At 61.8% G+C, this 53,162-nt stretch carries 66 protein-coding genes (1 of these 66 running past the window's edge); 50 read left to right on the forward strand and 16 right to left on the reverse strand.

Annotated elements, in window-relative coordinates; genetic code table 11:
- Positions 1 to 316 precede the first annotated feature (316 nt).
- On the reverse strand, positions 317 to 1,717 hold the full coding sequence (locus tag QCE88_RS12905) for a phosphomannomutase/phosphoglucomutase (protein ID WP_309902391.1): 1,401 nt from the start codon (positions 1,715 to 1,717) through the stop codon (positions 317 to 319).
- A gap of 499 nt (positions 1,718 to 2,216) precedes the next feature.
- Between QCE88_RS12905 and QCE88_RS12910 the strand changes: the two genes are divergently transcribed.
- From QCE88_RS12910 to QCE88_RS12930, 5 genes are all read left to right on the forward strand, one after another.
- The gene (locus QCE88_RS12910) at positions 2,217 to 3,479 is read left to right on the forward strand and encodes an oligosaccharide flippase family protein (RefSeq protein WP_309902393.1); all 1,263 of its coding nucleotides are present in this window, start codon (positions 2,217 to 2,219) and stop codon (positions 3,477 to 3,479) included.
- On the forward strand, positions 3,476 to 4,282 hold the full coding sequence (locus QCE88_RS12915; RefSeq protein WP_309902395.1) for a glycosyltransferase: 807 nt from the start codon (positions 3,476 to 3,478) through the stop codon (positions 4,280 to 4,282). The genes QCE88_RS12910 and QCE88_RS12915 overlap by 4 nt, the downstream gene beginning before the upstream one ends.
- A 133-nt stretch (positions 4,283 to 4,415) precedes the next feature.
- Positions 4,416 to 5,555 (forward strand): glycosyltransferase family 4 protein, encoded by a 1,140-nt coding sequence (locus QCE88_RS12920; protein ID WP_309902396.1) that lies wholly within the window; start codon positions 4,416 to 4,418, stop codon positions 5,553 to 5,555.
- A 21-nt stretch (positions 5,556 to 5,576) separates the two neighbouring features.
- A complete protein-coding gene (gene galE, locus QCE88_RS12925) occupies positions 5,577 to 6,626 on the forward strand; it encodes a UDP-glucose 4-epimerase GalE (protein WP_409018087.1) in 1,050 nt (349 codons plus the stop codon).
- A gap of 95 nt (positions 6,627 to 6,721) precedes the next feature.
- Positions 6,722 to 7,831, forward strand: a complete 1,110-nt coding sequence (locus tag QCE88_RS12930) for a glycosyltransferase (protein ID WP_309902398.1) — start codon at positions 6,722 to 6,724, stop codon at positions 7,829 to 7,831.
- 66 nt (positions 7,832 to 7,897) lie between these two features.
- Here the strand turns inward: QCE88_RS12930 and QCE88_RS12935 are convergent, their stop codons facing one another.
- The 5 genes from QCE88_RS12935 to QCE88_RS12955 all read right to left on the reverse strand — a co-directional run bounded on the left by QCE88_RS12935 (position 7,898) and on the right by QCE88_RS12955 (position 12,121).
- Complete coding sequence (locus QCE88_RS12935; protein WP_309902400.1) at positions 7,898 to 8,605, reverse strand: dienelactone hydrolase family protein; 708 nt, start codon at positions 8,603 to 8,605, stop codon at positions 7,898 to 7,900.
- 43 nt (positions 8,606 to 8,648) lie between these two features.
- On the reverse strand, positions 8,649 to 9,110 hold the full coding sequence (locus tag QCE88_RS12940) for a hypothetical protein (protein ID WP_309902402.1): 462 nt from the start codon (positions 9,108 to 9,110) through the stop codon (positions 8,649 to 8,651).
- On the reverse strand, positions 9,107 to 9,652 hold the full coding sequence (locus tag QCE88_RS12945; RefSeq protein WP_309902404.1) for an ImmA/IrrE family metallo-endopeptidase: 546 nt from the start codon (positions 9,650 to 9,652) through the stop codon (positions 9,107 to 9,109). The genes QCE88_RS12940 and QCE88_RS12945 overlap by 4 nt, the downstream gene beginning before the upstream one ends.
- A gap of 144 nt (positions 9,653 to 9,796) precedes the next feature.
- A complete protein-coding gene (locus tag QCE88_RS12950) occupies positions 9,797 to 10,873 on the reverse strand; it encodes a glycosyltransferase (protein ID WP_309902406.1) in 1,077 nt (358 codons plus the stop codon).
- Positions 10,874 to 12,121, reverse strand: coding sequence for an oligosaccharide flippase family protein (locus QCE88_RS12955; RefSeq protein WP_309902408.1), 1,248 nt, complete (start codon positions 12,119 to 12,121; stop codon positions 10,874 to 10,876).
- A 413-nt stretch (positions 12,122 to 12,534) separates the two neighbouring features.
- On the opposite strand from QCE88_RS12955, the gene QCE88_RS12960 reads away from it, so the two are divergent.
- Complete coding sequence (locus QCE88_RS12960) at positions 12,535 to 13,707, forward strand: glycosyltransferase (protein WP_309902410.1); 1,173 nt, start codon at positions 12,535 to 12,537, stop codon at positions 13,705 to 13,707.
- 861 nt (positions 13,708 to 14,568) lie between these two features.
- Entirely contained in the window at positions 14,569 to 15,825 is a 1,257-nt protein-coding gene (locus QCE88_RS12965; protein WP_309902412.1) for an integrase arm-type DNA-binding domain-containing protein, read from the forward strand.
- A 45-nt stretch (positions 15,826 to 15,870) separates the two neighbouring features.
- On the opposite strand, the gene QCE88_RS12970 is transcribed toward QCE88_RS12965, so the two are convergent.
- A complete protein-coding gene (locus QCE88_RS12970) occupies positions 15,871 to 16,914 on the reverse strand; it encodes an HNH endonuclease signature motif containing protein (RefSeq protein ID WP_309902414.1) in 1,044 nt (347 codons plus the stop codon).
- A 251-nt stretch (positions 16,915 to 17,165) separates the two neighbouring features.
- Here QCE88_RS12970 and QCE88_RS12975 point away from each other — a divergent pair, with 251 nt between their 5' ends.
- The 8 genes from QCE88_RS12975 to QCE88_RS13010 all read left to right on the forward strand — a co-directional run bounded on the left by QCE88_RS12975 (position 17,166) and on the right by QCE88_RS13010 (position 22,757).
- Positions 17,166 to 17,498, forward strand: coding sequence for a metalloregulator ArsR/SmtB family transcription factor (locus QCE88_RS12975; protein WP_309902416.1), 333 nt, complete (start codon positions 17,166 to 17,168; stop codon positions 17,496 to 17,498).
- Positions 17,495 to 17,962 (forward strand): ArsI/CadI family heavy metal resistance metalloenzyme, encoded by a 468-nt coding sequence (locus QCE88_RS12980; protein ID WP_309902418.1) that lies wholly within the window; start codon positions 17,495 to 17,497, stop codon positions 17,960 to 17,962. Before QCE88_RS12975 ends, QCE88_RS12980 begins: the two co-directional genes overlap by 4 nt.
- Entirely contained in the window at positions 17,959 to 18,480 is a 522-nt protein-coding gene (locus tag QCE88_RS12985) for an arsenate reductase ArsC (protein WP_309902420.1), read from the forward strand. The genes QCE88_RS12980 and QCE88_RS12985 overlap by 4 nt, the downstream gene beginning before the upstream one ends.
- Positions 18,467 to 19,534: an ACR3 family arsenite efflux transporter gene (gene arsB, locus QCE88_RS12990; RefSeq protein WP_309902422.1), complete on the forward strand. Its 1,068-nt coding sequence runs from the start codon at positions 18,467 to 18,469 to the stop codon at positions 19,532 to 19,534. Before QCE88_RS12985 ends, arsB begins: the two co-directional genes overlap by 14 nt.
- A gap of 9 nt (positions 19,535 to 19,543) precedes the next feature.
- Positions 19,544 to 20,371: an arsenic resistance N-acetyltransferase ArsN2 gene (gene arsN2, locus QCE88_RS12995; RefSeq protein WP_309902424.1), complete on the forward strand. Its 828-nt coding sequence runs from the start codon at positions 19,544 to 19,546 to the stop codon at positions 20,369 to 20,371.
- Positions 20,372 to 20,386: 15 nt separating this feature from the next.
- Positions 20,387 to 21,151 carry an arsenical resistance protein ArsH gene (gene arsH / locus QCE88_RS13000; RefSeq protein WP_309902426.1) on the forward strand — a complete coding sequence of 255 codons (765 nt, stop codon included), beginning with the start codon at positions 20,387 to 20,389 and terminating at the stop codon, positions 21,149 to 21,151.
- Entirely contained in the window at positions 21,120 to 22,367 is a 1,248-nt protein-coding gene (locus QCE88_RS13005; RefSeq protein WP_309903576.1) for an MFS transporter, read from the forward strand. Before arsH ends, QCE88_RS13005 begins: the two co-directional genes overlap by 32 nt.
- Before the next feature lie 90 nt (positions 22,368 to 22,457).
- Complete coding sequence (locus QCE88_RS13010; protein ID WP_309902428.1) at positions 22,458 to 22,757, forward strand: hypothetical protein; 300 nt, start codon at positions 22,458 to 22,460, stop codon at positions 22,755 to 22,757.
- Between the two features lie 3 nt (positions 22,758 to 22,760).
- Here the strand turns inward: QCE88_RS13010 and QCE88_RS13015 are convergent, their stop codons facing one another.
- The 7 genes from QCE88_RS13015 to QCE88_RS13045 are packed head-to-tail and all read right to left on the reverse strand — an operon-like array spanning position 22,761 to position 26,370.
- Positions 22,761 to 23,156, reverse strand: coding sequence for a hypothetical protein (locus tag QCE88_RS13015; RefSeq protein WP_309902430.1), 396 nt, complete (start codon positions 23,154 to 23,156; stop codon positions 22,761 to 22,763).
- A 13-nt stretch (positions 23,157 to 23,169) separates the two neighbouring features.
- Complete coding sequence (locus tag QCE88_RS13020) at positions 23,170 to 23,337, reverse strand: hypothetical protein (RefSeq protein WP_309902432.1); 168 nt, start codon at positions 23,335 to 23,337, stop codon at positions 23,170 to 23,172.
- Positions 23,327 to 23,833, reverse strand: a complete 507-nt coding sequence (locus tag QCE88_RS13025) for a hypothetical protein (RefSeq protein ID WP_309902434.1) — start codon at positions 23,831 to 23,833, stop codon at positions 23,327 to 23,329. Before QCE88_RS13025 ends, QCE88_RS13020 begins: the two co-directional genes overlap by 11 nt.
- A complete protein-coding gene (locus QCE88_RS13030; RefSeq protein WP_309902437.1) occupies positions 23,826 to 24,074 on the reverse strand; it encodes a hypothetical protein in 249 nt (82 codons plus the stop codon). Before QCE88_RS13030 ends, QCE88_RS13025 begins: the two co-directional genes overlap by 8 nt.
- 26 nt (positions 24,075 to 24,100) lie before the next feature.
- Entirely contained in the window at positions 24,101 to 25,156 is a 1,056-nt protein-coding gene (locus QCE88_RS13035; protein WP_309902439.1) for a hypothetical protein, read from the reverse strand.
- Positions 25,146 to 26,054 carry a lambda-exonuclease family protein gene (locus QCE88_RS13040; protein ID WP_309902441.1) on the reverse strand — a complete coding sequence of 303 codons (909 nt, stop codon included), beginning with the start codon at positions 26,052 to 26,054 and terminating at the stop codon, positions 25,146 to 25,148. Before QCE88_RS13040 ends, QCE88_RS13035 begins: the two co-directional genes overlap by 11 nt.
- The gene (locus tag QCE88_RS13045; RefSeq protein ID WP_309902443.1) at positions 26,020 to 26,370 is read right to left on the reverse strand and encodes a DNA-directed RNA polymerase subunit alpha C-terminal domain-containing protein; all 351 of its coding nucleotides are present in this window, start codon (positions 26,368 to 26,370) and stop codon (positions 26,020 to 26,022) included. Before QCE88_RS13045 ends, QCE88_RS13040 begins: the two co-directional genes overlap by 35 nt.
- An 804-nt stretch (positions 26,371 to 27,174) precedes the next feature.
- On the opposite strand from QCE88_RS13045, the gene QCE88_RS13050 reads away from it, so the two are divergent.
- From QCE88_RS13050 to QCE88_RS13100, 11 genes are all read left to right on the forward strand, one after another.
- Positions 27,175 to 27,396 (forward strand): hypothetical protein, encoded by a 222-nt coding sequence (locus QCE88_RS13050; RefSeq protein ID WP_309902445.1) that lies wholly within the window; start codon positions 27,175 to 27,177, stop codon positions 27,394 to 27,396.
- A 4-nt stretch (positions 27,397 to 27,400) separates the two neighbouring features.
- Positions 27,401 to 28,222, forward strand: coding sequence for a hypothetical protein (locus tag QCE88_RS13055; RefSeq protein WP_309902447.1), 822 nt, complete (start codon positions 27,401 to 27,403; stop codon positions 28,220 to 28,222).
- Positions 28,223 to 28,226: 4 nt separating this feature from the next.
- Positions 28,227 to 29,252, forward strand: coding sequence for a hypothetical protein (locus QCE88_RS13060; protein ID WP_309902449.1), 1,026 nt, complete (start codon positions 28,227 to 28,229; stop codon positions 29,250 to 29,252).
- 82 nt (positions 29,253 to 29,334) lie between these two features.
- A complete protein-coding gene (locus QCE88_RS13065; protein ID WP_309902451.1) occupies positions 29,335 to 29,835 on the forward strand; it encodes a hypothetical protein in 501 nt (166 codons plus the stop codon).
- Complete coding sequence (locus tag QCE88_RS13070; RefSeq protein WP_309902453.1) at positions 29,832 to 30,068, forward strand: hypothetical protein; 237 nt, start codon at positions 29,832 to 29,834, stop codon at positions 30,066 to 30,068. The genes QCE88_RS13065 and QCE88_RS13070 overlap by 4 nt, the downstream gene beginning before the upstream one ends.
- Positions 30,065 to 30,391 (forward strand): DnaB-like helicase N-terminal domain-containing protein, encoded by a 327-nt coding sequence (locus QCE88_RS13075; RefSeq protein ID WP_309902455.1) that lies wholly within the window; start codon positions 30,065 to 30,067, stop codon positions 30,389 to 30,391. The genes QCE88_RS13070 and QCE88_RS13075 overlap by 4 nt, the downstream gene beginning before the upstream one ends.
- Entirely contained in the window at positions 30,388 to 30,615 is a 228-nt protein-coding gene (locus QCE88_RS13080) for a hypothetical protein (protein WP_309902457.1), read from the forward strand. Before QCE88_RS13075 ends, QCE88_RS13080 begins: the two co-directional genes overlap by 4 nt.
- On the forward strand, positions 30,612 to 30,830 hold the full coding sequence (locus tag QCE88_RS13085; protein WP_309902459.1) for a hypothetical protein: 219 nt from the start codon (positions 30,612 to 30,614) through the stop codon (positions 30,828 to 30,830). Before QCE88_RS13080 ends, QCE88_RS13085 begins: the two co-directional genes overlap by 4 nt.
- 7 nt (positions 30,831 to 30,837) lie before the next feature.
- Positions 30,838 to 31,389 (forward strand): RusA family crossover junction endodeoxyribonuclease, encoded by a 552-nt coding sequence (locus QCE88_RS13090; RefSeq protein ID WP_309902461.1) that lies wholly within the window; start codon positions 30,838 to 30,840, stop codon positions 31,387 to 31,389.
- Positions 31,386 to 31,625: a hypothetical protein gene (locus QCE88_RS13095; RefSeq protein ID WP_187605721.1), complete on the forward strand. Its 240-nt coding sequence runs from the start codon at positions 31,386 to 31,388 to the stop codon at positions 31,623 to 31,625. Before QCE88_RS13090 ends, QCE88_RS13095 begins: the two co-directional genes overlap by 4 nt.
- 9 nt (positions 31,626 to 31,634) lie before the next feature.
- A complete protein-coding gene (locus tag QCE88_RS13100) occupies positions 31,635 to 32,576 on the forward strand; it encodes a hypothetical protein (protein WP_309902464.1) in 942 nt (313 codons plus the stop codon).
- Here QCE88_RS13100 and QCE88_RS13105 read toward each other — a convergent pair.
- Positions 32,573 to 33,385: a DUF2971 domain-containing protein gene (locus tag QCE88_RS13105; RefSeq protein ID WP_309902466.1), complete on the reverse strand. Its 813-nt coding sequence runs from the start codon at positions 33,383 to 33,385 to the stop codon at positions 32,573 to 32,575. The genes QCE88_RS13100 and QCE88_RS13105 overlap by 4 nt on opposite strands.
- Before the next feature lie 49 nt (positions 33,386 to 33,434).
- Positions 33,435 to 34,166 carry a hypothetical protein gene (locus QCE88_RS13110; RefSeq protein WP_309902468.1) on the reverse strand — a complete coding sequence of 244 codons (732 nt, stop codon included), beginning with the start codon at positions 34,164 to 34,166 and terminating at the stop codon, positions 33,435 to 33,437.
- Positions 34,167 to 34,422: 256 nt separating this feature from the next.
- Between QCE88_RS13110 and QCE88_RS13115 the strand changes: the two genes are divergently transcribed.
- The 24 genes from QCE88_RS13115 to QCE88_RS13230 form a co-directional block, all read left to right on the forward strand.
- A complete protein-coding gene (locus QCE88_RS13115) occupies positions 34,423 to 34,695 on the forward strand; it encodes a hypothetical protein (RefSeq protein WP_309902470.1) in 273 nt (90 codons plus the stop codon).
- Positions 34,696 to 34,710: 15 nt separating this feature from the next.
- Positions 34,711 to 35,046, forward strand: a complete 336-nt coding sequence (locus tag QCE88_RS13120; RefSeq protein WP_309902472.1) for a hypothetical protein — start codon at positions 34,711 to 34,713, stop codon at positions 35,044 to 35,046.
- 38 nt (positions 35,047 to 35,084) lie between these two features.
- Positions 35,085 to 35,390, forward strand: a complete 306-nt coding sequence (locus QCE88_RS13125) for an HNH endonuclease signature motif containing protein (RefSeq protein ID WP_309902474.1) — start codon at positions 35,085 to 35,087, stop codon at positions 35,388 to 35,390.
- Between the two features lie 140 nt (positions 35,391 to 35,530).
- On the forward strand, positions 35,531 to 36,070 hold the full coding sequence (locus tag QCE88_RS13130; protein WP_187605713.1) for a ParB/Srx family N-terminal domain-containing protein: 540 nt from the start codon (positions 35,531 to 35,533) through the stop codon (positions 36,068 to 36,070).
- Positions 36,067 to 36,843 carry a protein Mom gene (locus QCE88_RS13135; protein WP_309902477.1) on the forward strand — a complete coding sequence of 259 codons (777 nt, stop codon included), beginning with the start codon at positions 36,067 to 36,069 and terminating at the stop codon, positions 36,841 to 36,843. Before QCE88_RS13130 ends, QCE88_RS13135 begins: the two co-directional genes overlap by 4 nt.
- The gene (locus tag QCE88_RS13140) at positions 36,815 to 37,279 is read left to right on the forward strand and encodes a phage terminase small subunit P27 family (protein ID WP_187605712.1); all 465 of its coding nucleotides are present in this window, start codon (positions 36,815 to 36,817) and stop codon (positions 37,277 to 37,279) included. The genes QCE88_RS13135 and QCE88_RS13140 overlap by 29 nt, the downstream gene beginning before the upstream one ends.
- Positions 37,245 to 39,071 carry a terminase TerL endonuclease subunit gene (locus QCE88_RS13145; protein ID WP_309902480.1) on the forward strand — a complete coding sequence of 609 codons (1,827 nt, stop codon included), beginning with the start codon at positions 37,245 to 37,247 and terminating at the stop codon, positions 39,069 to 39,071. Before QCE88_RS13140 ends, QCE88_RS13145 begins: the two co-directional genes overlap by 35 nt.
- 8 nt (positions 39,072 to 39,079) lie before the next feature.
- Positions 39,080 to 39,685: an HK97 family phage prohead protease gene (locus QCE88_RS13150; protein ID WP_309902482.1), complete on the forward strand. Its 606-nt coding sequence runs from the start codon at positions 39,080 to 39,082 to the stop codon at positions 39,683 to 39,685.
- Complete coding sequence (locus QCE88_RS13155; RefSeq protein ID WP_309902484.1) at positions 39,682 to 41,175, forward strand: phage major capsid protein; 1,494 nt, start codon at positions 39,682 to 39,684, stop codon at positions 41,173 to 41,175. Before QCE88_RS13150 ends, QCE88_RS13155 begins: the two co-directional genes overlap by 4 nt.
- A 69-nt stretch (positions 41,176 to 41,244) precedes the next feature.
- Positions 41,245 to 41,568 (forward strand): hypothetical protein, encoded by a 324-nt coding sequence (locus QCE88_RS13160; RefSeq protein WP_309902486.1) that lies wholly within the window; start codon positions 41,245 to 41,247, stop codon positions 41,566 to 41,568.
- A gap of 70 nt (positions 41,569 to 41,638) precedes the next feature.
- On the forward strand, positions 41,639 to 43,042 hold the full coding sequence (locus QCE88_RS13165; RefSeq protein ID WP_309902488.1) for a phage portal protein: 1,404 nt from the start codon (positions 41,639 to 41,641) through the stop codon (positions 43,040 to 43,042).
- A complete protein-coding gene (locus tag QCE88_RS13170; RefSeq protein ID WP_309902490.1) occupies positions 43,035 to 44,018 on the forward strand; it encodes a hypothetical protein in 984 nt (327 codons plus the stop codon). The genes QCE88_RS13165 and QCE88_RS13170 overlap by 8 nt, the downstream gene beginning before the upstream one ends.
- A complete protein-coding gene (locus QCE88_RS13175) occupies positions 44,015 to 44,320 on the forward strand; it encodes a head-tail connector protein (protein ID WP_309902492.1) in 306 nt (101 codons plus the stop codon). Before QCE88_RS13170 ends, QCE88_RS13175 begins: the two co-directional genes overlap by 4 nt.
- A 2-nt stretch (positions 44,321 to 44,322) precedes the next feature.
- Positions 44,323 to 44,703, forward strand: a complete 381-nt coding sequence (locus tag QCE88_RS13180) for a phage head closure protein (protein ID WP_309902494.1) — start codon at positions 44,323 to 44,325, stop codon at positions 44,701 to 44,703.
- Positions 44,664 to 45,203 carry an HK97-gp10 family putative phage morphogenesis protein gene (locus tag QCE88_RS13185; RefSeq protein ID WP_309902496.1) on the forward strand — a complete coding sequence of 180 codons (540 nt, stop codon included), beginning with the start codon at positions 44,664 to 44,666 and terminating at the stop codon, positions 45,201 to 45,203. The genes QCE88_RS13180 and QCE88_RS13185 overlap by 40 nt, the downstream gene beginning before the upstream one ends.
- 3 nt (positions 45,204 to 45,206) lie before the next feature.
- Complete coding sequence (locus tag QCE88_RS13190) at positions 45,207 to 45,563, forward strand: DUF3168 domain-containing protein (protein WP_309902499.1); 357 nt, start codon at positions 45,207 to 45,209, stop codon at positions 45,561 to 45,563.
- Complete coding sequence (locus tag QCE88_RS13195) at positions 45,560 to 46,507, forward strand: hypothetical protein (protein WP_309902501.1); 948 nt, start codon at positions 45,560 to 45,562, stop codon at positions 46,505 to 46,507. The genes QCE88_RS13190 and QCE88_RS13195 overlap by 4 nt, the downstream gene beginning before the upstream one ends.
- A 3-nt stretch (positions 46,508 to 46,510) precedes the next feature.
- Complete coding sequence (locus QCE88_RS13200; RefSeq protein WP_309902503.1) at positions 46,511 to 46,861, forward strand: hypothetical protein; 351 nt, start codon at positions 46,511 to 46,513, stop codon at positions 46,859 to 46,861.
- A gap of 504 nt (positions 46,862 to 47,365) precedes the next feature.
- On the forward strand, positions 47,366 to 49,222 hold the full coding sequence (locus QCE88_RS13205; RefSeq protein ID WP_309902505.1) for a hypothetical protein: 1,857 nt from the start codon (positions 47,366 to 47,368) through the stop codon (positions 49,220 to 49,222).
- A 9-nt stretch (positions 49,223 to 49,231) separates the two neighbouring features.
- Positions 49,232 to 49,684, forward strand: a complete 453-nt coding sequence (locus QCE88_RS13210) for a phage tail protein (RefSeq protein ID WP_309902507.1) — start codon at positions 49,232 to 49,234, stop codon at positions 49,682 to 49,684.
- Positions 49,681 to 50,370: a phage minor tail protein L gene (locus QCE88_RS13215; protein WP_309902509.1), complete on the forward strand. Its 690-nt coding sequence runs from the start codon at positions 49,681 to 49,683 to the stop codon at positions 50,368 to 50,370. The genes QCE88_RS13210 and QCE88_RS13215 overlap by 4 nt, the downstream gene beginning before the upstream one ends.
- 6 nt (positions 50,371 to 50,376) lie before the next feature.
- The gene (locus QCE88_RS13220) at positions 50,377 to 51,168 is read left to right on the forward strand and encodes a C40 family peptidase (RefSeq protein ID WP_309902511.1); all 792 of its coding nucleotides are present in this window, start codon (positions 50,377 to 50,379) and stop codon (positions 51,166 to 51,168) included.
- Positions 51,143 to 51,724 (forward strand): tail assembly protein, encoded by a 582-nt coding sequence (locus QCE88_RS13225; RefSeq protein WP_309902513.1) that lies wholly within the window; start codon positions 51,143 to 51,145, stop codon positions 51,722 to 51,724. The genes QCE88_RS13220 and QCE88_RS13225 overlap by 26 nt, the downstream gene beginning before the upstream one ends.
- Positions 51,724 to 53,162: the 5' end (the start) of a phage tail protein gene (locus QCE88_RS13230; RefSeq protein ID WP_309902515.1), read on the forward strand. The gene runs 1,915 nt beyond the window's last position; 1,439 of the gene's 3,354 nt are visible here — the first part of the coding sequence; it begins with the start codon at positions 51,724 to 51,726; its stop codon lies off the right edge, out of view. Before QCE88_RS13225 ends, QCE88_RS13230 begins: the two co-directional genes overlap by 1 nt.

Raw genomic sequence — 53,162 nt, forward strand, 5'->3', positions numbered from 1 at the left:
CGGGAAGTCCATGGAAGCGCATGGCAAACACAAGGAACCACGCAAAGGCTCGGCGCGAAGGATCCCGCCCCGGGGAGGGGCAGTGCAAGCAGACCGACGTGATAACGGGAAGTCCATGGAAGCGCATGGCAAACACAAGGAACCACGCAAGGGCTCGGCGCGAAGGATCCCGCCCCGGGGAGGGGCAGTGCCAGCAGACCGACGCGAAAACAGGAAATCCATGGAAGCACCGGCAAACGACAACAAGCGCCAGCGAAAAAAAAACGGCACGGTTCCAAACGAAACCGCACCGCTCCGTCAAGCGCCGCCAGAAGCGTCAGAACGGCAATTTGGCGTCCGGCTTCTCCGCCAGAATCACCCGTCGAAAATCTTCCTGAATGCGCTTCAGCGCCCCTTCGCTATCGGCCTCGAACCGCATCACCACGACCGGCGTCGTGTTCGACGACCGCGCCAACCCGAACCCATCCGGATACTCGACGCGCAGCCCGTCGATCGTCAGCACATCATCGGCACCCGTGAACTTCGCGTTCTTCTGCAGCTTCGCGATCAGTTGCACGTTCTCACCCTCTTCCATCTTGATCTGTAATTCCGGCGTCGACAGCGAGTCCGGCAGGTCGTTCAGCAGCTTGCTCGGATCCGCCACCCTCGACAGGATCTCAAGCAGCCGCGCGCCCGTGTACAAGCCATCATCAAACCCGTACCAACGGTCCTTGAAAAACACGTGGCCGCTCATTTCGCCCGCCAGCGGCGCGCCCGTCTCACGCAGCTTCGCCTTCACCAGCGAATGGCCCGTCTTCCACATGATCGGCTCACCGCCCTGTTCACGCACCCACTTCGCCAGATTGCGCGTGCACTTCACGTCATAAATGATCTGGCCACCCTTGTTGCGCGACAGCACTTCCTGCGCGAACAGCATCAGCTGACGATCCGGAAAAATCACCTGGCCATCCTTCGTCACGACGCCCAGACGGTCGCCGTCGCCATCGAATGCAAAACCCACTTCAGCATCGGTTTCCTTCAAGGCCTTGATGACGTCCTGAAGGTTCTCGACGTGCGCCGGATCCGGGTGATGGTTCGGAAAATTGCCGTCGATGTCCGTGAACAGCTCAACCAGCTCGCAGCCAAGCGCCTTGAACAGACGCGGCGCCAATCCACCCGCCACGCCATTACCGGCATCCACGACGATCTTCATCCCGCGCACCGGCTTCACATCCGACACGATACGGTCCAGATACATCTGCTGCACATCGAACTCGGTATAGCTGCCTTCGCCCGTCGCGAAGTCGTTGTCGACAATGCGCTTGTACAAGCCCTGGATCTGCTCGCCGTAGATCGCCGCGCCACGCAGCACCATCTTGAAGCCGTTGTAGTCGGGCGGATTGTGGCTGCCCGTCACGACGATGCACGAATCCACGCGCCGCTCGCCCGACGGCAAGGGCAGCGGCACGCTCGCCGCAAAATAGCCGACCGGCGTCGGCACCATGCCGACATCGATTACATCGACGCCCGCCGCACGCAGGCCATCCGCCAGCGCGCCGACCAGCTCCGGACCGGACAGGCGGCCGTCGCGCGCGACCACGACCGAATCGCCGCCCTGCTTCTTGATCTCGCTGCCGAACGCCTGGCCGATGCTTTTCGCAACGTCGCGATCGACCGTCTTGCCAACGATGCCGCGAATGTCGTAGGCCTTGAAAATGGATTGGGATACTTGGCTCATGAGATGGCTACCTCTTATCGATTGATGAACGAATTCTCGGCGATGCAGCCATGAGGGCATGCAGGTCGTGACGTTGGCCGCCGTCACAGCGCGGATGCCGCGCAAACGACTGCCGGATGACGTGTCGAATTGTGCCTATGCGTCTGTTAAACACATACGACTGAAACAAATCGAAGCAAACCGCAGCAGCACATGCAAACGGAAACACACGGAAGCCGCTATCGGCAGCCGGAGCGGACAGACGCGCTCCGGATCGCACTTATAATCGCTGTCTTTCGGCGCTCTCGTGGCTTTCGCGTTGCGGTAAAAACCGGCGCGTTCATTCTAATCCAATGCTCAAACGCCCTATTGGCCCGATGCCCTGGAATCAAGCGTCTTCGCGCGTCATCCCACATAACGTGACGATTGAATGCCGTTCGTCAGCGGATTACGCGGTTTCGGCGGCCGGACAGTCTTCGGTAGCACGCGGCGTGCCCGTGCACGGCGGGACCCCCGCTGCATGAAGGCCCTGCTGCGCTCCGGCAATCCCGACGTCGCCCGCGCGCTGGCCAACATCGTCTGGCTCGGGCTGGAACGGCTCACGCAGATTGCAGTCGCCATCGTCATTGCGGGCGTGCTGGCGCGCTATTTCGGCCCTGACGACTTCGGCAAATGGCAATACGCCAACACGCTGCTGCTCGTGATCGCGCCGGTCACGTGGGTCTGCGGCGCGGAAATCCTCGTCCCGACCATCGTGCGCCGCCCGCCCGCCGACACCGGCATCGTGCTCGGCAGCGCGTTCGTGCTGCGCATGGGCGTCTCGATCCTCGCGCTCATCGCCACCTGGATCTGGATCGCGGCGGGCGGCATCGACCCGACCGTCGGCCTCATGCTCGCCGGTCTCGCCGTGACGATGCTGTTCCGCGAGCCGTTCATCGGCGTCGTCAATTCCTGGCTGCAAAGCCAGACCTATAGCAAGCCGCAACTGCTCGCCAGCATGCTGGCCGCAATCGTCAAGGCGGCGCTGGTCTACGCGCTCGTACGCGTCGCGGCGGCGCCGTCGCGTTTCGGCTGGCTGTGGGCGCTCGAAGCGGCGGCAATCGGCGCGGCGCTCGTGCTGTATTACATGCGACGGCACGGCGGCCGCCTCGGCTGGCGCGTCGACCGCGCGCTCTTCCGGCATTTCGCGAGCGCGGGCACGGTGTTCTGGCTCGGACTCATCTGCATGTACCTGTTCCTGAAACTCGACCGGCTGATGCTCGCACATCGCGTGTCGTTCGCCGAACTGGGCCTGTATTCCGCCGCGCAGCAACTCAACGAGAACTGGATCGCGCTCGCGCTGATGCTCGCGCAGACCATCGCGCCGGCCTTCGTGTACCGCGTGCAGGACACGCGGCTGTTGCGGCGCAACCTGCTGCGCCTGTTCGCGATGACCGCCGCGCTGATGATCGCAGGCGCCGCCGTGCTGGACGCGCTCGGCGGCTTCATCATCGCGCGCGTGTTCGGACCGAACTACGCAGACGCCGCCAGCCTGTTCCGCTGGGCCGTGTGGCTGTCGGTGCCGGCGGGCATCGAGGCGATCGGCAATCTGGTCGTGCTCAAATATCAGGCGAAGTACGTGCTGTTGTCGAAGTGGCTGCTCGCGCTCGCGGTCGCGTTCGCGGTGAACCTGATCACGATCCCGCGCTTCGAGGGCTATGGCGCGCTGATGGGCCTGGCGGCGGGTTATGTGGCGGCGGCATCGGTGAACTTCTATTACCTCCGTTTCCGGCTGCGCGCATGAATGCCCTTTCCGATGTGATGCTGCTGCTGCCCGCCTTCAACGGCCAGGCCGAGGTCGAGCGCACGCTTGCGTCGTTCCGGGAAACCTCGCCGGTGCGCGTGCTGATCGTCGACGACGGCAGCACCCCGCCGATCACCGCGCCCACGCTGGCGAACATGCAGATCGAGATCCTGCGGATGCCGCGCAACGGCGGCATCGAACGGGCATTGCAGGCCGGCATCGAAGCGCTGGCGGCGCGCGGCGTGCGCTATGCGGCGCGCATCGACGCCGGCGACCTCGCCACGCCCGGCCGTCTCGCGAAGCAGCGCGCCTATATGGAAGCGCATCCGCGCGTCGCGGTGCTGGGCATGTGGACCCATGTCGTGTCCACCGCGGGCGCGCCGCTGTTCGACCTGAAGCCGCCGTGCGAGCCGTCCGCGCTGCGCCGCCTGGTGCTGGCGCGCACCTGTTTCACCCATCCTTCGCTGATGCTGCGCGTCGACGCGGTGATCGAGGCGGGCAATTACCGCGCGCGTTATCGTGCCGCGGAGGATCTCGACCTGATCCTGCGCCTCCTGCAGCATCACGACGGTGCGAATCTGCCGGAGTTCGGCCTGATATACGAACTCAACGAGGCCGGCATCAGCGCGACGAAACGGCGGACACAGGTGGTCTCGACCTTGCAACTGCAACTGCGCCATCTGCGCGTGACGAATCCGCTGGACTGGCTGGGCATCGTCAAAAGCGTCGCGCATCTGGCGCTGCCGTACAGTCTGCTGCGCGGCCTGAAGGCGAAACTCATGCGCTCCACACCCGTCGCCTGACGCTTTTTTGTCGATTTGTTTTCACATTGTTTTGCGCTACGTTGAGCGCACGGCGATCCGCGCGGCGCCTGTCCACTCACCCGCCACTCGATGGCACGCCGCGCGATCCATGCCGTCGAACCATGACCTCCGGATGACGAAAGAAAAGTCGAGTCTTCGCATTGCCCTCGTCTGCAACACTGCATGGGCGATCTACACTTACCGGCGCGGCCTGCTGCGCATGCTGACCGCACGCGGCGCGGAGGTGACGATTCTCGCGCCGCGCGACCGCACCTTCGGGCCGCTTGCCGAGATGGGCTGCCGCTGCGTCGAATTGCCGGTGGCCTCGAAGGGCACCGATCCGCGCCAGGACCTGAAGACGCTCGCCGCGCTGTACCGCGCCTATCGGACGACGCGCCCGCACCTCGTGTTTCACTACACGATCAAGCCGAACATCTACGGAACGCTCGCCGCGATGCTCGCGCGCGTGCCGTCGATCGCCGTCACGACGGGCCTGGGCTACGTGTTCATTCAGAAAAGCCGCACGGCGCAGGTGGCGAAACAACTCTACCGCCTCGCGTTCCGTTTCCCGCGTGAGATCTGGTTCCTGAATCAGGACGACCATGCGGCTTTCATGCAGGAAAGGCTGCTGGCGCATCCGGATCGTGCGCGGCGGCTGCATGGAGAAGGCGTCGATCTCGATGATTTTGCGTTCACCCCGCCGCCCGCCCGCGAGGATTTCGTCTTCATCCTGATCGGCCGGTTGCTGTGGGACAAGGGCGTGGCCGAATACGTGGAAGCCGCGCGGCGCCTGAAGGCACGCTTTGCGCACGTACGCTTCCAGCTGCTCGGTCCGGTCGGCGTCGACAATCCGAGCGCGATCAGCCGCACGGACGTGGCGCAATGGGAAGCCGAGAATATCGTCGAGTACCTGGGCGAAGCGCACGACGTGCGCCCGTTCATCGCCGCGGCGGACTGCGTCGTGCTGCCGTCGTACCGGGAAGGCGTGCCGCGCACGCTGATGGAAGCCTCGGCGATGGGCCGTCCGATTGTCGCCACCGACGTCCCGGGCTGCCGCGAAGTGGTCGAGCACGGCGTGACCGGGCTGCTCTGCGAAGTAAAAAGCGCGGACAGCCTGACCCAGGCACTCGAGCGCATGCTGACGCTGCCCGCCGCCGAACGCGCGGCGATGGCGCAGCGCGGCCGCGCCAAGGTGGCCCGGGAATTCGACGAGAAGAATGTCGTCGAACGCTACAAGGGCACAATACATGCCATCACCGGCATTTCACTCTGATTCGAGTTATTTGGAGAGCGCATGATGAATGGCAAGCAGTCGCTGAACAACGCGACCCAGGGCACGATTCTCGTCACCGGCGGGGCAGGCTTCATCGGCACGCACACCTGCGTCGAACTCCTCGGCGCCGGCTATGACGTGGCGGTCATCGACAATCTCGTGAACAGCCGTGCCGAATCGCTGCAACGCGTGGAGCAGATCACCGGCAAGCGCGTGGCGTTCTATCAGGCAGATTCCCGCGACGAAGCCGCGCTCGAACGCATCTTCGACGCGCACGACATCACCGGCGCCATTCACTTCGCGGCGCTGAAGGCCGTGGGCGAGTCGGTGGCGAAGCCGGTCGAGTATTACGCGAACAACGTCGGCAGCCTGCTCGCCGTGCTCAAGGTGATGAAGGCGCGCAACGTGCGCAACTTCGTGTTCAGTTCGTCCGCGACGGTGTACGGCGTGCCGAAGAGCGTGCCGATCGACGAATCCTTCCCGCTCTCGGCGACCAATCCCTACGGCCAGTCGAAGCTCATCGCCGAGCAGATCCTGCGCGATCTGGAAGTCTCGGACCCGTCATGGCGGATCGCCACGCTGCGCTATTTCAATCCGGTGGGCGCGCACGAAAGCGGCTTGATCGGCGAGGATCCGGCAGGCGTGCCGAACAACCTGATGCCGTATGTGGCGCAGGTCGCCGTCGGCAAGCTGGAGCGCCTGCGCGTGTTCGGCAGCGACTACGAGACCCACGACGGCACCGGCGTGCGCGATTACATCCACGTCGTGGACCTGGCGCGCGGGCATATCGCGGCCATCGACGCGCTGCGCCGCCTGGACCGCAGTTTCGTCGTGAACCTGGGCACGGGCCAGGGCTACAGCGTGCTCGATGTCGTCAAGGCGTTCGAGGCGGCGTCAGGCAAGCCGGTGCCCTATGAACTGGTGCCGCGCCGTCCGGGCGATATCGCCGCATGCTATGCCGACCCTACCGCCGCGGCCGAGTTGATCGGCTGGCGCGCGCAGCATGGCATCGAACGCATGTGCGAGGATCACTGGCGCTGGCAGTCGCAGAATCCGCGCGGGTTTGCTTGAGGTTTGCTTGAAGCGTGGCTTCAGGCGTCGCGCTCCGGATCGTCCCTGCCAATGAGGTACGATGCGGGGCGCAACCCCTCCTCCGGTTCATTTTCATGCTTAGTTTCGCGCTTGCCTTCCTGATTTCGCTGCTGGTGACGCTGTTCATCGTGCGCTTCGCCCATCTCCAGGAAAGCGTGCTCGGTGACACCGACCTCGCCGGCGTGCAGAAATTTCATGCGCATCCGGTGCCGCGCATTGGCGGCGTCGGCATCCTGTGCGGACTGACCGCTTCCGCCGTGCAGTTGCGCTGGGGCTATCCGGCGGTGTCGGGCGGCATTCTCGGCATCATTGCGTGCGGCATGCCGGCGTTCCTGTCCGGGCTCGTCGAGGACCTGACCAAGCGCGTGTCGCCGCTGGTGCGACTGCTTTGCACGATGGCCGCGGCCGGACTCGCGTATGCGTTTCTCGACATCGCCGTGACGCGCATCAGCGTGCCGTCGCTCGATTTCCTGCTCTCCTACGCGGTCATTTCCTGTGCGGTGACCGTGCTCGCGGTCGCGGCGCTCGCCAATGCGGTGAACATCATCGACGGCTTCAACGGCCTCGCCTCGATGGTCACCTTCATGATGTTTGCCTCGCTCGCCTATGTGGCGTTCCAGGTGCATGATCCCGTGGTGCTGTCGGGCTCGCTCATCATGATGGGCGCGGTGATGGGCTTCTTCATCTGGAACTTTCCGGCCGGGCTGATCTTTCTCGGCGACGGCGGCGCCTACTTCGTCGGCTTCATGCTCGGCGAGCTGGCCATCATGCTCGTGATGCGCAACCGCGACGTGTCGGCCTGGTATCCGGTGCTGCTGTTCATGTACCCGATCTTCGAAACCTGCTTCTCGATCTATCGCAAGAAATTCATTCGCGGCATCTCGCCGGGCATTCCGGACGGCGTGCATCTGCACATGCTGGTCTACAAGCGTCTGATGCGCTGGGCCGTCGGCGTGAAGAACGCGCACGAATTGACGCGGCGCAACTCGCTCACTTCGCCGTACCTCTGGCTGCTGTGCCTGATCGCCGTGATTCCGGCGACGCTTTTCTGGCGGCACACGCTGCATTTGTTCTGCTTCGTCGTGGTGTTCGCCGCCACCTACGTGTGGTTGTATGTGAGCATCGTGCGCTTCAAGTCGCCGCGCTGGCTGGTGTTTCGACGGCCGCATACGGTGAAGAAATAAGCGTCGAGAAATGAACGCGCGCCGCCCTGCTTCGGGCGGCGTTTTTTCTGGCGCGGCCGACGCAGGTCATTTCAGGTGCTGCGCGAAGAATGCAGAGGTGCGACCGTTGGCGAGCTGCGCGGCGGCGGCGTCGTAATGCACGCCCTGGTTGCGCGCGAATGCGTGATGACAGCCGGGATAGGTGAACGCCTCGATGTTCGCTTGTCCCTGCACGGCGGCCAGTACGCGGTTGCGTGCCTCCGCCGGAATGAATTCGTCCGCTTCGGCGAGATGCAGCATCAGCGGAATGCGTATCTTCGGCACTTCGCCGAGATGCTGGTCCGTGCCGCCGCCGTAGTACGCCACCGCTGCATCGACGTCCGTGCGGGCAGCCGTCAGAAACGACAACAGCCCGCCGAGACAGAAGCCGACCACGCCGATCTTGCCCTGCACCTGCGGCAGCCCCCGCGCGAAGCCGATGGTCGCGGCGATGTCCTCGACGCCCGTGTTCAGGTCGAACGCGTTGTAGTACTTCATGGCCTGCTGCCATTCGGCTTCGGTGCGATCCGTGAGAACGACATTCGGTTCGAGACGCCAGAACAGGTCCGGGCACAACGCGACATACCCTTGACGCGCGTATTCGTCGCAGGTTTCGCGCATGTCGCCGTTGATGCCGAAGATTTCCTGGATGACGATGACCGCGGATGCGGGGGTCTGCGCGGGCGTCGGGGCCGGATAGGCAACGTAGGCGTCGAAGTTGCCGTCCGGGGTGGAGATGCTGAGCATGTCGGACATGAAAGTCTCCTGTGCGAGATGGAATGGAGGGTGCAATGCGCGATCAGGTCGCGGGCTTGCTGCGGTTCAGGTACTGCTTGAAAAGGTCAGCCAGTTCCTTGAGCAGGGCTTGCCAGAGGGTGGGTTCGTCCCTGTCGTCTTCCTTTTCGCCCGGTTCCCTGAAGACCAGGCGGATGAGAGGGAGCAGCGAAACAGCGACCAGTGAAGCGATGACCACCAGCGGCATCACCAGCAGGACTGCCTGAGGCGGACTCGTTTGAACTGATTCGCCGAAAACTCTAAGGCCGAATGCCCGCACCCACCACGCAAACATGGCGACGAGGCCGAAGATCAAAAAGGTCACGCCAAAGAAGGCATAGTGTCGTAGTTTGCGATATTGCTGACGATCGGCAATATGCTCTTCGAGCACAGACGCATTCCGGATCGTCCACTGTTCTTCCGAGTGCTCGCGCACTCTCGGCGAGCTATTGCCGGTGCTCGCGTCCTGCTGCGATTCGATGTTCATGGTAGCCAGCCCAATCTTCTGAGTTTGTAGTGCAATGCTTTGTCCGTGACTCCGAACATGGTCCTCAGTTTCTCGAGGCTGAATATCTTCCTTTTGTAGATCAGAATTTCAACCGCGAAACTGGGAATCAACAACTCGAGCGCAAACAGGTTCGCTTGTCTCTCGCGTATGTCCAGTTGTATGGGTTCCAGTTCCTGCTCGACGTCGACAAATCTGGCCCCGCCATGCAGCATGAAGTGTCCTAGTTCATGAGCAATCACGAAGCGCTGGCGCAGCGCAGACGTGTCAGGATGCACATCAATGCAAGCCAGACCGCCCTCGTATTGAATACGGCCGACCGCCGTGCCCAATTCCGGGTCCTGCCTGACCGCGATGCCCGCTGCACGTGCAATGACGGCAGGATTGACCGGCAGATTGCCGTCCCAGAACTCGGAGAGCATGGATTGCGCGGCCATCTTCGTCATTAATTTTCTTCCCTTCATCATCCCATCCCGTAACAGATGCTTCGCCATCCTTGGCGTTTTGGCGATGGAGTCTATCATCGGGTTTTGCGCGTCTCTACGCACCTAGTCCGAATGGCTAGCGTCATGACGAAGAAAAGGATGCGGCGCGCGTCGGGGGCATCGATAACCCCTGACAAAAGGACAGAAAGCCGACCGCGTTAGAAGCCAGAAGACAACAAAGAATCAGACCGCCGCCGCGCGCAGTGGCCGCGTGACCTCGCGTGCGACGGCCAGATAACGCGCTGCCGTATCCGCGAGCGTGAGCCCCGGCAGCGGCCGGTGCGAACGCGGTTCGGCGAGCGCGCGCACGAGGGCGTCGGCGTAGGCCTGGGTATCGTCGGGATCGCACAGATGCACGCCGGGCAGATCCGCGGCGAAACCGAACGGCCGGATGGTGCTGGCCACCACCGGCAGTCCCGAGGCGAGCGCCTCGAGAAACGCGATGCTGTGCCCTTCCGAGCGCGACGGCATCGCAAACACGCTGGACGAAAACAGCAGGTCGGCGACATCCGTGCGCGGCCCTTGCAGGCTGACACGGTCCGCCAGCCCGAGCTTGTCGATCAGATCGCCCACGGCCGCGTGATACGCCGGATCCTCGATCACGCCGCACAACAGCAGCCGCGCGGCGGGCACCCGCTCGACGACCTGGCGGAACGCGTGCACCGTCGAAAGCTGGTTCTTGACCGACGTATAGCGCCCGATCTGCACGATCCGCGCAGTCTCCGGCGCCTGGGTGCGCGTGCGCATGCCGAAACGCGACATGTCGACGCCATTGGGGATCAGCGTCATCGAAGGATGGCGGCCGACCGCGCCGACGTAATCGTCGATGTTGTTCGGCGACACCGCGATCACCGCGCGCGCCCGGTGCGACAGCAGGCGCTCGACGCTGCGGAACATCGAGCGCTCGAAGTCGTTCGCAGCCGAATGCATCACATACACGACCGGCACCGCGAGCGGCAGCGCGCGTGCATAGAACGCGGGAATGGTCGCGTGCGCGAACAGCACGTCGGCACGATAGCCGCGCAGCGTGCGATACAGGTTCCACAGCTTGCCGAAGCGGCCGTGCCGGCGCTCTGGAAACAGACACTGCACGCCGCTGGCGACGAGTTCCGCGCTGAGCGCCGTGAAATCCTCGTGCGCCGGCATCAGCGAGGCCACCGCGACCGTTTCGCCCCCCTTCTGCTGATGAATCGCGAGATCTTTCGCCAGGACTTCGGCGCCCGACAGGCGCGGCGTCAGCACGAGGTGGACTATGCGCATTCACGCCTCCCGCATGATTCGGAACAGCATCCAGCTCGCGGCCGAGGCAAGCCCGACCGTCATGGCCCAGGCGATGCCCGTGACGCCCCACAGATGCGTCGCGACCGGCACGGTCACGCACAGCACGATGGCCTGGATGATCGACGCATGCGTCGCGACCTTCGGCAGACCGGCGGCGCGCAGCCACGAGACCAGCACGGCGATGATCGCGCCGATCGCCATGTTGATGGCGAAGATCCTGAAGAGCGGCACGGCGGACAGCCAGGCCGGACCGAGCACGAAGTTGAAGAGCGGCTCGGCCGCCCAGCGCAGCACGACGACGAACAGCGCCAGCCCGAGCGCCGCGAGCAGCAGATAGCGGCGGAACAGCTTGCGCGCGGCCTGCACGTCGCGCCGGTGATGCTCGGAGAAGGTGGGAAACAGATACTGCGACATCGCGATGGCGGCATCGGCGAGCAGCATCTGCGCGAGTTTCGACGACATCTGGTACGCGCCCAGCTGGACCGGGCCGAGCAGCTTGGCGACGACCACCTTGTCGAACTGATTGAGCAGCAGGTTGACCACGCTGCCCGCCCAGATCCAGCGGCTGAAGTTCACGTAGTGGCCGATTCCCGTGAAGGAGAAGCGCAGGGGCGGGCGCGGCGCCATGCTGGTCCAGGTGAGCGCGGTCTTGAGCAGCTCGCCCGCGACGAGGCCGATCAGCACGGAATACGCGCCCGCGCCGGACAGTGCGCATATGAGGCCGATGGCGCAGTCGGTGAACGCGGCGGAAGTTTCGACGCCCGCTAGCTTCTGGAAGCCGCGCTGGCGGGTGACGACGAAATACGCGGGCGAGGCGACGCCGCGCAGCAGCGGCAGCACGGCGGCGAGCAGGATCAGTCCGACCGAACCGCTCAGATGAAACTGACTGCTCATGAAGGGTGCGAGGGCGGCGAGCAGCAGGCCGATCACCATGCCGCGCATGGCGAGCGTGGTCCAGACCGCGCCGAGTTCGCTGTGGGTGGGCGCATCGCGCCCTTGCACGACGGCCTGGGCGAGACCGGTATCGGAGAGCGATTCGGCGATGGCGACCGCGAGCAGCGCGATGCTGACCGCGCCGATGGCTTCCGGCCCGAGAATCCGGCCGATGGCGAGAAACTTGATGGCCACGAACCCGCGCACGACGACTTGCTGGAGCAGCACCCAGAACGCTGCATCGTGTTCGAAACGCGCGCGTGCTGGAAGAAAAGGAAGCCGGACCGATCTCACTCGAATTCCCCGCGCAACTGAGATTTCAATTCGTGGTGCCGCGATAGGTCGGTATCGCGTGCGGACCACCTTGCGAGCCGTTGCAACGCCTTGTCCGGACGGCGATGCGAGCGCGGCCGCGCTTCTTTTCAGGCGACTGTGGCAAAAGTATCGTGCGCCGTGTCGCGACGGACGCCAACGCGTAGTCGAAATCGGCCCGAAATGGGTAGCGATGCGGATTGCGGGCGCGTCGCCGTTGCGAATCTTGTTTTGGACAGCGCTTTGAGCACGCGGATAAACGCTCAAATATGGCGTTCGATGACGTGCGCGCGGTGCTAGTGTTGATTCGTCGGCGCAATCGACGGACGTCGGCGGCGTTGTCCTGTCCGCTTCACGCGTGACCCACGTGCACAGAGACCGCAAGGGCCCCTGCGATGACCGAAAGTGTCTTCATCATCGAACCCGACTTCAGCGGCCACCGCTGGCGTTATGCCGAATGGGCGGCGAATGCATATATGGAAGCGGGATTCCGCTGTGTGATCGTGACGGACCCGTGCAACGAAGACCATCCGCTGGCGCGCCGGATTCGCGAGGCGGCGCCGTCCGGTCTCGACATCGTGTTTGTCGCGCCGCCGGCGCAAGGCGGCGCGCTGGCGTCGAGGGTGAGTTATGCCCGGATGCACCGGCAGTTCCGGCACATGTATGGGGTGGCGAGCCGCGAGCGGCGGGCGGCGCTGGTCGTTGTACCTTATGTCGACTACTTCCTTCTTGCCCTGCCGTTCCTGGGATCGCCGTTTGGCGCGACGCCCTGGGTGGGCATTACGATGCGCTCGAACTTTCACCATCACCGTGTGGGCGTGCGCGCGCCGCGCCGGCCTGTGGTCAATGCGATCAAGGGGACGTTGTTCGCGCGTGCGATTCGGGCGGGCGGCATGAAGACCTTGCTGACGATCGATCCGACCTTGCCGGACTGGTGGAAGCGCCGGGCGCATGCGGCGGGCGCGAGCATCGACTATCTGGCTGATCCGTTTCCCGATGCGCGCGCCGCCGATCCGGCCGCTGCTCGTGCGCGGCTGGGGCTGTCGGACGGCACGCATGTGCTGGTGTATGGGGCGATCAACGATCGCAAGGGCGTGTTCGAGTTGATCGAGGCGCTTGGGCGACGGGCGAGCGGCTCGCATGGGCCGACGCTGGTGATCGCGGGGGCGCAGGATGCGGAGACGCGCGCCCGGCTGAGTGCGGCGCTGGCGGCGCTGACACCGGCGCCGGTGGTGTTTGATCGTTTCATTTCGGGCGAGGACGAGCTTGATCTGTTTTCAGCGTGCGATGTGGTGTGGCTTGGGTACAAGGGGCACTACGGGATGAGCGGCGTGCTGGTGCAGGCGTATCGCTTCGGGAAGCCGGTCGTGGCGACGGCGGATGGTTTGATTGGATGGTTCTGCCGGACCGGGGAGCTTGGACCCGTGGTCGAGGATCTGGCGGTTGCGTCGATCAACCGGGCACTCGATGATGTTCTCGCAAGAAGGGGACGGCTGCAGGTGGCCGGGCATCTGTTGGAGCGCAACACGCTTGCGCAGTTTAAGGAGACTTTGAGGCAGGCGGTTTGAAGGGGCTTTCTGCTTGCGCTTGTTGTTGTTTGCTTGCGCTTGTTGTTGTTTGCTTGCTTGCGCTTCTATGGAATGCCTGTAGTCGCGTCGGTCTATTTGCACTGCCCCTCCCCGGGGCGGGGGTAACTTTCTTTGCGGCTGCAAAGAAAGTCACCAAAGAAAGCAGCTTTCTTACCGCCCAAGGTTCACTAGCGGCACGACACAGAAAAACCTCACTGGCCCTGCACTAGCGAGTGCCCTCACAAGCCTAACCGGGCTTGGATCGCGGACCCACTGTGAAATCGCACCCTTGAACAGACTGGTGCAGCCCTTGCAGGCTCCGGCGCTGCGCTTCGCGCCGCCGTCCGGTCAATCGGGTCTGCCGGTGCGTGCTTGCTGACCCATCCATCTCGGCTAACGCGTCCATCTCACTGTACCGCCCCGCCCCTCGTTGGTTTCCCTTGCATACCCTTCGGCAGCGCGTAGCGCTGGGCCGGCGCTTTCAATGGCTGCACCAGTTTGTTAAACGGCGCGTTGTCACGGTGGGTCCGCGGTCCACGCCCGGTGTGGCCTATGAGGGCACTCGCTAGTGCCGGGCCAGTCTGGTGTTTCTGTGTCGTGCCGCTGGGTGGTCCTTGGGCGGTAAGAAAGCTGCTTTCTTTGGTGACTTTCTTTGCAGCCGCAAAGCTAGTTTTCAATCTGTCTAGTTTAGAGTAGATTCGTTTAGGTCGGCTCACTCCCATAAGAGCCTTACTGGATAAGGGTTTGGTAGAATTTAGGAAGCTGAACAAGACAGTTCAGACCCAAACAAACCTAAACTGATCTAAACCGAAGTGTTGGATGGAGTGTTGGGTTGAAATCCACGCTAGACAGGCCTCTATCATGCGCGAAATCAACAAACTGACCCCGGCTGAGGTCAAGGCCCGCACTCAAAGCGGCAACCTGAGCGACGGCGGCGGCCTGCTGCTCCAAGTCACCAAGACTGGCGGCAAAAGCTGGACCTATCGCTATCAACTGAACAAGGTCCGCCGCGACAAGGGCATTGGCCCTTATCCGACCTTCAGCCTCGCGCAGGCCCGCGAGCGTCGTGACGAACTGGCCCGCCTCGTGAAGCGCGGCATCGACCCGATTGAACATCACCGGGACGCGCTCGTGCAGGCAGCAGCAGCGACGGCGAAGCGTGTCACCTTCGCGACAGCCTGTGAAGCCTTCATGGCCGTGCGCAGCAAGACGCTGAAAACCGAAAAGCAGGTCAAAAGCTGGGACCGTACATTCGCACTCGCAGGCAAGGTGCTGAAGGGTTTCTATGTGCATGAGGTCAGCCGCCAGCATATCGTCGCCTGTCTTGAGCCGGACTGGATCGAAAAGAACCCGACCGCCGTCGAGAACATGCTACGCCTGCATGCGCTGTTCAAGTGGTCGATCGTGCGCTTTGAACTCGGCGGCGCGAACCCAGCCTCCATCCCGGAACTTGAACAACTGCTGCCGAAGGTCACGAAAAACACTGACGAGAACGAGGGCGACGCTGACGATGGTCGTGCTTCCCTGCCGTGGCTCGACCTGCCTGCCTGTATGACGAAGGTCCGGGCCGACAGGACAATGGAAGCGCAGGCGATGGAATTCATCATTCTCACGGGCGCGCGGCTCGAAGAGGCCCTGCAACTGACTTGGCAGGAACTCGACCTGACGGCCAAAAAGTGGACCGTCCATAAAAGCCGCATGAAGGCAGGCAAGACGCAGACTGTACCGCTGGCGGCTCAGGCCGTTGACCTGCTCAAGGCCCTGCCGAGCTATAACAGCGGCGAGCCGAACCCCGAAGGCCTTGTATTCACGGCTCAGCGCGGCGGCAAGGTGTACGGCGCCGCACTGCTCAAGCTCCTGCGCCGCATCGGTTACACCGTCGAACAGGTCACGACGCACGGCATGCGCAAGTCGCTGCGCACCTATCTCGGCGAGGTCCTTAAGGTTAGAGAGGAAGTTGCCGAGGCCGTGATTGCACATGACACGCGCAGCCGCATCCGCAAGACCTACGAGCGGACCCGCTTCTATGACGAGCGCATCGACCTCATGACGAAGTGGGCGAACTACACCGACGAGCGCATCGCGAAGGTTGCGAAGTTGCCAAAGCACGCGGCATAGCGACAGAGCGACCCGCATATCGATCGCGACGGTAGGCCCGCGCAGTCAAACTTGCCGAAATTCGATCCGATGGGTCTTCAGGCAAACATCGCCCGAACGCACGCGAAATTCCCACACTCCTAATTCCGCTACCTTGAACGACACTGCGCATCGAGCAGCCCGTCTAGGCGTGAGGTCCTGATTCGAATTGCCTTGAATGTCGATCGTCTGAATTCCTACGATCTCACCCATAGGTGTCACAACGTCAAGGTTAAGGCGGATCAATGCATCCTCTTCTATCCCGAGCGTCTCGACGACAATCACAAAATTGACTGTTAGGTCAGCAGGCAAGCCTGCGACTCGACAATGGCCCCATCCGGCACCGAGAACATTGAACAATCCCTCGCCTGACGTCGCCTCTGCTGCGAAGACGCTCGAGACTTCGAATCCGGCGTGGATTTCTCGGGCATCTACTGCTCGGCCAACGAAGACAATCGCGCCTGCACCACCGCCGCCGCCGCCGGGCAGCACTCCGTCGCGACCGTTTGCATTTACTTCCGCTCCAGCAGGCAAACGATGGCTACCAACAATCGTTAGCACGCCTCCCGCGCCGCCGCCGCCGCCCCAGTGACCGCCTTCTCCACCTACGCGAAAAACGGCTTGGCGGAAGTCCATATGAACTGCGTTCTCTTCATAAACTGCGCTCTGCTGGATCAACACCGTTGCCTGCTCATCGGAGAGTCCGGTTTCAGTTGCGCTACTACTCTGCTCGGCCGCTACCTTAAGACTCTTGAGATACACGGCGGAGTAGGTCGCCTCATTCCCTTTCTCGTCGACCAACTTGTGATGCGTGCCGCACATGAGAATGAGATTTTCGAAGTCGTGTATCTGCTCCGGTGACAGCCCTTCGTTGAACCGAGGGCCTCCCTCGCTCTGCGCGTGGATATGGCAAATCTCACCAAGGACGGTTTGCGTAGCTGGGTCGATCACAGGTGTCGAACAACCCGGGAAAGCGCAACGGTTCATGGATACGGCGAACAGACGCTTGACCGTTGCAAGGCGCGGTGCAGACAGCGGGCGCGGAGAGTCACTGCGGGAATTCGATGTCATGACAGGGCACGGGAAAGACGGTCCGACATAGTAGCAATCTCGGTTACCGGATGGTAGGCAGTGCGTCATCGTGCAGGCCGCCGCATGACCTGACACGGTAATAGAAAGACCGTGCGTCCCTCCGGAGTTAATCGGGAGGCTCCTTGAACTCCGCTGTCGGTTTCCGGATTGAACTGGCGGAAATTCGGCTTTGATACCCGTCGTTTCAACAATTCTTGAAATGTTGCAGCGAATGGGCTATCGTTCGGGGCATGAACTCAGACATCGTTGTTCGCGCCTTGAGCGCCTTGGCTCACGAATCCCGTCTCGCAATATTTCGCTTGCTCGTCGTCGCTGGGCCAGACGGCATGGCTGCGGGCGAAATCGCGCAGCAGCTTGAGCTATCGCCTTCCAAACTGTCGTTTCACCTCAAAGATTTGTCACACGCGGAATTGGTGAAGCCACGACAGGAAGGGCGTTTCGTCATCTACACGGCGAACTTTGATGCCATGACAGGCCTGATCGGTTTTCTCACAGAGAACTGCTGCGCTGGTGCGCCCTGTGCCGCGAGCAGTTTGCCCAACTGTTGCGGAGATGAATCATGAAGCGCATGCACATTCACGTCGCAGTCGATGACCTTTCGGCGAGCATCGCGTTTTACAGCGCCATGTTCGGAAACGCCGAGCCAACAGTGCTCAAGGACGACTATTGCAAATGGGAACTTGACGATCCACTGGTCAACTTTGCGATCTCGAAGCGCCGTGCGAAACCCGGGGTTGATCACATTGGCATTCAGGTTGAAACCGACGACGAACTGGCCGAAATGAACGCGCGCTTCGCAGCAGCTCGTCTGCCCGTAGAGAAGCAGACAGCTACGACTTGCTGTTACGCGAAGTCCGACAAGGCGTGGACGGTCGATCCGCAGGGGGTCGCATGGGAAACGTTCCGCACGCTGGACTCGGCACCCGTCTACGGTGAATCGCACACCGACCTTACCCCGGCTAGAGAACCAGCGGACGCCTGCTGCGTTCCGACGCCATCCACCATCTCATTCAGGAGCCGCGCGTGAGCGAGCACCCGTATTCCGTCCTCATCCTCTGCACCGGCAACAGCGCACGCAGCATCATGGCCGAAGCACTCTTCAATGTGCTCGGCAAGGGAAAGTTCCGCGCATACAGTGCAGGCAGTCATCCGTCCGGAACCGTCAATCCGTTTGCCGTGGAGCAGTGCAAGTCGCTCGGCTATGACACTTCGCAGATGCGCAGCAAAAGCTGGGATGAGTTCGCGACCCCTGACGCGCCGCAGATGGACTTTGTCATCACTGTGTGCGATCAGGCAGCGGGCGAAGCCTGTCCGCTTTGGCCGGGCAAGCCGATGACCGCTCATTGGGGTTTCCAAGACCCCGCTGCGTTCGATGGGTCGGATGAACAAAAACGCGCGTTCTTCAACAAGATTTATCGGCTGATCATGAATCGCGTCAGCCAGTTCGTGAACCTGCCGCTACACGTACTGGACCGAAACGCAATCCAGCACGAGATGCGCGCAATTGGTGACCGGCCAGCAGAGGCGACCGATGAGCAGCACTAGCCCGCAAACTGGCGCGACCCGTCCTGCCATTGGTTTCTTCGAGCGCTATCTGACTGTTTGGGTTGCGCTATGCATCGTGGCAGGCGTGCTGCTCGGCCAGCTTTTACCAGCCGTCTTTCAGGCCATCGGCAGCATGGAAGTCGCTCACGTGAATCTGCCAGTCGGCATCCTCATATGGGTGATGATTATTCCCATGCTCGTCAAGATCGACTTTGCCGCGATGACTCAGGTAAAGAGCCAGTGGCGAGGTATCGGTGTGACGCTGTTCGTCAACTGGTTCGTCAAGCCGTTTTCGATGGCACTGCTTGGCTGGATTTTCGTTCGGCATGTGTTTGCCGCATGGTTGCCTTCCGACCAACTGGACAGCTATATCGCCGGTCTGATTCTGCTTGCTGCCGCGCCGTGTACCGCGATGGTGTTCGTGTGGTCACAGCTGTGCAAGGGCGACCCTTACTTCACTCTTTCGCAGGTTGCGCTTAACGACTCCATTATGATCGTTGCGTTCGCGCCGCTGGTGGCGTTGCTGCTTGGCCTGTCCGCGATCACCGTGCCGTGGGACACGCTGATAACGTCGGTCTGCCTGTACATAATCATCCCGGTCGTACTCGCACAACTGCTGCGCCGACATCTCCTCTCACGCGGCGAGGAACATTTCCGTAAGGTCGCCGCAGCGCTCGGGCCGTACTCCATCTGTGCGCTGCTGGCGACGCTCGTTCTTCTGTTCGCGTTTCAGGGCGAGGCAATCGTTCAGCAGCCGTTGGTCATAGCAATGCTGGCGGTGCCTATCCTCATTCAGGTATTTCTCAATTCGGGGCTGGCCTATGTCCTGAACCGGCGACTTGGCGTCGCGCATTGTGTTGCGGGGCCATCTAGTCTGATCGGTGCGAGCAATTTCTTCGAACTGGCTGTCGCAACGGCAATCAGCCTGTTTGGTTTTCACTCGGGGGCCGCGCTGGCAACGGTAGTCGGCGTGCTGATTGAGGTGCCCGTGATGCTGCTGGTTGTCGGCATGGTGAACCGTTCGCAGCCCTGGTATGAAGCCCGCAGGTCTTGAGGAAAAGCGATGAGCGTCACCATTTACCACAACCCCGATTGTGGACCGTCACGCAACGCACTTGCATTGCTGAGAGACGCCGGGGAAAGTCCGCGAGTTATCGAATATCTCAAAACGCCGCCAGATCGCGAAACGCTCGAACGGTTGATCGCTGGAAGCGGCCTGACGGTTCGGGAGGCGATCCGCGTCAAAGGCACGCCATATCATGAACTGGGTCTCGACAATCTTGAACTGAGCGACGCCGAGTTGATCGAGGCGATGCTGCTTCACCCGATCCTGATTAACCGGCCGTTCGTGACGACCGCACGCGGCACGGCTCTCTGCCGGCCGTCTGATGTCGTGCTGGACCTGCTGGACAAGGTTCCCGATCGCGAAATCCTGAAGGAAGAAGCAGTACCTTTCATCGTCTGTGAGCCGGTCTCCGGTAGTCAACAGGCGCTGGCGGACGCACTGCGCGAGGCATCGCTACCCACTGATGACCTAAGCGACCACGGCCGTACGTTCTACGTGTTCCGCTCGCTCTCGGGACTGCATCTTGGTTTCGGCGGACCGGAAATTTACGGCAAGGATGTACTTATCCGTTCGCTGGTTGTGCCTGAAGCGCGTCGCGGCGCTGGGGTTGGACGCAACGTGCTCGCTGTGCTACTTCGCGAAGCATTCGATGCTGGCGCACGTACCGCGTGGCTATTCACTACGACCACCGCAGCATTTTTCGAACAGGCAGGCTTCAAATTAGCCAGCCGCGAAACCGCGCCGCCTGCCATTCTCGCCACCAGACAGGCATCCAGCTTGTGCCCCTCTGGCGCTGCACTGCTGTCGCGCGCCATCTCTCTCTAGTAGTCGGTGCTTTCCATGTCCCATGATCTTCCAAACGTCAGCATTCCACACTTGCAGATACCGGATCTGACGAAGCTTGAGCCACTTTCGACCTCGCAACACGCGCCGCGCATCCTGCTGCTGTACGGTTCCCTAAGGCAGACGTCCTACAGCCGACTGCTGACGCTGGAAGCCGAACGCATCCTGCGGCACTTCGGAGCCGAAACTCGGGTGTTTGATCCTCACGACCTGCCAATAGTCGATAGCGTAGGCCCGGAACATCCGAAGGTCGTAGAGCTTCGCAAGCTGTCGGAATGGTCCGAAGGTCAGGTCTGGTGCAGTCCCGAGAGGCACGGAACGCTCACGGCGGTGTTCAAGAACCAGATCGACTGGCTGCCGCTCGAAAGCGGCGGCGTTCGCCCGACTCAGGGGCGTACGCTCGCCGTCATGCAGGTTAGTGGTGGTTCGCAGTCTTTTAACGCAGTGAATGCGCTACGTGTACTTGGCCGCTGGATGCGCATGGTGACCATTCCCAATCAGTCGTCAGTCGCGAAGGCATGGCAGGAATTCAATCCGGATGGCCGGATGAAGCCGTCCGCTTACTACGACCGGGTGGTCGATGTGATGGAAGAACTTTACAAGTTCACGTTGATGGTGCGCGACCGCTCGGACTACCTGACAGATCGCTACAGCGAGCGAAAAGAAGCGCACCCAGAACTTGCGGAGCAGCTGGCCGCGACAGCTATGGACCATGAAACTGATGCCGCAAATGCCGACACCGACGACAGCGAAACTGAATAGCGGCGTCGTCGCGACCGGCGCACTTGCTGCGGCACAACTTGTGTCGTGGGGTGCAATCTACTATGCGTTCTCGCTCTTCGTCGTGCCGATGGAGAGTGCAATGGGATGGAGCCGAACGGCGACCAATGCGGCGCTCTCAGCCGGTCTGCTTGTCTCCGGGCTGGTAGCTTACCCGGTGGGTACGTGGATCGATCACGGTCATGGTCGACGGGTTATGGTCGGCGGCTCTCTGCTCGCTGCGGCTATGCTGGGCCTCTGGTCGCAGGCCGAAAGCATCGTCACCCTGTTCGTCGTCTGGATAGGACTTGGCGTTGCGATGGCTGCAACGCTTTACGATCCCGTCTTCGCGATAGTGACACGTGACTATCCTGACAGCTACCGGTCAAAGATCACGCTCATAACTCTGGTGGCGGGATTCGCCAGCACTGTCTTTATCCCACTGACGCAAGGCCTCATTGGCTGGTTTGGTTGGAGAGAGGCGTTGCAGGTGTTAGCCGCATTGAATCTCGCAATCTGTCTACCACTTCACTTTTTTGCTATTGGACAGGAAGCGCCCCGTCGAGACGATACTCTCTACAGGTTCGAATTGAAGGCGATCAATCAGGCGGCAACAAGGCGCGCGCTTCGGACGCCAACATTCTGGGCGCTTGCCGTGTGCTTCACGGCCTACTACGCAACATTCGCGGCATTAACGTTTCATCTCGTCCCGCTCATGATGGAGAGGCAGGTATCGCCAGCGGCGATTCTTGTAACAATGGCCGTCATTGGCCCAGCGCAGGTGTTTGCGCGTGTAGTGTGGTTCGCGTTTGGTCGTAATGTTCATCCGTCGATTGTCGGCATCGTCATCACGACCGCGTTTCCTGCCTCGGTCGTTGTTCTTATGTGCGCCGGTACGTCACTGGAAATGCTGATCCTGTTTGCGATCGTGTACGGCGGTGCGAACGGCATGATGACCATATTGCGCGGAACAATTGTTCAGAACGTCATGTGGACGGAAGGTTACGGCGCCGTAAGTGGGTTGCTCTCGATGCCTTCAAATATTGCCAAGGGCGTCGCGCCAATCTCTGCTGCTGCCGTCTGGGCGGCTGGAGGAAGCTATGTACCCGTGGAATGGACAGTGCTGCTAGTGTCTCTGGTTTCAGCGGGGGCGTTCATCCTCGCGATGCGTTTCTCATCGGGAAATTGCGCCTGCGGGCGTCAGGTCAACCTAGAGTGAACGAACGAGCTTTCAAAAGACCTGCTCGAATCGAGGCGTGTGATTTGAACACGATCGCAAAGTTGTACATGCGCAGTCAGGGGCAAACGGATGGGAAACAAGGGTAGCGTCACGCTCGGGGAAGTAGCAGCACGCGCGACTCATATCGAGGTCGCGTGTACTCGTTGCGAGCGGCGCGGACGCTATCGCCTGTCGCGGCTGGTCGCGACGCACGGCGATGATTTCAGCATGACGGACCTCGGGGCGGAGCTTGCCGACTGTCCGAAACGCAACGAGTCGGTCGGCAAGCGATGCGACGTGTATTTTCCCGACCTCATAAAGGTCATGGGCGGCGACGACGCGCCCACAGAAACATCCACGCCGCGCAACGGCATGGATGACGACGATTGACCGTCATGGCTTCGACCCGGCCTGCATTTTCTGCTGCTTCAATGCCTTTGCCTGAGCCGCTTTCTTGAGCACGTAAGCTCGCAGGTCGTTAGTCAAAAAATAGAAATTGTTCTTGCCGAGCGTGAACGGCGCGGGGAAGTCCGGGTCATTCGACTCAAGCCATGCAATCGTCATCAGTGACTTGCCGAGCAACTTCGCCGCGCCCTTGCGATCGACCATCTCGATATCGGTGTCGGTTAGCGGCGCAGGAGCGTGTAGGTCCTCAGGCGGCGGCGCAACGGGCAGCGCGCTCGCTGCCGCAGGTTCCTGCACGGAGACCGGCTCGTCGGGAACGATCGGATTTTTGCGGGGCCGACCCGGCCCGCGCTTCGGTGCTGCGTTGATCGTTAAATCATTCATCGTCGTGCCTCACTCAGGGCGCGGTGTGGATCAGGTACAGGATCGCCCAGGACGCCGCCACGATCGCGAGCACTATCAGCACGATGACCAGAAGCGTCAGTATCCCGCTGACGACCTGCGCGACCAGCGGGAGCTTGCGCGGAGCCGGATGAATGACAGGCGGCGGCAGGTCATTCATCATCGGCGGCCTCGTCCTCGTCGCTGGCCCCGCTCGTGTCGAGCGTGCCTTTCACCGCATGCTTTAACACGGTCATAATCTTGGCCGCTTCGTCCTCGTTCGGGTAGACCTGCAAGCGGCACACGACGCCGCAGGTCCCGCCCTCACGCGGGCTAAGCCGCAGCTTGTTCAGTTTGCCATCGGTGAGCAGTAATTCGTTTTTCTTCGCGCCGAGGTGCAGCACGAGCGAGACCGGGCTGACGCTGCCGTTCCACGAAAGCGGCCCGAGGGACGGGAACCGCAGGTGCGGCAAGTGCCCGCCGTCCTGGCCGAGCAGGTCCGGGTCGTCATCGCCTTGGAACAGTGCGGGCCGCAGACTGCCGTCGAGCTTGTCGAGGCTCGTGTTCGGTAGGTCGGTTTCGATCTTGAGATCCATCGCCAGGACTTCATCGTCGCCGTGCAGTTCGCTCCTGACGTTGACGTGCGTAATGCGTAGCTCGTGCTGCTGGAAGTCAATCATGGCTGCTCGGCTCCTGTGACATTCTGCTGATGACGACCTGCGCCTTGGCGAACGATATCGCCTCGCGATGCAGGCATTCGAGGGCAACGCAGGCGAGTTCTTCGGGCAGGTCGGCGATGGCCTGCTCGATGTTGAGCATGACGAGCATGCCGCCGAAGAACGCCCGCTGCATATCGGCAAGCTGCCCGTCATCGGCGTCAGGTGGAACGTTCGCACGAGCGAAGCGGCGGAACTCGGTCACAAGCACGTCCGACGAGTAATAAATGGTCATGACGCCGCCCCGGCATCGCCCCTGTCATCGAGCCGCTGCATCGCTGCATCGAACATGCCGCTGAGTTCCTTACGCTGGGCGTCGTCCGCGACCTGTGAAATCAGGTCCGCAGCCGCTGCGAGTGCGTCGCGATCGCCGCGTCGCTCGGCGGCGTCCATTGCGGCAGCGACCTCGGCATAGCTCACGCTCGGCGGCTCGCCCTTCGTGCCTTCCTTCGTCTCTCTGCCCTTGCCCTTGGCCGCGCTGAGCTTCGCCTGATAGTGCGAACGCGCACGTCCTTTTTCGTCCTCGTCGGTGAGCTTCGATGCAAGCTCGCCGGCCGCTTTCAGGGCCTCGGCGTTCGTGGCATCGTCGATCGCCTTGATGACCTGTGCGAGCGTGACGCGGCGCAGCTTGCCCTTGATCGAGTCGCCGCGTGAAGTCGGCGGCGCACTTGCGCCGTTCGTGCCGTGTGACCCGCTGCCGATCACTTCACCGGTCACCGGATCGACCTGCTCGACCTGTCCCATGTCGATCGCTTCGCGCACGAGTTCTGCGATCGGCAGGCCACGCAGCACGTCCGGGAACTGATCGCGCAGCGCGAAGCCGCGCGCCCGCATCTGCAACATGCGCGGCGGGTACTTCTGCCAAACATCCTTGCCAATCAGGCCTGCCGTCTGTGCGTCGCTCAGGCTGAAACGCTGGGTTTTGTCGGCCTTGCCGTGGCGCTGTGCGATGCAGACTGCCGTCAGGTCCGCTGTGCCCTCGTGCTCGAAATACTCGATCACGTCTTTGCATGCAGGGCTGGCGGTCACGAGCGCGAGCACGGCATCACCCCAAAGCGAAGGCCGGTTGCCGATGACCGCAATGTTCTGCAACGACTGCATCGGCTTCAGGCCGAGTTCGTTGCCCCATTGCATGGCGACTGCGCAGGCCTCGGGCTTGCCGTTGTAATCCTTCGGCGCGAGGCCGCTTGACGCGACCATGCGCGCAAACTCCATCAGCTCGTCGTAGGTGCGCGGCGCGAGGTTGCCGCCTTCCTCGACGCCGCTCGGAATTACGTCATTCGTCATTGCTGGCTCCCTTCGCTTTGGAGAATCGGAAATCGACGTACTGTGTCGCCTCGACTGAGTACGCCTTGCGCTCGATGACCTTGCGGCGGTACTCGCCGCCGATGTTCAGCTTGCCGATCGCGGCATCGGCCATCAGTTCGAGTAGATGCGCCTTGCAGCCATCGACGATCGCCTCGTAGCTGTCCTGTTTTTTCTTCGCGCCCTGCATCGTGAAATGCCAATGCACGGCTTCATCGGGCAAGGCCACGATGCCGCCGCCTGTGCCGGGATAGAGCTTTTTGAGCAGCGGCAGCGTGCTCGCGTTGTCGTAGTCGAACTCAGGCGGGTTCTCCTGCTCGACGTGCTGCCAGAAGTCGTGTTCGTGCTCGACGATCAGTTCGATAATTTCCGGGTCGCGCTCGATGTGATAGCGGCGCAGCTCGTTGCCGCCGATACAGGCGATCAGGTCCCACTCGGGATAACCGATGACGGCCATGTAGTGATGGCATTGCAGAAAGAACCGTTCGGGCACGAGGTCCGAACCGTCCTCGCCCCACTCACCGGACATACGCACGATCAGGCGATCGACGTTCTTAATCTCGACGCCGCGCTTGATGCCGCGCACGAGCCGATCGACGTTGGCCCGCATGAACGGGTACTTCGGATGCACGAGCGACTGATGCCGCTGGTAAAGCTGCAAGCCGTATTTCTCACTCGCCCAGGTGGCGATCGCCGGTTCGATATGACGACCAGCGGCCATGCGCTCGTTGTCCTCTATCTCGGGCAGGTTGCCGAGCTTGCGTTCCCATAGCTCGCGGCTGGTCAGGTGCGGATCGACACCGAGCGCAGCCGCGCACTCGCTGCCGCCGATGCCGAGGTTGCGCTCAGCGAGCCATGCCGCTCGATCGACTTTGTTCATCGGTTGCCTCCGATAGCGCAAGGCCATGCTCGGCGAGCGCGGCTTGCAGAATGTGGATGGAGCGCATGCCAAGGCCCGGAACATGCAGCAGGCCCGGAACGGACTGCTGCATAAGCTTCGCAAGGCTGCGGATACCGGCGTCACGCAATGCGTTGTGGACCTGCTTGGGCAGGCCGAGCGCAGCGAGCGAGCGCGGTCGGCGTTTCGTGGGTTTCGGTTGCAGCGCGGCGGGCTGTTCCGCCTTGTCGATCAGATCGTCGATCAGCATGCGTGCGCTGCGTAGCTCGTCGATCGTGCTGTGCACGCCGACGGTCATGTTCGCGCGTTTCTTCATTGCAATTTCGCCTGTAAAAACGGTGTCGTCCGTGCAGTCCGACTTAATACAGACAGGGCATTGCGGGCGGCTGATTAGTGAAAGCTCTAATAAGCGTTTTAATCACGGTCACTGTAATACCGCAGCGATAAACGTCTCGCATGCTTTACAGGAATTGCATTGAAGCGACGGCCATTCGCGTTAAATGCAGGCTTTGAAAAATAGCGCCGTTCGTGCAGAAAGTGAAGCGCGAATTTAAGCGAAGGTTGTCAGAATCAATTGTTGCAGTTCTGAAGTAATGAGCTAAGAAAGCTAAAGCTCTGTGTGAACTTCGTGTGGCAAACGTAAGCGGGCGAAAGCATGCACTACGTACACATGTTCTACGAAGTCTGAAGATTGGGCGGGCATCGCGCTTGCGGTACGCGTACGCGCTAGGTGGTTTCCCTAAGAACTCCTGCGTAAGAGAGAATTTCAATATTTATCACACGACTACGGGCACGAAATTTTTCGTGCCATGTCAACGATTAGTGTGAAAAACGATTCCTAGTGTTTCCCCTTATTCGAGTAATAAAGACAAGGCTTTGATTTAGAAAATCGCGTTCGAATGGATTAGAAAATGCATTAGTCGTTTCAGAACGGGCATGAAACTTTTCACTTGCTAATGCATATCGCACGAACCTAATCTTTCGCTTACCCCGATCACTCTTTTAAACGCGTGCATTGCACGGCCACGCATCGGCACGCCTCCGATTAATTGACCGGTCCATTATTGACGCCTTTCCCCGACTCCCGCCTAAAGGATGCGACATGACTGCCGAACCTGTCGAACCAGTCCGCACGTACCGCCAGCAGCAATGGCGTGACGCCCATGAACGTGTCGAACAGCAGGTCGGTGACCTGTTCGGCTGGTGGTGTGCGATGCGCGTGCAAGGCCGCATCACGTCATGTAGCGACCTGAGCCTCGCAGGCCAGCTTCGCAGCGTCAATGCCGTGCAAGTCATGCCCTTGCCCCTGAGCTTTAACGGGTGAGGTCATGACCCATTCCGCCGATCGTGTGACCGCCTCGGACGGTCGCACGTACCCGAAGGATCGAGCCGCCCATCGTGCCGCGATCCGGGCAGCGATCGAGGCGAACCCGCAGCAGACCAACACCGCGATCGCCAAGACCTTGCAGACCTCTCGCGATACGGTCATCGACGTGCGCAAGTCACTGACCGATATCGTCGATTCGCGATACGTCGCCATGTGTACGGCGATCGCCGAATGCGCAAAGGTTGACGAAGTCAAAGACCTGCGTGACAAGGCCGTTGCGCTTGAAGTCTATGCGAGGCAGGCGAACAACTTCGAAGCCGAGCGCACCGCTCAGGAAATCCGTGTGCGTGCTGAGCGGCAGTGCGGCAAGCTCCTGAAGGCCACAACGAAATCAACCGGCGGCGATCGTGCTGGGTCTGGTCGTCCGAAACAAACAGCCCCTGCCATTTCGGCAAGGGCTATTGTGCCGCCGACACTGGCAGAGCAAGGCATCACGTACAAGCAGTCGTCACAGTGGCAGCAGCTTGCGGACGTGCCCGACGAAACATTCGAACAGGTCGTCGCGGACAAGTCGGAACCGATCACGGCATTGCGCATCATCGAGACGCACAGGCCGCCGAAAGCTGCTGATCAGCCGACGCCTGCGCCTGTGAAAAAGGCCGATCCGAACGCAATGCATCTGTGGGCTGTGCTGCGTGACCTCGTGAAGTTCCTCGAAGGCATCGACCTGCAAGCGACCATGCAGGCCATGCCCGAGCAACTGATCGACGATGTGCGCAAGCATGCACCGCTTGTCGTCGGCCACCTGCGCCGTGTCGCCTGAGGTCATGATGGCCCGCATTCGCACAGTGAAACCGAAGCTGTTCACGCACGAAGCGCTGTACGACGCCGAGCACGAAAGCGGCTTGCCGTTGCGGCTCGCGTACATAGGCCTGTTCACCGAGGCCGATCGTGAAGGCCGGTTTCAGTGGCGACCGCGCACCTTGAAAGCCGCGATTTTGCCGTTCGACGACCTCGATTTTTCATGCGTGCTCGATGCCTTGGAACGTGACGGCTTCATCGCTCGATACGTTGCATCGAACGGCGACGAGTTAGGTGTAATCCCGACCTTCCGAAATCATCAAGCGATCAACGCCAAAGAGCCGCAATCACAACTTGAAGCGCCGGACGAAGCGCTTATGAATCAGCTACTTGCGCACGCGTACTCGACGCGTGAGCCACGCGTGAGTCACGCGAGGTTGCCGAAGCACATGACTTCACGTGCGGAAGGGAAGGGAAAGGAAGGGAATGGAAAGGAACAAAACCTTAAACCCGAGGGTGCTAACGACGACAACGGTCAACCTCGCGTGCGCGCACGAGGCAGTGGCGCTGTGTCGTCGTCCCCCGCCTTGCGGGTTGCAGCGGACGACGCCGACGCCATCGCCCGAGCATCGGTGAGCGTGCAACGGGCACGGCAGGCGATCGCCGATGCGGTCGTTGCCGACCTGCGAGATCACGGCGTGCAGCGGGTCGCAGCTGCGCGTGAGCCGATCGCCTACGCCGTGAACGCCGGGGCGACGCTCGACCTGTTCGCGGAAGCTCGCAAGGTCGGCGCACGCAGCAAGGGCGAAGCACCCGTGACGGCGAACTTCGTGCTCGGCATCGTGCGCAACTGGCTCGCCGAAGGCCACACGCCGAGGGGCGCGAACGGCCACACGAAGCCGCTGACGCCTGTGCAGCAGCGTGAGGCCGAACGTGCTCGGGTCATCCACGGCTTGACCGGCGTGCGCTCACCTGCCTACGACGAGCCGCCGCACGCCGTGACGATCGACATGCCTTCGACGGAGAGAGACGATGACCCGCAGCGTTCCTGAGCATTGGGTCGAGCGGCTGTTCTCGCGCATGGCGAGCATCTACGGCTCGCAGCGCGTCGCCGACATGTGGCAGGGCCTCGACATGGACGAGGTCAAGACAACGTGGCGGGCAGGCCTTGCCGAGTTCAACGACGAAGCCCTGAAGCGTGGCGTCGCTGCCCTGTTTCACGAAAAGTCACCGCCCGACCTGCCGCGCTTCCGCCAGCTATGCCACCCGACACCGCAGCAGTTCGTCACGCACACGGCGCTGACCGATCAGCGTCATCGCATGACGCCGGAAGGCTTTGCACAACTCAAACGCATCAAGGGGCTTTTGATGGCGAATCCTGCATACCTGCCGAACAGCCATCGGGCCGATGGCATCCAATGGGCGTACAAGCTGCTCGACAAGGCGACGCGCGGCCAAGCGAACGCGATGCAGGTCGCCTTCGCCGAAGATGCGATTCGGCGCTGGAAGGCATCGCATCATGTCGCCGACCGCGAGGGCGACGATGAACTGACAGACCTGCCGCGACGTATCCCGTCGCCGCACATTTACGGCGACTGCGAACCGGGCAGCGATGACGAAGAGGCAGCAGCATGAGCACGTTCGCGACGATCAGTGCAAGGCGCTTGCGTTCGATGGAGTTCCCGCTGACCGAGCAGGAACGCCTGTCGATTGCGACGCTGATCGACGTGCTGAACCATGACGTGGGCCGCTGCCATGACTGCCTGCATCGCATCGCCGAACTGCTCGGCGATATCGAACCCGGCACGGACCTGACCGTAGCGCTGCCGGTGCATATCCTCGCGCGGATCAACGGAGAAAAGTCATGAAGTTCGAACACGACCGGCGCACGCGGGCCGAACAGAACGTGCTCTCGGCACTGCTGCGCAAGTCCGAAAACATCCGGCATTGCATGCAGCTTCGCAGCAGCGACTTTTCGCACGATCAGCACGGCATGATCTTCGCCTCGATCCGCTCACTGATCGCAAGCGGCGAACCGGTCAACGTCGAGACCGTGCATGCGCACCTGCTGTCGTGGCATCGGGTCAACGTCTCGACCTATGCTTACCTGCTGACGCTTTCCGAACTTCGTGTCGCGACATGCAACACCGGCGTCTATGCCGCCGCGATGCTCGAACGGAGCAAGCCATGAAGCTGACGCTTGACCTCGGCGGCGAACGTCCGCTTGTGACAGCCGAAGGCGAAGCCGTTGCAGGTGTCGTGCGTGCCGATGTTGAGGTCACGCCCGACGCATTGCCGACCCTCGTGCTGCGTATCGTGGCCTTCCGCCTGGTGGGCGGCGACCTGCCGAAGGTTCCGAACTTCGGCGGCATGGTGCGTGTTCATCGCGATGACGAACCAAGGAGCGAATCATGAGCAAGCGGGCTAAAGCGAACAGCAAGGCGATCGGCGATGAACTCGCCGAACAGCCGGTCGATGCATGGGTTCCCGACTACGACCATGCCTGCGAGAACTGCGGCGAAACGCCAGTCGTGACCGGCGTGCATCGCGGCGTCGTGGTAGTCGCGACCGGCATGTGCGGTATTTGCACATGGGGCGAAGCGGCCTGTCTCGATCCTGCCGAGTGGTAAGCCGGTCATGGCTCGCGCGACCTTACCTGTGCCGAAGCCGCCCGCCGACATGCTGCCGTTGTCGCAGCCGGTCACGCTGACGCTGCCGTACCCTGTATCGAGCAATCGCTACTGGCGCACGTATGTCGTTGCAGGTCATGCACAGACGGTCGTCAGTGCCGAAGCGAAGGCCTATCGGCGTGAGGTCGCATGGCTGCTCAAGGTTGCGAAGATTCGCGAGCCGGTGTTCGGTCGTGTTGCGCTCACGGTCGTGCTGCATCCGAAGATGCCGCAGGACGCGGTACAGCGCATGCGCAAGTTCGGCGACCGTTGGGAGGATGACGTGTCGTGCATCGACCTCGATAACGCCCTCAAGATTTTGATTGACTCGCTCAAGGGCCGCGTCTTTCTCGATGACCGGTTCGTGTGGAAGATCGACGCCCAACGCGGCGAGCCGAAGGCCGAAGCGCATGTCGTCGTGACGATCGCCCACGTGCCGTATCACGAACCGCAGCAGGCGCTTTTTGAAACGATGCCGCAGCAGGTCAGCGGCTTGATTGATGACCCATTCGAATCATGATGAATACCGGAGTCGTAATGATCGTGAGAAGTGAAGCGATGCGGCATCACCTTGCCGCCGACAATCAACGCCTGCGCGAAGCACTAACCCTGATCGCTGATATCGCCGAAGGCAGCACGACCGCAAACAGCCTGCCGAACATTGCCCGACTCGCGCGCAATGCTCTGCTGAGCGCAGCGCATGAGAACGAAGCCTTGCGCCATCCGGCGCATAAACCGCGGGAGACGACGACATGAGTTCCAACCATGAACGCAGCAACGCACCGGCAGCGCCTGCCGATCCGCAAGCACCGACAGCCCCTGTCGCCCCGGTTGCGCCTGTCGCACCTGTCGCACCTGTCGCGCCTGTCGCTCCTGCTGCACCGGCTCAGCCTGCTGCGCCTGCGCAGCCAGCGCAACCGGCTCAGCCTGCGGATGCGCCGAACGCGCCGTCGCAGGAGCGGTCACAGGATCAGGGCCAGCGCGATCGTGACACCGCCGAGGATGCGGAACGCGCCGAGCATGACGAAGGCAACGACACCGAGGAAGGCAATGCGCGGTGAGACTTTTCGGGACGTGAACGTGGCGCTCTCGACCAGCTACCGGATGGCCGAATATCCTGCGATCGACGCAGGTGCGACCCGCCGTGCGCTCGTCACCATTGCCGCCGTGCGTCCCGCGCGCAGTCGCATACAGGCAGATTGGGTTCGTGAACTGATCGGCCACCCTTCGCGCGTGGTGGACCTGTCCGGCCTCACGCGCCTAGAAGCCCGCGCGCAGTGTGCGCTCGTGCGCAAGGCGGTGACGTGCCGCCTGTCGCACGCCGAAGCCTATGCGATCATCGCGCGGTATTCCCTAACCCCCAGCGAGAAGCAAATGGGCGTGTCCGGGCTGGTCGCGCATGTCTCGGCGATCAGTCGGGCTTCCCATCACGCCGACATATTCGCCGACCCGCTCGCCAATCCTGTGTGGGATTTGCTCTGGCGGCGCTACCTGCCGCCGCGCTACGGTGACGGCCTCGCATTGCGTGAGATTGCACGCCGCACGCATACGAGCAAGTCGACACTGTCGCGGCGCGCAGCCGAGTTAGACGTAATGCTGGACGAGCTTGAATGGCGGGCACTTGGCACGCTTGAGCAGTCGTTCGTGTCCGAGGGCCTGTGCGAGGCACTGTCAGCCTGCATGATGCAGGATCAGGATCAGGACTAGCGTCCGTGATATAGGTCAGTGAACCCGAGGCCGTACACGTCAGTAAGTCGCAGTGCACGTCGAACCGATACACGCGGTCGATGCTGAAGTACCGCTTCGACAATGGCATCGGCTTGGTCATCAGTGCAGGCACACCCGATGATGATGCGTTCAAGCGAATGCTCACTCAATTCCACGAAACCTCCATTTGCTGTCGGGACGCCCGGTGATGCGTATTGAGGGTTCTTCGCGATCACGCGAAATTCCCGTTCATAGTCCCATATTCTCGACTTCGTTAAGAGCGCTTTGGTCATCGCATCATTTTCATGTTCGGGCAGCGTACTGAGAGGCAGTCGGTCCTGATAGTGCACCTGACATGCTCCGATGAAAGGCTCACTACGCACGTTGAACTGAAGGCAGATGCCTTTGTGGTCCTGCGTGTAGTGCGACCACATGAGCATGTTCTGATCGGAAGGCGTCAGGCAGTAGACGCGATACTCGTCGTTGATGCGATTGTCGATGCCGCGTGAGCAGTCCTCGACCAGAAATCTGAGGTAGTCGTGATTGCGTCGAAGTTCATCGGCGTCCGTGGTGCGGGCCTGAGGGAGCCGCATGAACCATGCGATATGTTCCTCGCGTCCTGCTTCGGTCTCCAAGGCCGACAGATCAAACCACGGACGACAGTCCCACGGATCATTGAACGATCGAGGACTCGACATGTAAATTCTGTTTGTTCGCAACATCGCCTCAAGCCGCGCAGGCCCCTGATCGCCATAGGCCTGACAGTGATAGAGATGCCTAATTCGTAGCTGCTCGGCAGTAGTCGTCATACCCGTCCTATAGAAAAGTCACCGTAACGGAACATGTGCAGCGCGGTGCTCAATCGCCGCCTTGAGGCTCATTGAGAAAGGGACAACCCACCAGAAGCGCTTCAGCAACGGCCTCGAGAAATGCATCTAGCCGCGTTGCTCGATTTCGAACGCGCCGGATCCACGCTCTCGTTACCTTTCCATAGTACAAACGCTCTTCTTCTTTCCACCCTTTGTTTGGAAAGGCGATCTCATTGAAGCCCGCCAGGAAAACTCGATGTATATCGAGGTCGGCAAACTTCACGAAGTGGTGAATTTGATTGCGCTCACGTATCTCCTGATCAAACTCTTTCGCAAAACGCTTGATGAATGGACCAAACTGAATTCCATGCTTAGGCACTGAGGCATCTACTGCATCCACAAGGTACTTAAGACGTTCTTTGAATTGATAGATGCGATTGAAATAAAGTTCGCACACGTTGCTCAAATGTTCATGTCGCGTAACCGGCAGTCCTCTAAACGGAAACCGGCGAAAGTAATATTCACAAGTTTTGAACGCGAGAACGAGATCGTACAGTTCTAGAAACCGTGTCACGACGTCGTGCTGCAACTCGATGTCGGTCGGCAATGGGATGGGCTTCCCTTCTCCGATCGGGTCTTCAAAATCCATCGCGGCCACCATGTTCGCGATTCTCGCTTCCTTCCAGCCGGGAACGGTGTCGAGCCTTCTAATAAACCGTGCCGTAGCGTCGAGCATCCGCTCGTGCGCTGTCTTTTCAGTGTCGGTTGTCGTGCTTTTCATTTCAGCGCTGTTGAAGTTTAGTCAGATGACGTCCTTTTGATCGTGCTTGTATGTCGGCGCAGTCGGCATGAGTGATTGCCGGGACAGTCATTATGATCGAGTCGAGAACTTCGACGATTTGCGACTGTACGAAGCGACCTTGCGCGGCTGGGACAAATTACCTATGCTTTGGCCAGAGTGGGAGTTCTACGGCTTCCTGCTTCGGTAATCAGTCCGCTTCCTCGGCAAGGGAGCGGACTTTTTTTTGGGGTTCGCGATGACGAAGTTCGGACGCTGGCTGGCTGACCTGATCGGCGCGCCGCTCGTCACGTCGATCGAAACAGCGTCGCTCAATCCCGGCGACCTGCTGATTTTCCATCTGCCCGACAGCCTCTCGCAGGATCAGGTAACGGCACTACGCGAGCAGCTTGCGTCGCGACTGCCGACGACGATCAATTGCTGCCTGATTGTCGGCGACGATATCCGCGTCGATATCGTTCGCGTCGTTGATCCTGCCAGCCGCCCGATGCAGCGGCCTATCGGTGGATAGCCTCTAGGAGGTCTCATGCTGACGATGGAGCAAGCGCGCGTCATGCGCGGCGACAAGCGCCTGAGTGGTGACCGGAACCAGTGCGCCGGTTGCGGCCTGCTGTTCAATTCGACAAGGGCCTTCGATAAGCACCGTGCGGGAAGCTATGGCACAGGTGACGGCCTGCCTGCTGCCCGCCGCTGCCTGAGCCGTGAAGAGATGGAACAGAGTGGTATGGCACTTAATGCACAGGGCTTCTGGGTCACTGAGCGCCAACCCGAGGCCTATCTCAATCAGCTAGAGCAGCAGAAAGCTGCGGTAGAAGCTCTAGAAGCCTCTGGCAACCCGTCACAGGTACTAGCACAGCAGTAAGGCCTGCCAAAGGCTACTAGCAAAACGGTCTCCCCGCCATGTCTACTGACCAGCCCCGCGTACAGGCCCGTACTCGGGGCCGTGTCTGGCTCAGGATCAGGGCAAGGCAACTGCGCGACCATCCGCTGTGCGCTGCCTGCATGAGCAAGGGCTTTATCACTGCTGCTCAGGAAGTCGATCACGTCTTGCCCTTGTTTAAGGGCGGCACTGATGCACCGGCCAACCTTCAGTCGCTCTGCATCCCCTGTCACGAACTCAAGACACGCGCCGACCTCGGTCTGCGTGCTGGCGGCTGCGACCTGTTCGGCTCGCCGCTCGCTCCGACCTTGCCGCGTTCGCCATGACCTCATGCCGCGCCGTCGCGACTCGCGGGACGGTCGTGGGGGGGCATTTGTAAATTTTTCGGCGGCGGCAGGACACCTAGCCCGCTGCTTTTTTTTCAGAAATCCGTTCTATCGCCGGGCCTGCCCGATTAGGAGTTTCAATGGACCAGCCTGCTAAAGATGCCCCGGCCCGCGCTCAGTGGCCTGCGGCAAAGGTGCAGCTATGGGACATCGAGAAACTGATTCCGTATGCGCGCAACGCCAAGCAGCACTCAGCGACGCAGATTGCACAGCTCGCGGCGAGCATGCGCGAATGGGGCTTCACGATGCCGGTTCTCGCCGCCGAGGATGGCACGATCATCGCCGGTCACGGTCGGGTCATGGCTGCGAGACTGCTCGAATGGGAGCGCTTGCCGGTCATGATCGCGAAGGGTTGGAGCGACGCGCAGCGCCGTGCGTATGTGCTCGCCGATAACCGTCTCGCCGAGTCACCGTGGGACGATGAACTGCTCGCCGTCGAACTCGATGCCCTTGCCGCCGACAAGTTCGACATGTCGCTGCTCGGCTTCACAAACGACGAGATGGACGCCCTTGCGAAGGCCGGCGAATTTGGCCCCGGCGCGGCAAGCGATCAGGGCGACCTGTCGCGTTTGCAGCCGATCATCTGCCCGCACTGCGGCGGTGAGGTCCCGCGACCATGAGCATGCCCGCTCGCCAGTCTGAAGCCCTCGGAGCGAAACCCGCTCTGCGCATTGATTGGGCGACAGACGAGGCCGTTGCCTATGCCTGCGGTCACTGGCATTACTCGCGCTCGGTCCCGGTCAGCACGAACGTCAAGATCGGCGCTTGGGAGGATGACCGCTTTATCGGTATCGTCCTGTTCTCACGCGGTGCGAACCGCCATATCGGCAACCCCTACGGCCTCACGCAGACCGAGTGCTGCGAGCTATCGCGCGTCGCGCTTCGCGATCACTGCGCGCCGGTCTCGCGCATCGTCATGCTCGCCGTCAAGTTCCTGCGCCGTGCTTCGCCTGGACTCCGGCTGATCGTCAGCTACGCCGACACCGTGCAGGGCCATGTCGGCGGCATCTATCAGGCGATGGGCTGGATCTATACCGGCGTCGGCAAGACCAGCCGCGTCGTCGTGGATGGCGAGGTCCTGCACGGCAAGACCGCATCGAGCCGCTACGGCAAGCAGGGTTTCAACCTGAAGTGGCTCATCGCGAATGTGGACCCGAAGGCGACCCGCATCGACGGCGGCGACAAGCACCGCTATCTGCTGCCGCTCGATAACGCGATGCGTGCTCAGGTCGCGCCGCTTGCCAAGCCTTACCCGAAGTTATCAACCCCGCGCGAGAAGCAGGCGATGACCGGTCCCACCGGTACAGCGGCGGCGCAGCACCGACCCTCGCGCTCCATCCTTCAGACGGTGACCCATGCCCGGCATGCGAAAAGGTCGCGGAACCGTACCTAAGAAGCCGACGCATCTGCGCGTCATCGAAGGCACGACGCACAAGAACCGCAACCCGTATGAACCCAAGCCCGAACTCGCCATCCCCGACCCGCCGACGCATCTGTCACGGTCGGCGCGTGCCGAGTGGGACCGGTTGAGTGCGCACCTGTTCATGCTCGGCCTGCTCACGCACCTCGATCGCGGTGCGCTCGCTGCCGTGTGCGCGGCCTACGGTCGCTGGGTCGATGCCGAGGAAGCGCTCGAGAAAATGGGCCGACCGCTGCTCTACAAGACGACCAACGGCAACTGGATACAGCATCCGCTGATCGGCACCGCGAACCGGGCCGCATATCAGTACGTGCATCTGGCCGCCGAGTTCGGTCTCTCACCTTCGGCACGCGCGAACATTCGCGTGAATCCCGATGACCACAAAGACCCGGCCAAAGCGTACTTCTGAACCGGCGTTCGATCCGGTCACGCAATACGCACGGGACGTCAGCGAGGGAGCGATTGTCGCGGGGCCTGACGTGCGCGCAGCCTGCCGCCGTCATCTGCACGACCTGCGGCACGGCAAGGCGCGCGGCCTGCGGTGGGACCTCGAAGCCGCCATGCGCATCATCAATTTTTATCCCGATGTGCTGCGGCTGAACGGTGGCGAGTTTGAGGGCGTGCCCTTCGGCCTGCTGCCGTGGGAAGCGTTTGTCGTTGGCTCGCTGTTCGGCTGGAAGCGCGCGGACGACTCGCGACGCTTCCGCGAAGCCTATGTCGAGTCGGCGAAGGGTTCCGGCAAGTCGCCGCTTGCCGCAGGTGTCGGCCTCTACATGCTCGTCGCCGATGGCGAGGAACGTGCCGAGGTCTATGCGGCAGCAACGAAGAAAGAGCAGGCGCAGATTCTGTTCCGCGATGCCGTCGCGATGGTCGATCTATCCCCGGCGCTGACCGCACGCATCACGAAGTCAGGCCGCGCCGAGCGCACGTTCAATCTCGCGTACCTGCACAAGGCTTCGTTCTTCCGCACGATCGCGAGCGACAGCACCGGCCAGTCGGGACCGCGCCCGCATTGCGCACTGATCGACGAGATTCACGAGCACAAAGATCGCACTGTCATCGACATGATGCAGGCGGGCAAGAAAGGCCGACGCCAGCCGCTCATTTTCATGATTACGAACTCGGGCTTTGATCGCACGTCGCTCTGCTACGAGAAACACGAGTACGGGCAGAAGGTCGCCGCGCAGCAGTTAGAGGACGACGCATTCTTCGCGTTCATCTGCTCGCTGGACGAAGGCGAGGACCCGTTCGAGGACGAGGCCTGTTGGGTCAAGGCGAATCCCTCACTCGGGCAGACCATTCAACGGTCCTATCTCGATGAACAGGTGCGGCAGGCGCGCGGCATGCCGTCGCTCGAATCCACGGTGCGGCGCCTGAACTTCTGCCAGTGGGTCGATGCCGCCGATCCGTGGATCAGTCTTGACCTGTGGACACCGTGCGAGGTCGGCGCACCGACGCTCGCGCAGCAGCTTGCCGAGCAGGAAGCAGGCGCGGCGCTCTGGACGAAGGTCGTCGAGCAGGCCATGACCGAGCGCGATGCGCTGCTTGATCGCATGAAGGGCCGCGACGTGCTCGGCGGTCTCGACCTGTCCGGTACGCGCGACCTCACCGCGCTTGCTGCTGCCTGCGTGCAGGACGATGGCAGCGTCGATGCGCTTGTTGAATTCTGGACGCCTGATGCGACGATCGACGAACGCTCACGCCGTGACCATGTGCCGTATCCCGTTTGGTTGAAGGCTGGTTTCCTGCACGCATCGAAGGGCCGCGCGATCGACTACGCCGATGTAGTCAAGCGCCTCGCCGAACTCGATGCTTTCCTCACGATCGCCGGTATCGCGTTCGACCCGTACCGGATCAAGTACTTCGAGCAGGACCTCGACGATGCCGCGCTTGCGCTCAAGCTCGTGCCGCACGGTCAGGGTTTCCACCGCGCCGCGGGGTCGGGCCTGTGGATGCCGCGCTCGATCGAACTGATGGAGCAGCTTGTGTTCGACCGCAAGCTGCGCGTCGCCTTCAATCCCTGCCTGCGCTGGAACGTCACGAGCGCGGTCACCGACACCGACCCGAAGAACAACCGCATTTTCAACAAGCGCAAGGCGACCGGCCGCATTGACGGCCTCGTTGCCTTGACGATGGCCGTCGCGCTGGCGCTCGCAGGTGAGACCGAGCGCCAGCCCGAGTACCAGATGTTTTTCCTGTGAGGTCAGCCATGAAACTTGAACGGGCTTACACGCTGCTCGACGTGCGCAGCAGTGACGAGGAACAGCGCACCATCGAAGGCATCGCCAGCACGCCGACACCGGACCGCTATGAGGATGTGGTCGAACCTCTCGGGGCGAAGTATGCCCTTCCGATGCCGCTGCTGTGGCAGCACCGCAGCGATGCGCCTGTCGGTCATGTCGAGTTCGCCAAGGCTCAGGCCGATGGCATCCCGTTCAAGGCCCGCATCCTCAAGACTGACGAACCCGGCAACCTGCGCGACCGGCTCGAAGAGGCTTGGCAGTCCGTCAAGCTCGGCCTCATTCGCGCCGTGTCGATCGGCTTCCGGCCGCTGGAGTACTCGATGATGGACGGCGGCGGTCTGCGCTTCCTGTCGTGGGAGTGGCTGGAGCTATCGCTCGTCACCATCCCCGCGAACGGCGAGGCAACCATCAATGTAGTCCGCAGCATTGACGCCTCGGAACGGGCCGCGTCCGGCCAGAGTTCGAACCGTATCGAAACACCTGCATCGCATGTCGTGCGCCTGCATGACGACCCACGCTCGCGCGCTCGCGAACCCTTCGTGATTCAAACCATCCATCGGAGCGTGAAATGAAGTTCACCATTCAGGAACAGATCGCAGCGTTCGAAGCTCGCCGCGCGAGTGCGAGCACCCGCATGATCGAAATTATGGAAGCCGCCGCCGAGGCTGGCGCGACCCTCGATCAGGCACAGCAGGAGGAGTTCGACACGCTCGATCAGGATATCAAGTCGATCGACTCGCATATCGGTCGGCTCAAGTCCATCGAAGCCCAGGTCGTGCGCACCGCATCGCCGATCATCGTCACCGACCCGACGAGCGCCAGCAATGCGCGCGCAGGTGTGGTGACGACCGGCGCGGCCTCACGCAGCCCGGTTATCACAGTGCATCAGAACGTCGCAAAAGGTACGGCCTTTACGCGGTACGCGATCGCACTCGCACGCTCGCACGGCAACCTGATGCAGGCAGTCGAAATCGCTCGCGGCTGGCATGACAGCACGCCGCAGGTTGAAACCGTCCTGCGTGCTGCTGTGGCCGCAGGCACGACAACCGATCCGGCATGGGCCGCGCCGCTGGTCGATTATCAGAACATGACCGGCGAATTCATCGAACTGCTGCGGCCTGAAACGATCATGGGCCAGATCACTGGCTTTCGCCGTGTGCCGTTCAATACGAAGATGCCTGCGCAGACCTCGGGCAGCAGCGCGCAGTGGGTCGGTGAAGGTCAGCCGAAGCCCGTCAGCAAACTCGGCTTCGCGACCGTCTCGCTCGGCTTCAGCAAGGCCGCAGGCATCGTCGTGCTGACGGACGAGCTTGTACGGTTCTCGAACCCGAGCGCCGAGGCGATCGTACAGCGTGACCTCGTAGAGACCATCGCGCAGTTCCTCGACATTCAGTTCATCGACCCGAGCATCGCCGCAGTGGCGAACGTGCATCCGGCTTCAATCACGAACGGCGCACCGAACATTCCCGCGAGCGGGCCGACCGCTGATGACCTGCGGCTGGACGTAGGCACGCTGTTCGCGATGTTCGTGCAGGCCAACATGTCGATCCGTGGTGCGTACTGGATCATGGACCCGGTAATGGCACTCTCCATCGGCATGCTGTCGAATGCCCTCGGACAGGCCGAGTTCCCCGGCATCAACATGAACGGTGGCGTGTTCTTCGGCCTGCCGGTCGTCGTCTCGGCGAACGTCCCGCACCATGCGAGCACTGGCGCAAGCGACCCGGCGACGACCATGCTCGTGCTCGTGCTGCCGTCTGAAATCCTGATGGCCGACGATGGCGGTGTGACGCTCGATGCTTCGCGCGAAGCGTCGTTGCAGATGGACGATGCACCGGCTACCCCGGCGACGCAGCTTGTCAGCATGTGGCAGAACAACTTGGTCGCGCTGCGCGCCGAGCGGTTCATCAACTGGCAGCGTCGCCGTGCGCAGGCGGTCGCCTATATCAGCGGCGCACGCTACGGCGGCAATTTCATCATTCCGACGCCGCCTGTGAACGAGGGCGAGAACGGCGAGCAGCAACGAACCGACGAAGGCCTTGTAACGACGACACGTAGCTAAATTAGCAACGAGGCACACGAGGGCACGACCGGCGACGGCGTGCCCTTTCTTTTTATCTTGGTGGCAACCATGAAAGTGTTCGCGAACCGGTCGTTCTCCTACGCCCGCACGCAGTACGAAAAAGGCGACCCGATCGAGATGCCCGAGCGCGACGCGAAGCTGCTCGAAGCGACCGGGCGTGTGGTGCGTGACAGGCCGCAGGAGCAGGCAGCAGCAGGCACCAGCAAGCCTGAGGAAAAACGCAGCAGGCAACCCAAGCCCGAGCGCCAGCAGGCCCCTGAGCAGCCGCCTGTGCAGGCTGACGATGACGACACCAAGGGCCGCAAGCGAAAGAGCGGCTACAAGCGTCGCGACTTGACTGCCGAGGATCGCAGCGAACACGAGGACGACTGACATGCGCATTTTCGGCTTTGACATTGCCGTGTCGCGTGCAGGCCCGCGCGGTGTCACGGCTCCTGTCCCGATGAACGCACAGACGGTCGGCAGCGGCCTGCTCGGGCCGTTCGGTAGCGGCGGCTGGTGGCCGCTGATTGTGCGCGAAGCCTTCACAGGTGCATGGCAGCGCAATGTCGAACTGCGGCCCGAGACCATCCTCGCGTATCACGCCGTCTATGCGTGCATCACGCTAATCAGTGCCGATATCGGCAAGCTCGCGGTCCGACTCATGAAGGCCGATGGCGAAGTCTGGATACAGGGCGCGTCGCCTGCATTCTCGCCTGTGCTGCGCAAGCCGAACCGCTACCAGAACCATATCCAGTTCGTCGAAAACTGGATCATGTCAAAGCTGACGCGCGGTAACACGTATGTCCTGAAGGAACGCGATGCGCGCGGCGTCGTGGTCGCCCTCTATGTGCTCGACCCGAGCCGCTGCCGTCCGCTCGTCACCGAGGATGGCGCGGTGTATTACCAGCTTGATATCGACTACCTCGCGGGCGTGACCCCGCCCGATGATGGTCAGCAGTTCATCGTCCCGGCGAGCGAGATCATTCACGACCGCATGAACTGCCTCTTTCATCCGCTCGTCGGCACGTCGCCGCTGTTCGCCTGTGCGCTCGCTGCTCGTCAGGGCCTCGCGATCCTGAACAACAGCGCCGAGTTCTTCGAGAACGGTGCGGAACCGGGCGGCATCCTCGTCGCGCCGGGTGCGATCAGTGACGAGACTGCGAAGCGGCTCAAGGAACGTTGGGAGGCGAACTACGGCGGCGTCAATCGCGGTCGCATTGCCGTGCTCGGCGATAACCTCAAGTACGAACCGCTGATGATGAAAGCCGTCGATGCGCAGCTGATCGACCAACTCAAGATGACCAGCGAAATCGTGTGCACGGTGTTTCACGTACCGGGCTATATGGTCGGCGTCGGCACCGCACCGACCTACAACAATATCGAAGCCCTGAGTCAGAACTATTACTCGCAGTGCCTGCAATCACTGATCGAGTCGTTCGAGCTTTGCATGGACGAAGGCCTTGCGCTGCCGCCTGACTTCCGCACCGAGCTTGACCTCGACGGCCTGCTGCGCATGGACACCGCGACCATGATTAAGACGCTCACCGATGGCGTCGGCGGCGGCATCGTCGCACCGAACGAAGCTCGGCAGCGGCTGAACATGCGGCCCGTCAAGGGTGGCTCAACGCCGTACCTGCAACAGCAGAACTATTCGTTGGCCGCACTCGACGAACGCGATCGCAACGGCCCGTTCGAGAAACCTGCCGCCCCTGCGCCGGTCGGCGGTCAGCCTGCGAGCACTAGCGGAAACCCCGAGAACCCGAGCGAGGACGACAGCACGAAAGAGACCGAGCAGGTCCGCACGGCTCGCTGGTTTGCCCGGATCGTCAACGGCCTGACCGAGGGAGCGGACGACCATGCGTGACGTAATCACGATTCCCGATGCCTTGCTTGACGTCATCGCCCGCGCGATCAGGCAGCACGTTCAAAGCTATTTCACCGCGCTCGCCGCTCGCCTCGATGCGCTCGAAAAATCAGCGGCGCGCGAGCCGGTCGTGAACGTCACGAGCTTCCCGGTGAAGGATCACAGCGAGGCCATCGAAAGTCTTCGGCGAGGGCATGAAGAGCACGGCCGTCAGATTGCTGAAGATCGGCGGGAGTTCGATCGACTGAGTCTCTCTGTGCAGGCAAGCTGTGCGACGTTGGCGGAACGGCTAGATGCGCTGGGCAGCGCAGTAGCACGCGACACCGTTGCAACCATGCCACCCCCCCACGTAACGGATCATAGCGACGCAATCGAAATCCTGCGGCATGCACAGGACGAACATGCGCGGCAGATCAACGACGAACGCCGTGACCTCGACCGTCTGCAACACGGTATCGAGTCAATTCGCGAGCAGATCAAGACGTTGGAAGGTCGCGAGACCCCGGTGCCGAAAGATGGTGAGCCTGGGCGTGACGCCTTCGAACTCGACGTGCTGCCGTTCATCGACTTCGCCCGCGACTATCCGCGCGGCACGCTCGCCCAGCATCAAGGCGGTTTGTGGCGCGCACACGCAAATACGCACGGCGCGCACGGCTGGGCCTGTGTGGTCGATGGCATCGCATCCACGAAGGTGACGATGGACAGCGAACGCAGCTTCACGGTGCATATCGAGCGCTCAGGCGGTGCGCATGAGACCGCGACCTTCGCGCTGCCGGTCATGATCTATCGCGGCGTGTTTGTGGCGGGAGAAACATACAAGGCCGGTGACGTAGTGACATGGGCCGGGTCGCTGTGGCACTGCAATGCGACGACCGACACGAAGCCCGACGCGGGCGGCGATGCATGGACGCTTGCCGCGAAGCGAGGTCGCGACGGCAAGGATGCGCGCATGTCGATCGTAGGAGCGGCAGCATGAACGGCGACCTCGTAACCGTCGATCAGGCCCGCGCGGCCCTGCGGCTCGACGATGACTTCCCCGACCTCACGATTCAGATGGCCGTGACCAATGCGAGCGATTCGGTCATCGCCTATCTGAAGCGCGAGCCGTACACCGACGACGATCCACCGCCGCCGAACGTGCAGCAGGCGACCTTGCTGCTCGCGGGCATCTTTCTGCGTGACCCGGACGGCACCGAGGCGCAGACATGGGAGCAAGGCTATCTGCCGGGGGCTGTCTGCAATCTGCTGCATCAGCGGCGTGACCCGGCGATGGAGTAGCGATGGCGACCAAGACAACCGGCCTCGCCGCAGGCCCGCTGCGTCATCAGGTGCAGCTACAGAGTCCGGTCGTGCAGATCGACGACGCGAGCGGCGAGCCGGTCATCACCAATTGGCAGGACGAAGGCAAGCCGGTATGGGCCGCGATCGAAAGCCTGAGCGGTCGCGAGTGGCTGCTCTCGGCTGAGTTCCGCGCAGGCGTGACCACACGCATCCGCATGCGCTGGCGTGAGGACGTATCCGCGCAGTGGCGTGTCATCCATACACGCAAGACCGGCGCAACGATTTACAACATCGACGCGGTGCTGCCGCGCTTCGAAGGCATGTCGGAGACGCATCTGATGTGCAGCAGCGGCGTCGTCACTCAGGGTGGACAGCCATGATTAAGATCGACTCGCATGTCGAAGGCCTCGCCGAGCTTGACCGCTTCCTTGCGACCCTGCCCGAGGAAGTGCAACGCAAGATGCTAAGCGGCAGCTTGCGCGACGCGGCCAAGCCGATCATGGATCAGGCCGCGCTCAATGTGCTGACGCTGTTCGGCGGCTCACCGCGTTCGAGCGGTGTGCTGTTCTCCCATATCACCCGCAGCAAGACGAAACGTACCGGCCTCGCGGCCCGCGTGAACGTCACTCTGAAGCGCCCGCGCGGCGCAGCGGCGAAGCAGGCCCGCCGCATCAATGGCGTCTATAAGCCCTTCGGCGATGACCCGTTCTATGGCCGCTTCCTTGAGTTCGGCACCTCGAAGATGCCTGCCCGTTCGTGGCTGCGCACAGCAGGCATTGCGAAGCAGGACGAGGCTGGCACGACGATGAACCGCGCCCTGCAAAAGCGCATGGCCGCATGGTGCAAGCGCAATGGCGTGCGCTTCATGCCGGGAGTGTGAGCGATGACCGGGGAACAGCTATTCGACCTGCTCGATAGCGTCATGCCGGGCAAGGTATTCACGCCGATCGCAAAGACCGGCACGCCCGAGCCGTATCTGATCTATCAGGACATCACGAGCCTGCCGCAGAACTCGATGTGCGGTTACGCGAACCTCGATCACGTCATCTGGCAGGTCGATAGCTATGCGAGCTCACGCAAGGAAGCGAAGGCAAACATGGCCGCTGTTCTGCGTACCTTGCGGGCCTACGACCCGCAGCCAACCATCGAGAACATGCAATCGCTGTACGAGGTAGAGACGCGGCTTAATCGCCGCATGGTGCAGGTCAATACGTGGGAGTCAACTGGAGAGACAGCATGAAAAAAGCCATCAGCGCGCAAAACACCAAGATGTATTTGGAGAACCCGAACGCCGCGCCGGTGGCAACGGGCAAGGTGTCGAGCGCAAGCAAGTCGCAGCCGTGCTACCTGACGTTCGATGATGCATCGAAGCTGAAGAACGGTGCGCCGCTCTATCTCACTGGTACAGGCTGGGCGTCGATCGACAATCAGGAATGGGTGCTGCAAGACTTGGACCCCGATGCCAAGACCGGCGCGCTTTATAACAGCGACACGTCGAAAGAGACCACCGACTTCAGCACGCTCGCGATGTACACCGTCAATGCCTTCGCCGATGTGTGCGCGCAGTCGTACTCAATCAATCAGAACCCGGCGACCTCGATCGACACGACGACCCTGTGCGATGACGAAAAAACCTCGCTCGTCGGCTTCCGCGATCCGGGGACGCTGACCTTCGATTTTTTCATCGACCCGACCGACCCCGACTATCTCGCCTTGCTCGATGCCTACGACGATGGCGAGGAACGCATGTTCGAAATCATCTATCGCAACGGTGCGGTTCGGACCTTGCCCGTCATCGTGCAGTCGATCAACGAGACAGGCGGCGTCGATCAAGCCGTGCATGGTGCGGCGACGCTCAAGATCACAGGCACGCCGGTTCTGACGCAGCCCAAGGCAGAACCCACCGCAGCTTATGGCCTGTCGGTCGGCGTGACACCCGCAAGCGGCGACTCACCGCTGCACGTCACGATGAACCTCACCGAGCAGAACGGCGCGGCGGCGAAGTTCGCGATCACATGGGGCGACGGCTCAGCGGTCGAAACCCTGATCGCGACTAAGACGACAACCCATGTCTATGACACGGCAGGCACCTATACGTCGAGCGTCGTTGCGACGGTCGGCACCAAGGCGCAACCAGCCGCCGAGGGCAATCCGGTGTCGGTCAATAACCCGAGCGGAGGCTAAGCCATGAACGACATGAAGCTGCCGCCGCCACCTGGCCCCAAGGGTAAGAGCCACCCGCCGAGCTTCGACCTCACGAAGCAGCAGGAGGTCGTCGAGACGCGGGCCTTCGGAAAGGTCACGGTCAACGATGTAGGCGCGGACATGTTCGAGCGCATCGCCGTCGATGCGAAGAACGATAGCGACCTCATGTTGCGCATGCTGCTCGTCGCTGCTGCGGTCGGCCCGAACGGCGAGCGCTTCACGGTCGAGAGCCTCTCGGCCTTTCCCGCGCGCTGCTTCGGCGATCGCGCGAAGCTGCTGCACGCCGCTGCGCGTGTCAATGGCCTGTCGGGTGACGAGGTGGAAAAAGCCTGACCGCTCCCGCGACGCGCCTCGTCTTTGCAGTAGCAGCGCACCTGCATATGACGGCGGGCGCGGTCAGAGCAACGATGGACGCGCACGAACTCATGTGCTGGGCTTACCTGCTCAATGAAGCAGCGAAGCCACCGCCCGCACCTGAGCCTGAGAAGCCCCTCGAACTGAGCGTCGAGGACGAGATAGCGGCATGGAGGTGACACGATGGCCTCGGCAGGTTCCCTGATTTTCGAACTCGCCGCCGATGTGTCGCGCCTGCGCGCGGACATGGCGAAGTCGCAAAGCATCATCCAGTCGTCGCTCGACAGCATCGCGAAGTCATCCGCCGCGAGCGCGGCAATGGCGGGCGCTCAGTGGGCGATGGCGTTCGCGAAGGGATTCGCCGACAAGATCAAGTCGGCGATCGACCAAGCCGATGCCCTCGGCAAGCTGTCGCAGCGCCTCGGCACGACGACGCAGGAACTATCGGCCTTGTCGTACGCAGGCAGCTTCGCGGCCGTGTCGATGGATGACCTGACCGCAGGCCTTAAAGGTCTGAACAAGTCACTGCTCGAAGCACGCGACCCGGTATCGGACTCCGCTGCCGCATTCAAGGCGCTCGGCCTGAACGTGAAAGAGCTTCAGGCGATGGACCCCGGCAAGGCCTTCGAAGCTATCGCGACGCAGTTCACCAAGTATGCGGATGGCGCGCAGAAAGCGGCGGTCGCCAATCAGGTGTTCGGCAAGCAGGCACAGGTGTTAATCCCGTTGCTCGATGGTGGCGCGGAAGGTATTGCGAAGGCCCGCGCCGAAGCTGAAAAGCTCGGGCTGATCGTCAGCGGCTCGACCGCGCAGGCCATGAGCGATTTGAATGATGACCTGACGCGCATCGGCAACCTGACCAAAGGCGCGGCGGCAGTGATGGCGACCGAGCTTCAGCCTGCCATTACTGAAGTCGCACGCATCCTCGCCGAGGCGGCGACCGAAGGCACGGTCTGGAATCAGATGTTAACCAGCATTACATGGTCATGCAAACAGGCCATGTCGGTCATCATCGGCCTGACCGGAACTATCTCTGCATTCTCCCGCGTCACGACTGCACTCGGGCAGGCCCTGAACCAGCCGGCCAGCCTTGAGGGCATGAAGAACGCCGCGAGCCTTGTCTCGAATGCGTGGAATCAGGCACGCGATGACCTCTCCAAGGTTCACGATGCGCAGCTGCGCGTCACGGCATCCGCGAGTCAGTCACAGAAGGCGATCGCCGCCGAGGCCGAGGCCGGAAGGAAGATCGACGGTCGTCCGGTGTTGCAGTTCACGCAGAACCTTGACGCGAATGCCGCCGCCGCGAAGAAAGCAAAAAAGGAAGTGGACGAGTACGCGAAGATGCTCGAAAGCCTTCAGGATCAGTATCGCAAACTCGCCGCCGAAGGCGACCCCATGAAGGAGCTAACGACCGATCCGAAGTATCAGGCGATGGCGAAGTGGCAGCAGGACAACCTGCGAGCACAGGTGCAGGCCAATGAGGATTTGAAGCGTGCGATCGACGCCCGCACGCAGGCTCAGGAGAACGCGAACAACGAGGACGCGCGGCAGTTTCAGGATGCTGCCGCGAAGATGAAAGCCGAGCAGGATCATATCGACGCGATATGGGCGTTCGCCGATGCACAGTCCCGCGCGGTCGATCCGACGATCGCCTATAAGGAAACCATCGACCAGTTGAACGAGGCCCTGGCCGATGGCGCGATCCTGCCGGATAACTATTCGAAGGCAGTGACGAAAGCCGCCGATGACCTGAAGAAAGCACAGAACAAGATCGACCCGATGGAGGCCTCGCTCAAGTCATTGCAGCAAGCCATCGAAGGCTTCGGCAAGCAGTCGTCCGATGCGATGGTTGACTTCGTGTTCGCGACCAAGGATGTATCGGTGTCGTTCGGCCAGATGATTAGCTCCATCCTGAAAGACCTCGCCAAGATGCTGGTCTATCAGAACGTCATGAAGCCGCTGTTCGGCATGATTAGCGGCGGCGTCACTGGCGGCGGCTGGACATGGGGCGGCACTGGCAACCTCATGAGCGCGACGCCCCGCATGAGCGGCGGGCCTGTGTTTCCGGGCCAACTCTATGAGGTCAACGAGTTACCCGGACGCCGCGAGTACTTCATTCCCAACGTCCCCGGCAAGATCGCCACCGACGCAGGCGCGTCGGGCATGCCGAGCGTGACCGTCAACGTCCATATGCATAAGGACGATAGCGCGACACAGGACACTAAGGCGACCAACGAGCAGGCCGCCGAACTCGGCAACCGCATCGCCGCTGTATGCCGACAGGTGCTCGTCAGTGAGAAGCGCTCGGGCGGCATCCTCGCACCTGCGGCGGCACGCTAGGAGCCGATCATGACTGCGTTCGCAACGAAGCTGGCAGCGCCGCTGCCGACTTCGATCATTGACGGTGCTCGTCTGTTCGCCGACACCGAGCCGATACTCGTGCCGCAGGCCTCGGGCCTCATATTCGATTGGTGCGTGACGACCGCGAGCTATGACCTTGAGCCGCGCATCATCAAGGCGCAGTTCGGCGACGGCTATGCACAGCGCCGACCCGCAGGCATCAATACGCAGGCCTGCATGTGGTCTATCACGATCCGCAACGCTACCGAGAAAATTGCAGGTGAGGTCGTGCAGTTCCTGTCGGCCCGCAACGGTGTCGATGTTTTCAACTGGACGCCGCCACGGCAGACGGTCACGCAGGATGTTATCTGTCCATCGTGGAACCTCACGTATGGCGACATGCTTCAGAACGGCGACCTGCTCTATAACCTGTCGTTCAAGTTCGAGCAGGTGTTTCTATGAGCGTCAAGGGCGACATTCAAGGCCTCTCGCCGAGCGCCGAAATCGAACTCTTCACGCTCGACCTCGCACGCTATAACGAACCCGCGCTGCACTTCCATGCAGGCACGAACAGGCTCGAAAGCGATGTCGTGTGGCAGGGCGTGACCTATCAACGCTATCCGGTACAGGTCTCGGGCTTCGAGTGGAAAAGTCAAGGCACGCTGCCCCGCCCGCACTTCGCAGCGTCGAATGTGACCGGCATTATCTCGGCACTGTGCCGCCTGTACTCGGACCTCGTAGGCTGTCCTGTCATCCGCAAGCGCACGCTGATGCGCTACCTCGATGCGGTCAACTTCCCGAACGGCAATCCATTCGCGAACCCGAATGACGGCTTCCCCGATGACGTGTTCTACGTCAATCAGAAGCTGCGCGAATCGCTCGACACGATCGAGTTCGAACTCGCGACCGCGTTCGACACTGAAGGCAAGCTGCTGCCCGGTCGGCAGGTTATCTGCAACTCCTGCCCGTGGGCCTATCGCGGTGACGGCTGCGGCTATGCAGGCCCGCCAGTCGCCGATATCAATGACAACCCGACAGCCGACCCGACGCAGGACAAGTGCGGCAAGCGCCTGAAGTCCTGCAAGCTTCGGTTCGGCGCGGGCTGGATGGCCTTCGGCGGCTTTCCGGGCGCTGGTCAGTACAGGTGAGCGAGCATGACCGATCCGCTGCTGTACGTCATTCCCCACGTCATCATTCATGCACAGTCGGAGATGCCGCGCGAGTGCTGCGGCGTGGTCGTCGTGCTGCCGAAATCGACGACCGTGCATTACGTCGCCTGCAATAACATCGGGCAGGAGACCGAGCACTTCATCATCGACCCGAAAGACTATGCCCGCGCCGAGGATACCGGGCGCGTGGTGGCGATCGCGCATTCGCATGTCTATGAACCGCCTGTGCCATCCCTCGCTGACCTCGCTGGCATCGAGCGCACCGGCCTGCCGTGGCTGATCGTCAATGTACCGATCGGCTCGCATACGATCACGCAGCCCTCAGGGTTCAAGGCTCCGCTGCTCGGTCGTCCCTTCGTGCATGGCGTGCATGACTGCTATGCCCTCGTGCGCGACGCCTATGCCGAGCGGGGCATCGCCCTGAACGACTACGCGCGGCGCTACGGCTGGTGGAACGACGAGGACGGCTCGAACCTCTATCGCGAGAACTTCGCCGCCGAGGGGTTCATTCCGGTCATCGTCCATTCGCCGACGAGTGACGACCTCAAGCTGCTGCGGCCGTTCGACCTGATCCTGATGAACATTCGCGCCCGCCGTGAGAACCACATGGCGATCTACCTCGGCGGCGGCGTCATCCTCCATCACCTGATCGGCACGGCGTCCCGCCGCGAGGCCTATCAGGAGTTTCACCAGCGCCGCACGACTGCGGTGCTGCGGCACCGCGACCTGATGCCTGCATCGGAGACCGACCATGCTGACAATACGCCTGTACGGTGATTTGCGGCCCCGCTATGGGGCTGAGTTCCGGCTGGCCGTGCATTCCCCTGCTGAGGCAGTGCATGCCCTGTGTGTGCAACTTCCCGGCCTGCGGAAATATTTCATCGACCACGGTGCACAGCAGTTCCTCGTGCGCGGCATGTTCGGCGATGACCATGCCGACTATGACGAGTCGGACATGCATTACCCGCAGTCCGAGGGCGTGCTCAAGATCGTGCCGCTCGTGCAGGGTTCAGGAGCCGCCGCCAAGATCATCGCGGGCGCCGCGCTCGCTGTTATCGGGCTGGTCGCGTCGCCGTACACAGGCGGGCTGTCGATGGCCCTTGTCTCGATGGGTGCGGCCCTCGCGATGGGCGGTATCGCTCAGCTACTCGCACCGCGCCAGAAAGGCACAGCGACCCCGGAGAAAGCCGACAACCAGCCTTCGCTGGCGTTCGATGGTGCAGTCAACACAATGGGCCAAGGCGGGCCTGTGCCTTTGGGCTACGGTCGCATGATCGTCGGTTCGCAGATTATCAGCGTCGGCTTTTCGACCAATAACGAGATCGTCGTGTGATGGCGCATATCTCGGAACTGACGCTGCCGCCAATCGCGGGCGCTGGCGGCGGTGGTGGCAAGGGCGGCGGCTCAGGCGGCTCGCGTGCCCCGGTCGAGGCTCCCGATTCGCTGCGCTCGATCCAGTACGCCCGCGTCATCAACCTGATCGGCGAAGGCGAGTTCGAGGAACTTGGCGATCCAACGAAGGTGTTCGTCGATGGCACGCCGCTGGTCAATGCAGACGGGACATGGAACTTTAGCGGCGCGGGTATCGAGTACCGCAGCGGCACGGCCTCGCAGGCTCCGATATCCGGCTTCAGTGCGACCGAGGCCGAATCGACGGTCGGTGTCATCGTGACCGCTGCCGCGCCGGTCGTGCGCTCGGTGACCAATCCGAATATCACTTCGTTCCGGGTGACGATCGGCTTCCCGCAGATGACCAGCAGCGACCCGACGACCGGCGACCTCAACGGCGCGACCGTGCAGCTTGCGCTCGAATTGCAACGCAACGGCGGCGGCTTCAATCGGATCTATACCGACACCATCAGCGGCAAGACGACGAGCCGCTATCAGCGGTCCTACCGCATCGAACTGGCGAACCGCTTCAATCAGGCAGGCGGCACGTTTGACGTGCGCGTGGTGCGGCTCACGCCCGACCAAACCTCGTCGAACGTGCAGGACAAATTCCAGTGGGAGACCTACACCGAAATCGTCGACTCGCAGCTGACCTATCCGTACTCCGCGCTGTGCGGCGTGCAGATCGACGCATCCACATTCAAGCAGATTCCGAAGCTGTCGTTCGATTGCAAGATGCGCCGCGTTCAAGTGCCGAGCAACTACGATCCGACGACGCGGGCTTACACCGGGACATGGGACGGCACATTCAAGATCGCATGGAGCGATAACCCCGCGTGGATCACGTATGACCTCGCGACGACTGCACGTTTCGGCCTCGGCGGCTATATAAGTCCGAACCTGATCGACAAATGGACGCTGTACGTCATCGGCCAATACTGCGATGCGCTCGTGCCCGATGGCTTCGGCGGCATGGAGCCGCGCTATACCTGCAACGTGTATATCCAGCAACGGGCCGAAGCGATCGCGCTGCTTCAGCAGTTCGCCAGTATCTTTAACGGTGTGCTGTTCTGGTCGGGTAACACCTTGTCATTCGCCGCTGATATGCCCGCTGATATCAGCGTGGTCTATTCCCCGGCGAATGCCATCGACGGCGTGTTTACCTATGTCGGCACGCCGCTGAACCAGCGGCACACGACCGCGCTCATAACGTGGAATGATCCGGCGAACAAGTATCAGCAGGCGATCGAGTATGTCGAGGATGCGGACGCGATCGCGCAGTGGGGCGTGCGCAGCCTAGAGATACAGGCCTTCGGCTGCACGTCGCGCGGACAGGCGCACCGCATCGGTCGATGGGCCTTGCTCAGTGAGCAGCTACTCGG

It is taken from the genome of Caballeronia sp. LZ035 (assembly GCF_031451175.1).
GTDB lineage: Bacteria > Pseudomonadota > Gammaproteobacteria > Burkholderiales > Burkholderiaceae > Caballeronia.

What these genes read in the sequence shown, in the direction of transcription:
- QCE88_RS12905 (WP_309902391.1), bottom strand. Translation starts at nt 1,717, where the DNA reads ATGAGCCAAGTATCCCAATCCATTTTCAAGGCCTACGACATTCGCGGC.
- QCE88_RS12910 (WP_309902393.1), top strand. Translation starts at nt 2,217, where the DNA reads ATGAAGGCCCTGCTGCGCTCCGGCAATCCCGACGTCGCCCGCGCGCTG.
- QCE88_RS12915 (WP_309902395.1), top strand. Translation starts at nt 3,476, where the DNA reads ATGAATGCCCTTTCCGATGTGATGCTGCTGCTGCCCGCCTTCAACGGC.
- QCE88_RS12920 (WP_309902396.1), top strand. Translation starts at nt 4,416, where the DNA reads ATGACGAAAGAAAAGTCGAGTCTTCGCATTGCCCTCGTCTGCAACACT.
- galE (WP_409018087.1), top strand. Translation starts at nt 5,577, where the DNA reads ATGATGAATGGCAAGCAGTCGCTGAACAACGCGACCCAGGGCACGATT.
- QCE88_RS12930 (WP_309902398.1), top strand. Translation starts at nt 6,722, where the DNA reads ATGCTTAGTTTCGCGCTTGCCTTCCTGATTTCGCTGCTGGTGACGCTG.
- QCE88_RS12935 (WP_309902400.1), bottom strand. Translation starts at nt 8,605, where the DNA reads ATGTCCGACATGCTCAGCATCTCCACCCCGGACGGCAACTTCGACGCC.
- QCE88_RS12940 (WP_309902402.1), bottom strand. Translation starts at nt 9,110, where the DNA reads ATGAACATCGAATCGCAGCAGGACGCGAGCACCGGCAATAGCTCGCCG.
- QCE88_RS12945 (WP_309902404.1), bottom strand. Translation starts at nt 9,652, where the DNA reads ATGATAGACTCCATCGCCAAAACGCCAAGGATGGCGAAGCATCTGTTA.
- QCE88_RS12950 (WP_309902406.1), bottom strand. Translation starts at nt 10,873, where the DNA reads ATGCGCATAGTCCACCTCGTGCTGACGCCGCGCCTGTCGGGCGCCGAA.
- QCE88_RS12960 (WP_309902410.1), top strand. Translation starts at nt 12,535, where the DNA reads ATGACCGAAAGTGTCTTCATCATCGAACCCGACTTCAGCGGCCACCGC.
- QCE88_RS12965 (WP_309902412.1), top strand. Translation starts at nt 14,569, where the DNA reads ATGCGCGAAATCAACAAACTGACCCCGGCTGAGGTCAAGGCCCGCACT.
- QCE88_RS12970 (WP_309902414.1), bottom strand. Translation starts at nt 16,914, where the DNA reads ATGACATCGAATTCCCGCAGTGACTCTCCGCGCCCGCTGTCTGCACCG.
- QCE88_RS12975 (WP_309902416.1), top strand. Translation starts at nt 17,166, where the DNA reads ATGAACTCAGACATCGTTGTTCGCGCCTTGAGCGCCTTGGCTCACGAA.
- QCE88_RS12980 (WP_309902418.1), top strand. Translation starts at nt 17,495, where the DNA reads ATGAAGCGCATGCACATTCACGTCGCAGTCGATGACCTTTCGGCGAGC.
- arsB (WP_309902422.1), top strand. Translation starts at nt 18,467, where the DNA reads ATGAGCAGCACTAGCCCGCAAACTGGCGCGACCCGTCCTGCCATTGGT.
- arsN2 (WP_309902424.1), top strand. Translation starts at nt 19,544, where the DNA reads ATGAGCGTCACCATTTACCACAACCCCGATTGTGGACCGTCACGCAAC.
- arsH (WP_309902426.1), top strand. Translation starts at nt 20,387, where the DNA reads ATGTCCCATGATCTTCCAAACGTCAGCATTCCACACTTGCAGATACCG.
- QCE88_RS13005 (WP_309903576.1), top strand. Translation starts at nt 21,120, where the DNA reads ATGCCGACACCGACGACAGCGAAACTGAATAGCGGCGTCGTCGCGACC.
- QCE88_RS13010 (WP_309902428.1), top strand. Translation starts at nt 22,458, where the DNA reads ATGGGAAACAAGGGTAGCGTCACGCTCGGGGAAGTAGCAGCACGCGCG.
- QCE88_RS13015 (WP_309902430.1), bottom strand. Translation starts at nt 23,156, where the DNA reads ATGAATGATTTAACGATCAACGCAGCACCGAAGCGCGGGCCGGGTCGG.
- QCE88_RS13020 (WP_309902432.1), bottom strand. Translation starts at nt 23,337, where the DNA reads ATGATGAATGACCTGCCGCCGCCTGTCATTCATCCGGCTCCGCGCAAG.
- QCE88_RS13025 (WP_309902434.1), bottom strand. Translation starts at nt 23,833, where the DNA reads ATGATTGACTTCCAGCAGCACGAGCTACGCATTACGCACGTCAACGTC.
- QCE88_RS13035 (WP_309902439.1), bottom strand. Translation starts at nt 25,156, where the DNA reads ATGACGAATGACGTAATTCCGAGCGGCGTCGAGGAAGGCGGCAACCTC.
- QCE88_RS13040 (WP_309902441.1), bottom strand. Translation starts at nt 26,054, where the DNA reads ATGAACAAAGTCGATCGAGCGGCATGGCTCGCTGAGCGCAACCTCGGC.
- QCE88_RS13045 (WP_309902443.1), bottom strand. Translation starts at nt 26,370, where the DNA reads ATGACCGTCGGCGTGCACAGCACGATCGACGAGCTACGCAGCGCACGC.
- QCE88_RS13050 (WP_309902445.1), top strand. Translation starts at nt 27,175, where the DNA reads ATGACTGCCGAACCTGTCGAACCAGTCCGCACGTACCGCCAGCAGCAA.
- QCE88_RS13055 (WP_309902447.1), top strand. Translation starts at nt 27,401, where the DNA reads ATGACCCATTCCGCCGATCGTGTGACCGCCTCGGACGGTCGCACGTAC.
- QCE88_RS13060 (WP_309902449.1), top strand. Translation starts at nt 28,227, where the DNA reads ATGATGGCCCGCATTCGCACAGTGAAACCGAAGCTGTTCACGCACGAA.
- QCE88_RS13065 (WP_309902451.1), top strand. Translation starts at nt 29,335, where the DNA reads ATGGACGAGGTCAAGACAACGTGGCGGGCAGGCCTTGCCGAGTTCAAC.
- QCE88_RS13070 (WP_309902453.1), top strand. Translation starts at nt 29,832, where the DNA reads ATGAGCACGTTCGCGACGATCAGTGCAAGGCGCTTGCGTTCGATGGAG.
- QCE88_RS13075 (WP_309902455.1), top strand. Translation starts at nt 30,065, where the DNA reads ATGAAGTTCGAACACGACCGGCGCACGCGGGCCGAACAGAACGTGCTC.
- QCE88_RS13080 (WP_309902457.1), top strand. Translation starts at nt 30,388, where the DNA reads ATGAAGCTGACGCTTGACCTCGGCGGCGAACGTCCGCTTGTGACAGCC.
- QCE88_RS13085 (WP_309902459.1), top strand. Translation starts at nt 30,612, where the DNA reads ATGAGCAAGCGGGCTAAAGCGAACAGCAAGGCGATCGGCGATGAACTC.
- QCE88_RS13090 (WP_309902461.1), top strand. Translation starts at nt 30,838, where the DNA reads ATGGCTCGCGCGACCTTACCTGTGCCGAAGCCGCCCGCCGACATGCTG.
- QCE88_RS13095 (WP_187605721.1), top strand. Translation starts at nt 31,386, where the DNA reads ATGATGAATACCGGAGTCGTAATGATCGTGAGAAGTGAAGCGATGCGG.
- QCE88_RS13100 (WP_309902464.1), top strand. Translation starts at nt 31,635, where the DNA reads ATGAACGCAGCAACGCACCGGCAGCGCCTGCCGATCCGCAAGCACCGA.
- QCE88_RS13105 (WP_309902466.1), bottom strand. Translation starts at nt 33,385, where the DNA reads ATGACGACTACTGCCGAGCAGCTACGAATTAGGCATCTCTATCACTGT.
- QCE88_RS13110 (WP_309902468.1), bottom strand. Translation starts at nt 34,166, where the DNA reads ATGAAAAGCACGACAACCGACACTGAAAAGACAGCGCACGAGCGGATG.
- QCE88_RS13115 (WP_309902470.1), top strand. Translation starts at nt 34,423, where the DNA reads ATGACGAAGTTCGGACGCTGGCTGGCTGACCTGATCGGCGCGCCGCTC.
- QCE88_RS13120 (WP_309902472.1), top strand. Translation starts at nt 34,711, where the DNA reads ATGCTGACGATGGAGCAAGCGCGCGTCATGCGCGGCGACAAGCGCCTG.
- QCE88_RS13125 (WP_309902474.1), top strand. Translation starts at nt 35,085, where the DNA reads ATGTCTACTGACCAGCCCCGCGTACAGGCCCGTACTCGGGGCCGTGTC.
- QCE88_RS13130 (WP_187605713.1), top strand. Translation starts at nt 35,531, where the DNA reads ATGGACCAGCCTGCTAAAGATGCCCCGGCCCGCGCTCAGTGGCCTGCG.
- QCE88_RS13135 (WP_309902477.1), top strand. Translation starts at nt 36,067, where the DNA reads ATGAGCATGCCCGCTCGCCAGTCTGAAGCCCTCGGAGCGAAACCCGCT.
- QCE88_RS13140 (WP_187605712.1), top strand. Translation starts at nt 36,815, where the DNA reads ATGCGAAAAGGTCGCGGAACCGTACCTAAGAAGCCGACGCATCTGCGC.
- QCE88_RS13145 (WP_309902480.1), top strand. Translation starts at nt 37,245, where the DNA reads ATGACCACAAAGACCCGGCCAAAGCGTACTTCTGAACCGGCGTTCGAT.
- QCE88_RS13150 (WP_309902482.1), top strand. Translation starts at nt 39,080, where the DNA reads ATGAAACTTGAACGGGCTTACACGCTGCTCGACGTGCGCAGCAGTGAC.
- QCE88_RS13155 (WP_309902484.1), top strand. Translation starts at nt 39,682, where the DNA reads ATGAAGTTCACCATTCAGGAACAGATCGCAGCGTTCGAAGCTCGCCGC.
- QCE88_RS13160 (WP_309902486.1), top strand. Translation starts at nt 41,245, where the DNA reads ATGAAAGTGTTCGCGAACCGGTCGTTCTCCTACGCCCGCACGCAGTAC.
- QCE88_RS13165 (WP_309902488.1), top strand. Translation starts at nt 41,639, where the DNA reads ATGAACGCACAGACGGTCGGCAGCGGCCTGCTCGGGCCGTTCGGTAGC.
- QCE88_RS13170 (WP_309902490.1), top strand. Translation starts at nt 43,035, where the DNA reads ATGCGTGACGTAATCACGATTCCCGATGCCTTGCTTGACGTCATCGCC.
- QCE88_RS13175 (WP_309902492.1), top strand. Translation starts at nt 44,015, where the DNA reads ATGAACGGCGACCTCGTAACCGTCGATCAGGCCCGCGCGGCCCTGCGG.
- QCE88_RS13180 (WP_309902494.1), top strand. Translation starts at nt 44,323, where the DNA reads ATGGCGACCAAGACAACCGGCCTCGCCGCAGGCCCGCTGCGTCATCAG.
- QCE88_RS13190 (WP_309902499.1), top strand. Translation starts at nt 45,207, where the DNA reads ATGACCGGGGAACAGCTATTCGACCTGCTCGATAGCGTCATGCCGGGC.
- QCE88_RS13195 (WP_309902501.1), top strand. Translation starts at nt 45,560, where the DNA reads ATGAAAAAAGCCATCAGCGCGCAAAACACCAAGATGTATTTGGAGAAC.
- QCE88_RS13200 (WP_309902503.1), top strand. Translation starts at nt 46,511, where the DNA reads ATGAACGACATGAAGCTGCCGCCGCCACCTGGCCCCAAGGGTAAGAGC.
- QCE88_RS13205 (WP_309902505.1), top strand. Translation starts at nt 47,366, where the DNA reads ATGGATGACCTGACCGCAGGCCTTAAAGGTCTGAACAAGTCACTGCTC.
- QCE88_RS13210 (WP_309902507.1), top strand. Translation starts at nt 49,232, where the DNA reads ATGACTGCGTTCGCAACGAAGCTGGCAGCGCCGCTGCCGACTTCGATC.
- QCE88_RS13215 (WP_309902509.1), top strand. Translation starts at nt 49,681, where the DNA reads ATGAGCGTCAAGGGCGACATTCAAGGCCTCTCGCCGAGCGCCGAAATC.
- QCE88_RS13220 (WP_309902511.1), top strand. Translation starts at nt 50,377, where the DNA reads ATGACCGATCCGCTGCTGTACGTCATTCCCCACGTCATCATTCATGCA.
- QCE88_RS13225 (WP_309902513.1), top strand. Translation starts at nt 51,143, where the DNA reads ATGCTGACAATACGCCTGTACGGTGATTTGCGGCCCCGCTATGGGGCT.